This is a genomic window from Lysobacter sp. Soil_C_59 (assembly GCF_057656415.1).
The window spans coordinates 454,374-509,324 of sequence record NZ_JBDGKK010000002.1; the positions used below are offsets into that span (position 1 = coordinate 454,374).

The window sequence follows — 54,951 nt, forward strand, 5'->3', positions numbered from 1 at the left end:
ATCGCAGGAAGCTCTGTTCGTCGGCTTCGAAGTAGACGAACACCGGGTCCTGCGAGACCAGCGTGGTCAGCAGCGTCGAATCGGCCTGGGCGAGGTTGCCCTCGGTGACCGCGGCGCGGCCGGCACGACCGTTGATCGGCGAGCGCACCTGGGTGAACTGCAGGTCGAGCTGGGCGTTGGCGACGGCGGCTTCGGCCGCACGCACTGCGGCGTTGCCCTGGGTGGTGGCGGCACGACGGGTCTCGAACTCTTCACGCGAGATCGCCTTGGCCTCGACCAGTGTCTGCGCACGCGCATCCTGGGTCTGGGCAAGACGGGCTTCGGCGCGGGCGCGCTCGAGGTCGGCCTGGGCCTGGTCAAGCTGGGCCTTGTAACGACGCTGGTCGATGACGAAGAGCAGGTCGCCCTTCTTCACTTCCTGGCCTTCCTTGTACGCCACGCGCTCGACGTAGCCGGACACGCGCGGACGCAGTTCGACGGTTTCGATCGCGGTGACGCGGCCGGTGAAATCGTCCCACTCGCTGACCTGCTTGCTCAGCACCTGGGCGACGCTGACTTCGGGCGGCGGCGGCATGCCGGCGGCGGGCTCGGCCTGGCTGCTGCAAGCCGTGATGACCGCAGCAAACAGAAGACTCACCGCGAGGGCGAGGACGGGGACTCCGGAGGTGGAGCGGGCCAATGCTTTGCGGGGGCTCATGGCGAAGAAGGTTCCTGGTTCGGGAAAGGCGGGTTGTTGTTATTGGTATTTGGGGATTGCGTATTCGGTGAAAGCAGGTTCCTGAGTAGCGTGCGCGCGTCCTGCAGACAGCGTGATGGCAGTAGTGCTTCAGGGTCCTGGGTGACGCCGGTTACGGTTTGAGCGTCAGCTTGAGCTTCGACTTCGTGTTCGTCCGTTACCTGAGAGGTAATGTCCTCGGAGGTAATGTCCTGAGAGGTAATCGAATCAGCGTGGGTGGATTCGACATCGACGCCAGCGACTGGCACCACATCGTCGTAACGAACCACCGCCTGCGCCGCCTTCGGCGTGTTGTGCGGCTCGACAAGGGCCAATGCGCGCTGACCAACCGCGATTGCACTGGGCCATTGCGAACAGGCATGTTCACGGTTGAGCTCGGTGCTGACCGGGCTGTCGATCGACAGCAGCTGCACGCGAACGCCGATGCTTCGCGCTTCCTCATGCAGCACCCGCGCGAGCATGCGCAGCGCCGCGGTGGCGATCGAGCGATGGCCGTAACCGGCCCACGGCTGTTCCGCGCCCGGCCCGCCGATCAGCACATAGGTACCGCCACGATTGCCCTGGGCCAGCAACGGCAGCAGGTGCCGCGCCGCCGCCAGGTGTGGCAGCAGGTCTTCGTCAAGTCGCTGGCGCAGGTAGGCGGCGGGATGGTCGAGCAGGCGACCGCGACCGGAGCTGCCCGAGACGGCCGCGATCACGCCACCAATCGGGCGTCCGAGCTTGGCCAGCGCCTTGGCCAGGCGCTCGCCATCGGCATCGCTGCTGATCGAGCCGGCCACCACGCTGAGGTCCGCCCTGGGATTCTTGGCGTGGTGCGACTTCAGGCACTGCAGGCCGGACTTGTCGCGGGCAACCGCGATCACCGGCCGGCCGGCCGCGAGCGCGGCCTCGACCACGCCGCGGCCGACTCCGCCTGTGGCACCCAGGACGACGACGGGCGTCCGGGCGACCGAGGGCTTTTGGGCCGATGCCGACTGGGCAGGACGGGCGACCGGGGATTTCACATCCGGCTCCAATGTCCCGAATGCGGGATTTTCTCTCCCGCCACCGGGACGGTTTCGCGACGGGTCGCCTGCTGCAGGACTGCACTGATGATGGGAAGAACCAGCATCGCCGCGGGCAGGACCAGGGTGAAGGCCAGCACCCAGGCCAGCATCCAGAACTCGTCCGGGCCCGCTGCCAGGCCCTGCTGGACAACGACCACGGCCAGGCCGATCAGCGCCGTCATGGCGATCAGCATCAGCGGGAAGAAGGCGTAACGGGCTTGGCGGGGAGTCAACATGGCGGGGGGCCAGCAGGGGATTGGGGGAATCTGCGGGACAGAGTAGGCCTCCGACCGGCACTTGATTAGCCGGTAATTGAGGGAATAATTGTCCCGTGATCGGTCCAAACCCCCTCGGACCGCCTCCGCCTCCCCCGGCGCGCCACTCAGGAGCCCCCCGCCATGGCCCGCGATCTCAATGACACCCTGATCTTCGTACGGGTGGTCGAACACGGCAGTTTCATCTCCGCCGCCCGCGCCCTGCAGCTGCCCAAGACCACGGTCAGCCGCAAGGTCCAGGAACTGGAAACCCGACTTGGTGCGCAGTTGCTGCACCGGACCACGCGCAAGCTCGGCCTGACCGAAGCCGGCAACATCTACTTCGAACACTGCCAGCGCATCGCGCGCGAACTCGACGAAGCCGAAAGTGCGGTCGGCCAGTTGCAGGGCGGCCCGCGCGGCTGGCTGCGTTTCACTGCGCCGTACTCCGTCGGCATCACCTGGATCGCGCCGCTGCTCGGCGAGTTCCATGCGCGCCATCCGGAAGTGCGCGTCGACATGGTGCTGACCAATGAAGCGCTGGACATCATCGACAAGGAAATCGACGTCGCCCTGCGCGTGGGCAACCTGCCCGACTCCAACCTGGTCGCGCGCAAGCTGGCGACGTTCCGCACCCAGGTCTATGCCAGCCCCAACTACATCGCCCGTCACGGCGAACCGTTGCATCCGGACGACCTGATCCACCACCGCACCGTGGCGATGCCGAAATCACGCCGCAACGGCCAGTACTTCTGGCCGCTCAGCGACGGCACGCGCACGATCGACTACCGCATCGACCCGGTGCTGCTCGCCAACGATCCGGCGCCGCTCAGTGGCGCGCTGTTGTGCGGCGAAGGCCTGATGCTGGCCAGCGACGTCACCGTGAAGGCGTATGCCGAACAGGGTTACGTGCAACGCGTACTGGCCGGCTGGACCGGACCGGAGTACGAGTTCAACGCGGTGTTCCCGCGCGGGCGCGTGCAATCACCGAAGGTGCGTGCATTCGTCGACTTCCTGGTCGAGCGACTCAACTTCGACGCCGACTACATGCAGGTGCTGTGCCCGAACGTGCGTGCGCGCTACCAGGCCGCGGAGAAGTCGGCTGCCGAAGCGATCACCGCGGAGCTGGCGAAGGTTGCCGGCTTGCCGGCCGCGAAAGCAAAGGCCAAGTCCAGGCCCAAGCCGCTGCAGGAGCCGGTGGGGTCGGAGATTGATGAGGAGGAGTGAGGCGTAAAGCCTCCCCTCTTCCGCCCTTCGGGCACCTTCTCCCACAAGGGGAGAAGGAAGTGCATGAACCCTCTCCCCTTGTGGGAGAGGGACAGGCCGCGCAGCGGCCAGGGAGAGGGGTCTACCCTCGCAGCAGCCGCCAGGCCAACCCCGACACCCGCGCCGCATGCCTTGCCAGCGCGGCGCGCAGCACCGTTTCGCTCGCGCACACATGCAGCTCGCTGCGCGCCCGCGTCACCGCCGTGTACAACAGCTCCCGCGACAAGGTCCGCGCATCCTGCCGCGGCAGCAGCAACCAGACAGTGTCGAACTCCGAGCCCTGCGCCTTGTGCACGGTCATCGCGAAGGCGCCGGTATGCGCCGGCAACGCCGCCGGGTGGAAGCCGCGCACGCCTTCACTGCCACCGGCGAACCAGGCCACGGTGTGACCCTTGGCATCGCGCTGGCATACACCGATGTCGCCATTGAACAGACCGTGGCGGTAACTGTTCTCCGTCACCAGCAGCAGGCGGCCATGGAAGTAAGAGTCGCGGTGGGCGCCGGCCAACGCTTCTTCGATACGCGCGTTGAGCACGCCGGCACCCTGCGCGCCTTCGCGCAAGGCAGTCAGCACGCGCAGGGCCGAGGCGCGCTGCAGTGCCACCACCGGGTCATTTAGTTCGAGCAGACCGCGCCAGACCGACAGCAGCGTTTCCCGCCGCGGCCCGAGCAGCGGGTCGGTAACGCCTTCGTGGTAGTGGATGCCGGCCAAGGTGTTGCCGCGCAGCAGTTCGCTGGTGCGATCGGCATCACCGACGCGCAGCGCGTCCGCCAGCGGCGCCAGGTCCAGTGACTGCGACTGGCGATAGCCGCGAAGCAGCTGCACGCGGTGGCCGCTGAGCGGAGTCGCTGCGGACGGCGTCGTTGCAATGTCGCCAAGCAAGGGTTGCAGGCGCTGCGCCAGTGACGCCGGCAACGCGTCGCCCTCGCCCGCTGCATCGGTGATGGCGGCGAGCACGTCGCCGGCCTCGATCGACGGCAGCTGATCACGATCGCCGAGCAGGATCAGGCGCGCACCGTCGGCGACGGCCTCGACCAGCTTGCACATCAGCGGCAAGTCCACCATCGACGCTTCGTCGACGACGATCACGTCGAACGACAGCGGATTGCCGGCGTCATGGCGGAAGCGCGGGCTGCCGGGAATCGTGCCGAGCAGGCGGTGCAGCGTGCTCGCGGCTTCGGGCAACCCATCGCACAACGTGGCGTCGATCCCTTCGATGCCGCGAAGTTGCGCGCTCGCCGCGCGCAGGCTTTCGGCCATGCGTTCGGCGGCACGCCCGGTGGGCGCGGCCAGCGCGATGCGCGGCGGTGGCAGGCCGGCGTGGCGTGCCTGCGCGATCAGCAGCAGCAACACGCGGGTGATGGTCGTGGTCTTGCCTGTGCCCGGGCCGCCGGTGACCAGCAACAATGACTGCAGCAGCGCCAGCGCAGCCGCGCGCCCCTGGCGATCGCCGTCGCGGGCGTGCGGGAACAGCGTGGCGAACAGCGATGCGACGCCGTCCACTTCATTGCATTTCGGTCGAGCCGCCGCGATGCGCTTGAGGCCAACGCCAAGGCGCCGCTCGTACTCGCGATAGCGTCGCAAATACAGCAGGCCGTTCTCCCACACCAGCGGCCGGTCGCCGGCGGCAACCGCGTCGGCTTGCGGCTCGCTGACCCACTGCGAACCCTGCAGCGCATCGCGCCACGCCTTCGCGTTGGGCCAGGCGGTCGCATCGTCCTGCAGCCATGCCGGCTGCGCCGGATCGAAGGCAGCATGGCCACGCGCCACCGATTGCGATGCCAGCGCGGCGGCGGCGAGCACGGTGTCGGGCGTGTCGGTGCCGAACAAATCGTTGCTGGTATCGCGGCGGCCGAGCCGGCGCAGACTCTGCGCGAAGGCGTGGTCGAGTGTGTTGAGTGCGCCGGCGCGGTACAGCGCATCGAGCAGGCTCATGCCGCACCTCCGGCGAAGAGAGAGTCGAGCGCGTCGACGAGCGCCGGGTCGGGTGCATGGGCGTGGATGCCTTGCCCGTCCGGCAATCCGCGGCAGAACAGGTAGCGGACGCCACCGAAATCGCGGGCGTAGTCGTAGCCATCGCCGAGGCGGAAGCGCAGCCAGCGGTGCAGGGCCAGGGTGTAGATCAATGCCTGCAGGTCGTACTCGCTGTGCGCCATCGCGGCGTCGAGGCTGGCACGATCGTAGGCCGGCAGCCGGTTGGACTTGTAGTCGAGCACGTACCAGCGGCCGTCGACGGTGTAGGTCAAGTCGATCTTGCCGGTCATCAGGCCTTCGAGACGACGACGCGTGCCGAAGCCCTGGCGCGTGGCGACCACGCCACCGGCGTGCAGCACGTCGATCAGCGCGTCGACCGCCGTCGGCTTCAGGGCGAAGTGGAACTCGATTTCGGCGCGGCGATTGCCAGGCGCGAGGTCACACAGCCGGCCGCCCTCGGGCAAGGTCGTCGTGAGCGTGTGGCCGGCCAGTCGCGTCAGGATCAGCGAGCCATCTGCCACGTCCTCGTCGGCGTAACCGCCGGCGCGCAAGGCCCCGGCGAGGACGTCGCCTTGTCCCGGCGGCGCGACGTCTCCTTCCTTCCAGTCGCGCCAGGCGCCGAAATCGGTGTGTTCCAGGGCGTCGTGAAGCACGTTGCCGAAGCGGCTGCCGCTGAAGCGCGGGTCGTAGGCTTCTGCCTCGTCCGCGCGCGCCTCAGGCTCGGCCGGCTCATCGACCGCACCACGCTCATCGACCGCGACGACCACTTCGGCTCCGGCCTCGGCCTGTGCCAGCTGGGTGAAGCTGTAGACCCACCAGTCGCGCGAGATCGTGCGCTGCGGCGACCGCGACGGGGCCACTTCGGTGGTCTGCATTGCGTTGAGCGGTGAGGTGACCGGGACGACCTCGCCGCTGACGACGGCCACGTCCGGATTGCCACGCAGTGCCGTGGTGTCGGCGAGCATCTTGGCCAGGCGCGTCTTGTCTGCGCCATAGAACTCGCCGCTGGCCAGCCACAGCGCGTGGCCCGCGCGTGTCAGGCCGACATACAGCAGGCGTGCATCCTCGGCGAGCTGTTCGTTGCGCCATTCCGTCGCCGCGTTCTTCCATTCGGAGTCGTCCTTGTCGATCTTCCAGCGCAGCTGTCGGCGGTCGCCGTCGTGGACGATGCAGTAGCGATCCGCGCTGGGCGGCTGCCCTCCGATGGCGACGAATGGCAGGTACACCAGCGGGTACTCCAGGCCCTTGCTCTTATGCAGGGTGACGATCTGCACGCACTGCGCGTCCGATTCCAGGCGCAGCAGTTGCGCTTCAACATTGGAATCAGCTTCGGCGATGCGCCGGCACAGCCAGTCGACCAGGCCATGAAGGCCGAGCGAACGCGCATCAGCGTCCTGCATCAGCTCGCCCAGCTGCAGGTAGTTGGTCAGGCGACGCTCGCCATCGAGCAGTCCCAGCAGGCGCTCGGCGTGCGTGGCACACAGGTCCGACACCAGTGCGAACGGTCCGCTGCGCTGCCAGCGCTCGCGCCAGGCCATCGCATCGAGCTGGTGCTGGCGATAGGCGGGACCGTCGCGTTCGAGCGAATCAATGGTGTCGGCGTCCACGCCCAGCAGCACCGTGGCTAGCGCCGTGCGCAGGCGGCCATCGTCGGCCGGTTGCAGCAGCGCCTCGAACAGCATGCGCAGCTCGGTCGCCTCATCGGTGGCGAACAGGCTCTGCATGCCGGCCGCCACCGCCGGTATGCCGACTGCAGTCAGCGCCCGCTGGATGCGCGTGGCCTCGTGGTGGCGACGCACGAGTACTGCGATGTCGCCGGGTTGAACCGGTTCGCCATCGATCAGCGCCCTGCCCTCGCGGGCGCGCGACAGGACGTCGTGGATGGCACCGACGCAGGCATCCGTGGCCAGTTCGCGCGAACGTTCGGCATTGTGGGCCTCACCGTTGCGGTCCGGGCCGATCATGCGCACAACCAGGGCCGGGGCGGCGGCGCCGTCGATCTGGAAGTCCTCGTCGCGGCGCAGATCGCCGGGATGGACCGGATGGAAGTCGATGCCCGGCACCACGAACGGCGCGTCGCCGGCGGCGATGGCGTTGTCGTACAGCGATTCGATGGCGCGCAGCACACCCGGTCGCGAACGGAAGTTGCGATCCAGCGGCGGTGCCCGCTCGGCGACCGCGGCGGCGGCCAGGTAGGTGTGCACGTCGCCGCCACGGAAGCCGTAGATGGCCTGCTTCGGGTCGCCGATCAGGAACAGTGCGCCCGCGTCGTCGTCTGCGGTGCGGGCCTTGCCAAAGACGCGGTCGAAGATCCCCCACTGACGCGCGTCGGTATCCTGGAATTCGTCGACCAGTGCGAACGCGTACTGCTTGCGCAGTCGCTGCACCAGTTCCTCGCCATGGTCGCTGTCGAGCGCGTTGGCGACATCGTCGATCAGGTCGTCGTAGGTCTGCAGGCGCAGGGTCTGTTTGGTCTCGCGCAGGCGCCGGCGTGCCTCGTCGCGGACGCGGTGCAGCAGGTCCACTCGCTGCCGGTCGTGTTCACGGCGGTGGCGCGCACGCGCGTCGAGGTAATCGCCAACGGCAACGAACAGGGGCGAATGCGGACAGCGCGCGCGCAGGGCCGTCTTGGTCTTTTCGACCAGCGTGGCCTGGCGCAGGTTGGGCAGTTTCTCGTGGTAGTCGTCGAACGGGCCGCCATGCTCCAGCTGCTGTTCCAGCGCGTTCCACAGCAGCGGGATGTGGTCGGGCTTGTAGCTGGCCTTGTTCAGCAGGGCCTGTTCGATCGCGTCTTCAATCTTTCGCCGGGCATCGTCGCCGTGCTCGATGAAGACCTGCCTGAGCGTACGGAAAGCACTGTCGACGTCATCGCGGGCGCCGTCCTGGCCTGCCGCTGGTGCCGACGCGGGCAGCAGCGGCACCGGCGACAGCAGGTTGGGCAGATCCTTGGCCAGCTCCTCGGGATTGCGCCACAGCGACGGCAGCAGCGTGGCATCGTCGCCGTGCGCGGCCATCGCACGCCACAGGTCGCGAGCGAGTGCGTCGCGCAGGTCGGCGTCGCTGGTCAGCAGTTGCGGCGGGTCGAACGGCTGGTCGCTTTCCAGGGCGTGCTCGCGCAGTACGCGCGCGCAGAAACCGTGGATGGTGAAGATGGCGGCCAGGTCGACTTCCAGCACCGCACGCTTGAGGCGGAACTGCAGCTGTTCGCGCGTCTCGCCACTGGTGGCCAGGTGGTCCTCGATGATGCGACGGGTGAGCGCGACATCGGCCGATTCGTCGTCGCAGGGCTGCGAACCCACCAGTGCGGCGGCGTGCTCCAGCCGCTCGCGGATGCGCTTGCGCAGCTCCTGCGTCGCGGCCTCGGTGAACGTCACCACCAGGATCGTGCCGATGCGCAGGTCGCGCTCGACGATCAGGCGCGTGACCAGCGTGGCCAGGGTGAAGGTCTTGCCGGTGCCGGCACTGGCCTCGATCAGGCGAACGCCGTGCAAGGGCAGCGTGAGATAGGGGTCGGAGGCGTTGAGCGCGAGGTTCATGCGCCCGTCTCCGGCGCCGTCGCGCGCTCGGTTGCGGTTACCGCATCGAACACCAGCCCGGTGTTTGCAGCGAAGGCTTCGCGCAGTGCGTCCTCGGCCAGCAGGTCGCGACCGCGCAGGGTCAGCTTGATCGCATCGCCCGCGCCTTCGGCCCAGTTTCGTCCGCTGTCGCCGGTCCAGCGCTCGCGCATCTTCTGCCAGGCCTTCTCTTCGCTCATGCCATCGCGCAGCGCGCTGTAGAGCGCCCAGCCGCTGTACGGCGCGAATGCGAGCGCTTCGCGCATTCCCTGCATGCGCAGCTGCAACAGCTGGCGCAGCGCCTCGCGCGCCCGCTCGGGGTGCAGCGCCGGACGTTCATACCGCTGCGCGCCATCGCCGTCGTCATGGAACTGCACCAGTGGCCTGCCCTGCTCCGCCGCGCACAGCAGCAGCCAGTCCAGGCCTGCGCGGATCGTCGACGGACCGTTGGGCTCACCGATGCGGACGCGGGCGAGACCGTGGTCGTAGACGTTTTCAATGCGGCCACGCAGGACCGTTCCGTCGATGGTGTCCTCCACTGTCAGCGCCTGTGGGCGTTCGCTGCCGCGCCATTCCGAATAGAGCCGCGCGTACGGACGCGCCTGCCCGACCAGCGCTTCGAACTCGCGCCGGCCCAACGGACCCGACGGCAGCAGCGCGCGCGCCAGCAATCGTTCGTACAGACCCTCGGTCTGCTGCTCGAGCAACGCGTCGAGCACCGCCCGTTGCAACAGCGATCGCGACCAGCCACCGCCGGGCAGCAACAGCGGCTCGGTGTCGTCGGCGGCTTCCACTTCGGCCGGCAGGCGCATGCCCATGCGCTCGCGCAGGAACTGCCCGGCCGGGTCGCACAGGAAGCGCCGCAGGCTGTCGAGCATGGTGACCTGCGCCGCATCTGCACCCGCGACCAGCGGGCCGGTGAGCCAGGGCATCAGCGCATGACGCTCGCCGCCGCGAAGATTGGCCGCCGGATGCCATTCGTCGCGATAGCTGAAACGCCGGGGTTCGCCGGCGTCGCCGAACGCGGCAGGTGCGAACGGCTGCAATGGATGACGCACGACCAGCGCCTGCTTCGCGTCGGCCTCCGGCGCGTGGTAGTCGGCGATGACATTGAGCAGCTCCGACACCAGCACCGATGGCTCACGCGGACTGCCGTCGCGCGGGTCGGCGCCCTGGTAGCTCAGGTACAGCACGTCGCCAGCCGACGCCAGCAACTGCAGGAACAGGAAGCGATCGTCCTCACGCAGTGAGCGGTCGCCGTGGCGACGATGCGCAGTGCCCAGTTCGGCACTCAGGCGGTTCAGGCCCGCCGCAGGATCGCGTCGCGGGTAATCGCCATCGTTGAGACCGAGCACGCAGATGGCGCGGAACGGCAGCAGCCGCATCGGCACCATGCGGCCGAAGCTGACGCCGCCGGTGAGCAACGGCGCGCGCGTATCGGCTTCGGACAGGCGCGCGGCAAAATGCGCGCGCACGACTTCGGCCGGCACCGGCGCATCGAAGCCGGCGCGTTGCGCGGACTGGGCGAAGTCGCCGATCAGCAGGCGCAGCCGTTCCAGCGCGCGTTGGCCAGCGACGGCCACGGGCGGCCTCAGGAACAAGGCGTCGAGCAGACCGAGCAGGCGCTCGCGCCATTGTGCTGGCGGCATCGACTCGGCCAGCGTGCGCTGGTGCCGGGCCAGCACGCGCATCAGGCGCAGGAGCGTATCGAGCGCGTCGACTGCGCCGCCTTCCAGTTCCGGCCACGGCGCGATGCCGGCGATGTCCTCGTCGCTGCCGCTGGCGTAGCCGAGCAGCAGGCGGTCGAGGGCGAAGGACCAGGTGTAGGCATCGTCGCGCGGTGCGTCGTGCTGCGCTCGATGGCCCGCGTCCAGCCCCCAGCGCACGCCGGCTTCCTCCAGCCAGCCGTGCAGGCGCTCGAGCGCGGGCGCATCGAGCCCGGCGGCATTGGCCAACGGCGGACTGGCTAGCAGGTCGAGGATTTCATTGAGGCCGAAGCGCGACACCGGCAAGGCCAGCAGGCGCAGGAACAATTCGGCCAGCGGCTCGCCGGCGAGCGGGCTGGCATCGGCCAGCGCGAACGGGATGAAGTCCTCGCGCCCTGCCCGCCCGCCGAAGACGGCGTCGATGCAGGGGATATAGGGGTCGATGTCAGGCGCGAGCACGGCGATGTCGCGCGGCTGCAACGGAGGATCGAAGCGCGGGTCGTCGAGCAGGCCGCGCAGCTGGTCGTGCAGCACCTGCACTTCGCGCAGGCGGGTGTGGCAGGCATGCACCTGCACGCTCGGGTCGTTGCGATCCACCTGCTCACGCCACGGCGATGGCGCGCGCCGGTGCAGCAGGTCGCGCTGGAGATGGCCGAGCAAGGAGTCGTTTTCGGGACGGTCGCCTTCGGCCGCTTCCGGGTCGACGTAGTGGGCGTGCTCGTGCGAGGGATGCACCACCTCGTAGCTGCCAAGCACGGCGATGAAGTCGCGCCCGGCCGCGCCCCAGGCCTGCAACAGCGGGTTCTCCTCCGCCGGCGCGCCAAAGGGATCGTCGGCGCCGGTTCGCAACTGTTCGGCGAGGGTCTGCAGGTCGCCCCAGTAGCTGCGCGTCGGGCTGGGCATATAGAAATGCAGCGTGCCGACACGGGCCTGCGTGGCGATCACGCGCAGCACGTCGGGCGACATGTTCAAGGTGGCGAAGGCGAACAAGCGCGATGGCAAACCCTTGGGCAGCGGCCCCGACTCGTCGCCGAAGCGCTGCAGGTACTCGCCAATCCGCTGCGCGCGATGGCCGCCGCCGGCCGCCACGCGGCGCCACAACGCCGCCTGCGGATCGCCCGGCTCGTGCCCTGCTTCCCACGCCAGCAACCAGTCGCGGCGCCAGGCCTGGTACTTCTCGAACACGCCCGCCAGCTCGCCGGCCAGCGACCACGGCTTCAATGCATCGGTGCCCTGCAGGTATGCGCGCAGCGGCCGCAGCGCCGCTGTCCGCAGCGTGGCCGGATCCGCCAGCGCGGCATACAGGTGCCAGTGCAGCGTCTCGGCATCGAGGTCGTCGTCGGTGCCGGGCACGTTGGCGTCCAGCGCGCGGTGGACGAATTCGCCTGGCGTCAGGAACTCGAGGTTGGCGGCAATGCCATAGGTCTGGGCCAGGGTCGCCTGCAGCCAGCGCCGCATCGCCACCTGGGGAATCAGGACGATGTCGGGTGCGAGCAGCGACTGGCCCGGCGCCGGACTGCGCAGTTCCCGCGCGAGCAGCTGCGCCAGGATGTCCAGGGCATTGGAATGGTAGAGGCGGAAGTCGGGGCGGCCGGGCATCGGCACTATCTTGCCGGAGCGGCGGCGCATGCGTTGAGACTGGAGAGGTCGAGCATCCCCGCCGAACCTGCCACAATGCCCGTCCCGCTTCCCGTTCAGCCATCTCCGGCGACACTGCCGATCCGCTGCACGGCAGTTCCGGAATGCACCCCCGCGCATGAGCAACGAAGGCCCCATCGTCCGCCTCAACCAGCTCCGCCTCGATCGCGGCGGACGCACGGTGCTGCACGACATCAACCTGGACGTTCCACGCGGCAGCATCGTCGCCGTGCTCGGTCCTTCGGGCAGCGGCAAGTCGACGCTGCTTGCCGCACTGACCGGCGAACTCGAGCCGGCCGCCGGTTCGGTCGAAGTACTCGGCAAGCCGGTGCCGCAGGGGCGGCGCGCACTGCTGGAATTGCGCAAGGGCATCGGCGTGCTGCTGCAGGGCAATGGCCTGCTCACCGACCTCACCGCGGCCGAGAACGTGGCGCTGCCAATCCGCGCCCATACCAACCTGCCCGAGCCGGTGATCCGCCAGCTGGTGCTGATGAAGCTGCATGCGGTCGGCCTGCGTGCCGCCGCCGATGCCTACCCGCGCGAACTGTCCGGCGGCATGGCCCGCCGCGTCGCCCTGGCGCGAGCGCTGGCACTGGACCCGCCGCTGATGATCTACGACGAACCGCTGACCGGACTGGATCCGATCGCCAGCGGCGTGGTCATGGCCCTGGTCCGTCGCCTCAACGACACCCTGGGCCTGACCAGCATCGTGGTCACCCACCACGTCCACGAAACCCTGCCGGTGGCCGACCATGCCATCGTCATCGCCAATGGCGGCATCGTCTTCTCCGGTACCCCGGCCCAGCTGGAAGCCAGTGACGACCCGCTCGTGCGGCAATTCCTGAAGGGCGAGCCGGACGGCCCGATCGCGTTCGACGCCGCGCCGCGCGCGACGGAGGCGGCATGATGCGCCCGCAGTCGATGGAGATGTCCTGATGCCTTTCGTAGCCGCGACCCGTTCGCTTGGCCGCGCCGGCCTGTTCTCGTTGTCGGTGTTCCGGGCTTCCAGGCCGACCCCGGACTTCTTCAGGGAACTGGTTCGCGAGATCTACAAGATCGGCGCACGTTCGCTGCCGATCATTGCCGTTGGCGGCGCGTTCGTCGGACTTTCGGTGACGTTGCTGGGCTACCGCGCGCTCGAGACCTACGGCGCGACTGCCCAGGTCAGCGCCTTGCTCGGCCTGGGCATGTACCGCGAACTGGGTCCGGTGCTGACCGCCCTGCTCTTCATCGGCCGCGCCGGCAGCTCCATTGCCGCCGAACTGGGCCTGATGCGCGCCACCGACCAGATCACCGCGCTGGGCCTGATGGCCATCGACCCGGTCGGCAAGGCCGTGGCCCCGCGCTTCTGGGCAGCCGTGATTTGCGTGCCGCTGCTGACGGGCTTTTTCTGCAGCTTCGCCATCACCGCCAGCTACTTCGAGTCGGTGCACGTGATCGGGCTCGATGCCGGCACGTTCTGGCAGGTTTTGAAGGACAGCGTCGATTTTGTCGACGACTTCCTGATGGCGCTGGTGAAGTCGGCCGTGTTCGGCGGCACCGCGGCGCTGGTCGCTTCCTACGTCGGCTTCCACGCCGAGCCGACCATCGAAGGCACCTCGGTCGCCACCACCCGCGCGGTGGTGAACGCCTCGCTGCTGGTGCTGATGTTCAATTTCGTCATGTCCGCCTTTCTCTTCCGATAAGGCGACGCACCCTATGAGTACCCATCGATGAGCATCCGCGCCCCCCGTATCGAATTTGCCGTCGGCGCCTTCCTGTTGCTGGCCCTGGGCTCGCTGCTGGTGCTGGCCCTGGCCTCGACCAATGGCCGCTGGGGCCTTGGCAGCGATACCTACCCGTTGACCGCACGTTTCTCGACGATCGGCGCACTTCGGCCTAATGCCCCGATCAAGATCGGTGGCGTTGCTGTCGGCCATGTCGACAAGATCGACGTCGATCCCGTCAAGTTCGACACCGTTGTGACCCTTGCGGTGAACAAGCGCTACGACAAGCTGCCGGCCGACACCGCCGCCAGCATCCTCACCAGCGGCCTGCTGGGCGAGAGCTACATCAATCTCGCCCCGGGCGGAGACCCGGACTCGCTCAAGCCCGGCGACGAGATCTACCTGACCCAGTCCGCGGTCGACCTGATCCAGCTGGTCGGCAAATACATGTTCAGCGGCGGTGGCGCCAAGCCCGCCGACAATGCCGGCCAAGCCGCAGACCCCTCTGCCGACGTTCCCGACTACCTGAAGGGCGATGCCGCCCCCACGGACGAGACCAAAAACAAATGAACAACCGCATTCTCTCTCTGATGATTGCCGGCGCCCTTGTCGTGGCCGCGCCTGCTGCCGTGCTGGCGCAGGGCGCGCCGGCCGCCGCTCCCGCTGCCGCCAGCACCGCGCCGGCCGGTTCGCCGAGCGCGCTGGTGCTGAGCAACAGCACCCGCATCCTGGCGACGCTGGAAAGCCGCCGCGCTGAATTCAGCAAGGATCGCGGCGCGCTGCGTCAGTTCATCGCCAGCGAATTCGACAATATCTTCGACCGCGACTACTCCGCCCGCCTGGTGCTGGGCGTGCACGGCCGCGGTGCTTCCGACGCCGACGTGAAGGTCTTCGCCGACGCCCTCGCCGACAGCCTGATGCAGCGCTACGGCTCGTCCCTGCTCGACCTCAACACCAAGCTCAAGGTGCGGGTGAAGTCGGAAACGCCGATCCGCGGCGGTGCCATCGTCAAGGTCTCCAGCGAGTACCTGCGCCAGGGCAACGAGGCCGTGCCGGTCGACTACCTGATGCGCAAGGTCGGCACGCAGTGGAAGGTGTTCGACGTGATGGTCGAGGGCGTCAGCTTCGTGCAGACGTTCCGCAACCAGTTCGACGCCCCGCTCAAGCAGAAGTCGATCCCGCAGGTGGCCGCCGACATCAAGGCGGGCAGGCTGCAGGCGGCCGCCAGCAGCAACTGAGCATGACCACCGCGACGGTCCGCCAGGACGGTGACACCCTCGCCTTCAGCGGCGCGCTCGAGCGCGCCGCGGTTGCATCACTGTGGGCGCAGTTGCGCACGCTGGGGCCAGGACTGCGCCGCATCGACCTGACCGCTGTCAGCCGGGTCGACAGCGCCGGGCTGGCACTGCTCTCGGAGCTGTGCGCCCGTGGTTCGATAGACCAGGTCAATGGCGATCCGCCGGGACTGGCCGAACTGCGCGCCGCCTACCGCCTCGACGAAGCACTGGCCTTCGCTGGCTGAGCCGTACGAACACTGCGTTCCGGCCACGGTCACGCCGGTGCCGGGGCGTGCCTCCCCCTGAGCCTCTACACTGCGACCCATGCGCCCCCACGCACCCCTTATCGCTCTAGTGCTCGCCTGCGTGCCGTTGTTCGGCCACGCACAGATCCTCACGCGCCCGTTGTCGGGCCAGCAGCGCGAGGAGTTCGATCGCTGCATGAAGGAAGCAGGCGAGGACGCCGCGAAGGCGCGCGCATGCGTGAAGGCGAGCATCGATGGTCAACCGGTGACGACGCCGGAGCAGCCGGCAACGCCGACGCCCACCGAGCCTGCAACGCCGGTACCGAGCGAACCGGTGCCGAGTGAGCCGCCGCCGACCACTCCGGTCGAACAGCCCACGCCCGAGACGCCGGTGCCGCCGAGCGACGAGCGCACCCAGGCCGAGCGCGACTACGACGCCCTGTACGGCACGCCGGATGAAGGCTATGCCGACCCGAACCTGCCCACGCCGGCAACGATGCCGACGGTCTATGACCCGTGGGAGAAGTACAACCGCAAGATGCACCGCTTCAACAACGCCGTCGACCGTGGCGTCGCGCGGCCGTTGGCGCGCGGTTACGTCAAGGTGGTACCGCGTCCCTTTCGTCTTGGCATAAGCAACTTCTTCAACAACCTCGGCCAGCCGGTGTCCGCGGTCAATGCGCTGCTGCAGGGCAAGCCCAAGCAGGCAGGGCAGTCGCTGGGACGCTTCGTCCTCAACACCACGCTCGGCATCGGCGGCATCTTCGATCCGGCCTCCGACGCGAAGCTGCCCAACCGTGGCGAGGACTTCGGCCAGACACTCGGCGTGTGGGGATGGAAGAGTTCGCGTTACTTCGAGTTGCCGCTGTTCGGACCGCGCACCGTGCGCGACACGCTGGGTCTTTTCGGTGATGCACCGCTGAGCCCGCTGCGCCAGGTCGAGGCCGACCGGGTGCGCATTCCGCTGCAGGGCCTGCAGCTGGTCGACGTGCGCTCGCAGCTGCTGGCCACCGACAGTTTCCGCGAAGGCGCCGAGGACGATTACACGCTGGTGCGTGATGCGTGGATGCAGCGCCGCGACTACCAGATCCAGGGCGACCGTTTGAACGGCGACCAGAACGACACGCTGCCGGATTACCTGCAGGACGACAGCAATCCGCAGGTGCCGGTGGATGCGTTGCCGGTAATGCCGGCGGACGGCGGCTGATCCACCTCACGTCATCCCGGCGAACGCCGGGATCCAGGCCTGTAGTACGTCCGCCTTGTCACGTCGTCCCGGCGAAAGCCGGGATCCATTAGCTTGCGCGAATCAACCGCATCGCGAACGTTGGCGTTATCAGCCTGGGTCCCGGCGTTCGCCGGGACGACGGTGATGGATGGTCGACGGTGATGGATGGTCGACGGTGATGGCCATGGTCGCGGTGGCGAGCGGGCAGGGCGCCTCGCTCAGTCGTCCGTCTGATCTTCGATATCCGGCCCGATCAAGCGCAGGCTTTCCTCGGCCGGCAGGGCTTCGACGTCTCGCAGCTTGCGGGTCAGCACGCGGGTGCGGCGGCCGGTTTCCTCGATCTTGTTGCTGGCTTCGTCGAGCTTCTTCTTGACGCCGTCGAGGACGGTGCCGAACTTCGCGAACTCGGTCTTTACCGCGCCCAGCGTCTGCCAGACCTCGCTCGAGCGCTTCTCGATCGCCAGCGTGCGGAAGCCCATCTGGAAGCTGGTCATCAGCGCCAGCAGCGTGGTCGGCCCGGCGACGGCGATGCGGACATCGCGCTGCAAGGCATCGACCAGGCCCGGGCGGCGCAGCACTTCGGCGTACAGGCCTTCGGTCGGCAGGAACAGGATGCCGAACTCGGTGGTGTGCGGAACGGCGATGTACTTCTCGCGGATGCGCGCGGCCTCGTGGCGGACGCGTCGCTCCAGTGCGTCGCCGGCAGCGCGCGCCAGTTCCGGTTCGCCGCGCTCCTGCGCATCGAGCAGGCGCTCGTAGTCCTCGCGCGGGAACTTGGCATCGATCGGCAACCACACCGGCGCATCGCCTGAGGAACCCGGGAAGCGCACCGCGAATTCGACGCGTTCGGTGCTGTCGGGGATGGTGGCGACGTTGGAGGCGTACTGGTCCGGCGCGAACACCTGCTCGAGCAGGCCGGCCAGCTGCACTTCACCGAACACGCCGCGCGATTTGACGTTGGTCAGCACGCGCTGCAGGCCGCCGACGTCGGCGGCGAGCTTGTTCATGTCGCCCAGGCCCTGGTGGACCTGCGCCAGCATCTGGGTGACGTGGCCGAAGCTTTCGCTGAGGCGGGTCTCCAGTGTCGCGTGCAGCTTCTCGTCGACGGTGGCGCGCATCTGTTCGAGCTTGGCGGCGTTGTCGGCCTGCAGCTCGCGCAGCCTGGCTTCCAGCGTGGCGCGCATCTCGCCCATGCGGGTTTCGTTGTTGCGGGTCAGCTCGCCGACGCGGGTGTCGAGCGCGGTGGCGAAGTCCTTCAGCGCCAGCGCGGTCTCGCTGCGGGCCTTGCGGGCGTCTTCGGTGAGTGCTTCGCGCAGGTCTTCCAGGCGCTGGTCGGTGCGCGCCGCAGCGTCGTTGAGTCGCGTGGCGAAGCCTTCGATGCGCTGCTCCTGCTGCATCGACAGGCTGTCGAGCTGCTGGCGCAGTTCGCCGCGGCCGTCGCGCTGTTCCTCGCGCAGGGCATGCTCGAGGCGTCCGAACTGGTCTTCGGGCTTGCGCAGCAACAGGATGACGAGGAGGACGATCGCGGTGATCACCGCGACGAGCAGGACGAGCAGCAGCAGGGACGGATCGGGCATGGCGTCAGTCTAGCCGGTCCGGTCTCATTGCCTGAGAACCGTCGCCCTGCGGCGACGGCTTACGTCCATGGGTTCCCGCCTTCGCGGGAACGACGGGTTTAGTCGACCACGCGGCAGAACACGGCCTTGAGGTAACGCGACTCCTGCACCTGCGCCAGCCACGGATGGTCGGCGCCGGCGCCGGCCACCTTCAGCACCTGCACGGTGCGGCCGGCGTAGTACGCGGCGCGACGCAGCATGTCCAGGAACTGCTCCTCGCTGACCAGGCCGGTGCACGAGAACGTCGCGAACAGGCCGCCCGGCTTGACCACGCCCATGGCGAGCTTGTTCATGTCGAGGTACTTCTTGAGTGCCGGGATCACCTGCTCGCGGTCGCGGGTCATCTTGGCCGGGTCGAGGATCACCACGTCGTAACGATCACCCCGGATGCCGGCGTCGCGCAGCCACGGGAAGATGTCGGCCTGGACGAAGCGCGGGCGCACGTTGTTGAGCTTGCCGTTGGCTTTGGCGATCTCGATCACGTCCGCGTCGATGTCCACGCCGATGACCTCGCTGGCGCCACGCGCGGCGGCATAGACGGCAAAGCCGCCGGTGTTGCAACACAGGTCGAGAACGCTCTTGCCTTCGACCTGCTGCGACAGCCACTCGCGGTTCTCGCGCTGGTCGGCGAAGAAGCCGGTCTTGTGGGCACCGGCCGGGTCGGCGCGGAACTTGATGCCGTATTCGGTGATCACTTCCGGCTGCACCGGTTCGCTGCCGCGGAAGTCGAAGCTTTCCTGCTTCTGCACGTGCTCGTCGGCGAAGCTGTAGAAGCGGCAACCCGGGAACTGCGCCTTGAGCGCGTCGTAGATCCATTCGCGGTGGCGGAACATGCCGGCACTGAAGAACTCCACCACCAGCAGGTCGCCGTAGCGGTCCACGACCAGGCCCGACAGGCCGTCGCCTTCGCTGTGGCACACGCGCCAGGCGTCGCTGACGGCGTCGAGCTTGAGCACGTCGCGGCGCAGCGAGACGGCCTCGGCGATCTTCCGTGCGAACCAGCCGGCGTCGACCTCGACGTCGGGGTTGTTTTCCAGGATGCGCACGGCGATGCGCGAATGGCCGTTGTAGAAACCGCGGCCGATCCAGTCGCCCTCGACCCCGTAGACATCGACGATCGTGCCGGGCTTGGGTTTCTGCGCGGGCTTTTCGACCAGGCGCTGGAAGATCCAGGGGTGGGTGGATTTCCAGGCGTTCTTGAGGCGTACAGCGGGGTAGGGGGCGTTCATCCGGCCATTTTACGGGGTGGGGGTGTTCACTGCTTGGGAAACCTCACCGCGATGCGGTGTTCGGGCGCAACCTTCATTCCCGCGAAGGCGGGAACCCAGTGTCGTGGGGGTTTCAGAGGCGCGACGCTCAACGTCGCTGGGTTCCCGCCTGCGCGGGAATGACGGGAGGTTGGAGGCCTGGGACATTGAAGCCCGCCCAAGGTGGCTTGTTTTCGCCGCCAGCCGGATCAATCTGCTCAACATGCACCTGCCCACGCCCGAAGCCGTCCCCGACACCCCGGCCCAACGCAAGGCCGACAAGCGCCGCTGGCTGCGCGCCTTCAACTTCAGCCTGGCCTTCGTGCTGGTGCTGGCGGCGGTGTTCAGTGCCCAGGGCCATTTCGACGTGGCGGCCTGGACAGTGCAGCCGTGGTCGATCCAGGGACTGCTCGGCGTGCTGGCCGCGCCGTTGCTGCACGGCTCGTTCGAGCACCTGGCGGCGAACTCGATCGCGCTGCTGATGCTCGGCACGCTCGCCGGCGGTCTCTACCCGCGCGCCACGCTACGGGCGCTGCCGCTGATCTGGGTGGGTTCCGGCCTCGGCGCCTGGTTGCTCGGCGATCCCGGCTCGCATCATCTCGGCGCCAGCGGCCTAAGCCATGGCCTGATGTTCCTGGTGTTCGTGCTGGGCCTGCTGCGCCGCGACCGCGCCAGCATCGCCGCGGCGATGCTCGCCTTCATGTTCTACGGCGGCATGCTGCTGACGATCCTGCCGCGCGAGCCGGGCGTGTCCTGGCAGGCGCACCTGGGTGGGGCGGCGGCCGGCGTGCTGGCCGCATGGCTGCTACGCCGCGTCGATCCTTTGCCGCCGCGCAAGCGCTACAGCTGGGAAGACGAGGAAGACTCGATGGTGCCGGCGGTCGACGAACTTGCGAACGCCGATCTGGAGCCGCCCAGCCCGCGCGAAGTGCCGGTGCTCTGGAACCGCCCGGACCAGCAGCACGGCACCGTGCTGCGCTTTCCTCCGCGCAGGGAACCCTGAGTCAGCGCCCCAGCTGCCGGTCGTGCAGCCGCGACCACAACAGCAGCGACACGATCGCCCCGCACAGGCACAGGAACATGTCCCACTGCGTATCCCAGACGTCGCCCTGGGTGGCGAGGAACGCATCGGCGTCGGCACCGAACAGCAGCGCCGCCCACCATTCGATCAACTCGAACAGCGCGCTGAAGCTCAGCGCCGAGGCCAGCACCAGGTAGACCAGCCAGCCGCCACGACGCAGCGGCGTGGAGCGCAGCAGCAGTTCGCGGGCGAGGATCGCCGGGACGAAGCCCTGCATCAGATGTCCGACCCGGTCCCAGGGATTGCGCGTGAAGCCGAACAGGTCGCGCAACCAGAATCCCAGCGGTGTTTCGGCATAGGTGTAGGCACCGCCGTAGATCAGCACCAGCGCGTGCGCGGCGAGCAGCCAGCACAGCAGTCGCGTCAACGGGAAGCGCCCCCAGGCCAGCATCACCACCGGCAGGCCGACGATCACCCAGACCACCTCCATGAACCAGGTCAGCCGGTCCTTGGGCGCGATGGCCGACCAGAGCAGGGCGCCGACGACCAGGGCGACCAGTCCCCAGGCCTCGCTGCGCGTTGGCGGCTGCGCGATGTGGTCGGCGGGCAGGAAGGCAACTGCTGACGTCATGGCGGTCCTCCGGTGCGGCCGAGCATAGCCCGGCCGGCATTTGGCCCGACAGGCCCGCGGTGCTAGCGTCGCGACCTGACCTCGGGAACCGGAACCGGACATGCGCACTGCCGCGTTGCTCAGCCTCGCCCTGTTGCTTGTTGCCTGCCAGCGCGAAACCAGCGCTCCCACCGCGCCTGTCGTGCAGAAGAAGGAAAGCTATGACGCCTCGGCCGGGGCCGACGCGCGTCGCATCGAAGCCGACGTGCGCTTCCTCGCCGACGATCTGCTCGAAGGTCGCGAGGCCGGTACGCGCGGTTATGACCTGGCCTCGCTGTATGTCGCCCAGCGCATGCGCGCGACCGGACTGGCTCCTGCGGGTGACGACGGCAGCTATTTCCAGCGCGTGCCGATGCTGCGTGGCGTGATCCAGGCCGAAGGCAACGAGCTGGTGATCAACCGTGACGGCCGCAGCACCGCGCTGGTGTTCCGAGAGCAGTTCCTGCCGAACGTCAACTACAACCAGGACGATGCGCACGTGGAGGCGCAGGCGGTGTTCGTGGGGCAGGGCGTGTATGCGCCGGAGCTCGACCAGGACGATTTCGCCGGTGTCGACGTCAAGGGCAAGGTCGCGGTGCTGTTCAACGGTGCACCGGCGCGCTTCGACAATGATCGCCGCGCCTTCTATTCCTCCAGTCGTACCAAGGCCGAGGAACTGGTCCGCCGCGGTGCCGTCGGCGTGATCGCGGTGCAGAGCGACGAGGACGAGAAGAAGCGGCCGTGGTCACGCGCGGCCAGCAACTGGAACCGTCCGGGCATGCGCCTGCGCGGCGGCGGCGGCAAGGGCATCGACACCTGGCCGCAGCTGAAGGTGGCCGCCATGATCAGCGCCGCCAGCGCCGATGCCCTGCTGTCGGCCAACGGTCGCAGCGCCAAGGGGCTGTTCCAGGACCTGCGCGACGGCAAGCTGCGCGCGTTCGACCTGCCGGGAACGGTGAAGTTGTCGGCGCGCACCGAGATCACCCCGGTCGACTCGCGCAATGTCGTCGCCCGCATCGACGGCACCGATGCTGCGAAGAAGTCCGAGTACGTGGTGTTCAGCGCCCATCTCGACCATGTCGGCGTCGGCGCGCCGGTCAACGGCGACGCGATCTACAACGGCGCGCTCGATAACGCGCTCGGCATCGCGGTGATGCTGGAGGCCGCCAACCGCCTCGCCCACGCGCCGGCGCCGACGCAGCGCTCGTTGCTGTTTGTCGCCGTGACCGCGGAGGAGAAGGGCCTGCTCGGCGCGGAGTGGTTCGCCCGCAACCCGACCGTGCCGCGCGAGTCGATGGTGGCCAACGTCAACATGGACATGCCGATGCTGCTGGCTCCGACCGACGACGTCGTGCCGATCGGCATCGAGCACTCCAGCCTGCAGGCGCTGGTGCAGCAGGCGGCGAAGGAAGTCGGCGTGGGCCTGTCGCCGGATCCGTCGCCGGACGAGGTGGTGTTCGTGCGCAGCGACCAGTACGCCTTCATCCGCGCCGGCGTGCCGGCGGTGTATCTGGATGGCGGGTACAAAGGCGAGGGCGCCCAGAAGATCCAGGAAGCGTTCCTGAAGGAGCGTTACCACCAGCCCGGTGATGATGTCAGCCAGCCGATCCAGTACGCCGACGCGGCAAGGCTGGCCCTGCTCAATGCCCGCATCGGCAGCCTGATCGCCGACGCGCCGGCACGTCCTGCCTGGAACCCGGGCGACTTCTTCGGCGAGCGCTTCGGCCGCCAGACGGCCGCCAAGGCGGAGGCGCACGCGCAATGAAAACGCTGGGCCTGATCGGCGGCATGAGCTGGGAATCGACCGTGCCGTACTACCGGTTGATCAACCAGACCGTGAAGCAGGAATTGGGCGGGCTGCATTCGGCGCGGCTGATCCTGTACAGCGTCGACTTCGCGGAGATCGAACGCCTGCAGATGAGCGGCGACTGGGACACCGCCGGCCAGGTGCTGGCTGACGCCGCCCGCGCACTTCGCGCCGGCGGCGCCGAGCTGCTGGTGATCTGCACCAACACCATGCACAAGGTCGCCGACGTGGTGGAAGCCGCCAGCGGCCTGCCGGTGCTGCACATCGCCGACGCCACCGCCAACGAGATCCGCGCCCGGGGCCTGCAACGTGTCGGCCTGCTCGGCACCCGCTTCACGATGGAACAGGACTTCTACCGCCAGCGGCTGGTCGGCCACGGCCTGGAGGTGCTGGTGCCGGACGCCGACGACCGCGGCATCGTCCACCGCGTGATCTACGACGAACTCTGCCTGGGCCAGGTCCGCGACGAGTCACGCCAGCAGTACCGCCGGATCATCGCCGGCCTCGTCGCGCGCGGTGCCCAGGGCGTGATCCTGGGCTGCACCGAGATCGGACTGCTGCTCGGTGACGACGATGCCAGCGTGCCGCTGTTCGATACCGCGGCACTGCACGCACGGCATGCGGCGTTGGCAGCGCTGGCCTGAACGCGACGACCTTGCGTCGGGGATGACGGTGACCTTCGGCCGATGCCCGGTCACCGGGCACGGCTAAACTCGCCGCTTCCAAACCCCCGCAGGATGCCGTCATGTCGCAGTGGTACTTCGTCCCCGCCGGTAGCACGCAGCGCATTGGTCCGCTCGACCCGGCCGCCGCGAAGGCGCACGCGCGCCGCAATCCCAACGACCTGTGCTGGCGTGAGGGCATGGCCGGCTGGCAGGCGGTGAAGTCGGTGCCGGAGTTCGCCGAGGCGGTCGACACCATGCCCGCGCACCTGCCGCCGTCGCCGCCGCCGTCGCGCGGGCGCAGTGACGACATCGACTACCGCATCGTCGGCAACGACATGCAGTTCGTCGAGGTCGAGCTGGACCCGGGCGAAAGCGCCATCGCCGAGGCAGGCGCGCTGATGTACAAGGACGCCGTGGTGCAGATGGACACGGTGTTCGGTGACGGTCGCCACACCGGCCAGGGCGGCGGCTTCATGGACAAGCTGATGTCGGCCGGCAAGCGCGTGCTGACCGGCGAGAGCCTGTTCACCACGGTCTTCACCCACGCCGGCAACGGCAAGGCACGCGTCGCATTCGCCGCGCCGTATCCGGGCACGGTGCTGGCGATGAAGCTCGACGAGCACGGCGGCCGCCTGATCTGCCAGAAGGACAGCTTCCTGGCCGGCGCGCGCGGCGTCAGCGTCGGCATCCACTTCCAGCGCAAGATCCTCACCGGCCTGTTCGGCGGCGAGGGTTTCATCATGCAGAAGCTCGAGGGCGACGGCTGGGTGTTCGTCCATGCCGGCGGCACCGTGGTCGAGCGCGAGCTGCGCGCCGGCGAGCGGCTGGATGTCGACACCGGCTGCGTGATGGCTTTCCACGACAGCGTGCAGATGGACGTGCGTGCGGTCGGCGGCATCAAGAGCATGCTGTTCGGCGGTGAAGGCGTGTTCCTGGCGACGCTTACCGGCCCGGGCAAGGTCTGGCTGCAGTCGCTGCCGTTCTCACGCATGGCCGGCCGGATGTTGGCCGCGGCGCCGCAGGGTGGCGGGCAGAACCGTGGCGAGGGCTCGGTGCTGGGTGGGCTGGGCCGGATCCTCGACGGCGATAACGGGTTCTGAGATCCGTCGTTCCCGCGCAGGCGGGAACCCATGGACGTTGCTTCGCTTGCCTGCCGTAGGAGCAACGTCCTTGGATCCCCGCCTTCGCGGGGATGACGAGGGATGGGGATGCGGTGCAAGTCGCGGGCTGGCGGCTAAATGCCTGCTACCGCCGTCCAAATTCCCCTGCCCGCCCGCGTGTATGCTGCGCCGCTGATCGCCTGAGCCACCTGTACCCATGAAGCCGTCCACCGCCCTGCGCCCGCTGCTGCTGGCCTCCGTCACCGTCCTGCTCGCTGCCTGCGGGGGTGGTGAGGCGGTCAAGCCGACGCCGCCGCCGGTGGTGGTTGCGCCGCCCGTGGTGGCGCCGCCGCCGCCGAAGATCCGGATTGGTGTGGCCCTCGGCGGTGGTGCGGCCAAGGGGTTTGCCCATATCGGCGTCATCAAGATGCTCGAAGCCAACGGCTTCCAGCCCGAGGTCGTGTCCGGCACCAGCGCCGGCAGCGTGGTCGGCGCGATGTACGCCAGCGGCATGGACGCCTTCGCGATGCAGAAGCAGGCCTTCGCCCTCGACGAGACGCAGATCCGCGACTACAGCCTGTTCTCCGGCGGCGTGGTGAAGGGCCAGAAGCTGCAGGATTACGTCAACCAGCAGGTCGGGCAGAAGACGATCCAGCAGATGCGCAAGCCGTTCGCGGCGGTTGCCACGCAGCTGGAATCCGGCGATCGCACGGTGTTCGTGCGCGGCAACACCGGCCAGGCGGTGCGCGCATCGAGCAGCATCCCCGGCGTGTTCGAGCCGGTGGTCATCGGCAAGTACCACTACGTCGACGGCGGCGTGGTCAGCCCGGTGCCGGTGGATGCGGCGCGCATGCTCGGCGCCGACTTCGTCATCGCCGTGGACATCTCCAGCAAGGCCAGCGGCAAGAACCCGGGCAGCGTGCTGGGCAACATCAACCAGTCGATCACGATCATGGGCCAGCGCCTGGGCCAGCAGGAGCTGGCGCGCGCCGATGTCGTCATCCGACCGAGCGTCAACGAAATCGGCCCGGCCGATTTCGAGCAGCGCAACAACGCGATCATGGAAGGCGAGCGCGCGACGCTGTCGATGATCCCGCAGATCCGCCAGAAGCTGGCGCAGATGCAGCGCGCGCGCATCGCCGCGCAGGCGGCGAAGGTGCCGGTTGCACCGACGCCTGTGAAGGTCGATCCGGAATGCGAGAAGCAGGGCTTCCGCATTGGCAGCCTGTTCGGCCGCGACGACAAGTGCGAAGCGGCGCAGGCCTCGGCGCCCTGAGGCGCTTACGTCGCCTCTGACGCCACCAGCGGCGCCAGCTTGCGCGGCCGGCTCGGCCAGGCGTGGCGCAGGATCCGCCAGATCACCTCGCCGAACTGCTTGGTCAGCGAGCCGGTGTTGTAGTGCTGGCCGTAACGCGCGCAGATCTCGCGCACTTCGATCGCCATCTGCGAATAGCGGTTGGCCGGCACGTCCGGATAGAAGTGGTGCTCGATCTGGTGGCTGAGGTTGCCCGACATCACGTTGAGCAGGCGACCGCCGGCGATGTTGGACGAGCCGCGCAGCTGGCGCAGGTACCAGTGGCCGCGCGATTCGTTGCGCACTGATTCCTTCGGGAAGGTCTCGGCGTCCGCGGTGAAGTGGCCGCAGAAGATGATCATGTACGTCCACAGGTTGCGCAGCACGTTGGCGACCACGTTGCCCAGCAGCACCGGCAGGAAGAACGGACCGGCCAGCAGCGGGAACACGAGGTAATCCTTGACCACCTGGCGGCCCATCTTGCGCGCGACCGGGCGCAGCGCCTTGCGCATCTGCGCGTGGGTGGTCTTGCCGGCGAGCCAGCGGCCGACCTTCAGGTCCTGTATCGCCACGCCCCACTCGAACAGCAGCGCGAACACCACCGCCACGACCGGCTGCACCAGGTAGAACGGGCGCCAGCGCTGCTCGGGGAAGATCCGCAGCAGGCCATAGCCGATGTCGTCGTCCATGCCACGCACGTTGGTGTACGTGTGGTGCTTGTAGTTGTGGGTCTTGCGCCAGTTGTCGCTGGTGCCGGCGATGTCCCACTCGTAGGTCTTGCCGTCGAGATGGGGGTCGCGCATCCAGTCGTACTGGCCGTGCATGACGTTATGGCCCAGCTCCATGTTCTCCAGGATCTTGGCCAGCGCCAGCAGCAGCGTGCCGGCGATGCAGCCCGGCCAGAACAGCGCCGGCAGCAGCGTGCTGCCGAGGATCGCGCCGGCGAACAGCACCACGCGACCGGCAACGCCGATGTAGCGCACGGCCTTGACGATGGTGCGGATGTAGTCGGCGTCGGCCTGGCCGAGCGTGGCGACGGTGCGTGCGCGCAGGGCGTCGAGCTCATCGCCAAAACGGTCGAGCTCGGCCGGTGTCAGAGGGCGGTTGCGGTGCTTGCTTGAGGCAGGGGCGGTCATTTGATCGCTCACAGGTCGAGTACGAGGTCGCTGCTGGCGGCGTTGACACACAGCCTCAGCGCGGACACCGGTTCGCCGATGGCGTCGCCGGTGTGCAGATGTCGGGTGGTGCCTGAGACCTTGCCGCAGGCGCAGGTGTTGCAGATGCCCATGCGGCATCCGCTGGCGAGCTTGAGGCCCTGACCTTCCAGCGCGGTCAGCAGCGATTGCCCGCGCGGCACGCTCAGGGTGCGGCCACTGGCGGCGAGCGTCACTTCGACGTGGCCGCCGTCCTCGAGTTCCACATCGCGCGGCGGCGGCGTGAATGCCTCGGCGGTGAAGCTGCGCGCGTTCGGTGCGGCCAGTGCGCGTGCGCTGTCGACGAAGCCACCCGGGCCGCAGGCATACACACCGCGCTGCGGAAGATCGGGAACGAGATCCGAGAGCAGTGCACTGCCGATGCGTCCGCTGTGCTCACCGTCGACCAGTTCGCTTTCGCGGGTCAGTACGAAGTGCACGTTGAACTGCGGGTAGCGCTGCGCCAGCGAGCGCAGTTCGTCGACGAAGCACAGCTCGTCGCGGCTGCGTGCCCAGTAAAGCAGCGTCAGCGCGGTCGGCATGTCTTTCGCCGCATGCGCGCGAATCAATGCCATCAGCGGCGTGATGCCACTTCCGGCGGCAAGGAACAGCCAGGCGCCCTGGGCACCCTTCGCCCATGTCATCTCGCCGAAGGCCTGGCCCAGATCGACCACGTCGCCGATGCGCGCGTCCTGGCACAGGTGGCGGCTCAGGCGGCCGCCTTCGATGTGCTTGACCGTCACTGCGATGCGGCCGTCGGCGCGCGGGGCGTCACTGAGGCTGTAGCTGCGGGTCATCCGCACGCCGTCGATTTCCACGCCCAGGTTGACGTGCTGGCCGGGCAGGAAGCCGCGCCAGTGGCGGTTGGGTTGCAGCAGCAGGGTGACGGCGTCGCGCGACTGGGCCTGCCGGGCGACGATTCGCGCCAGCGGGCGGTTCCACGACCAGGTCGGGTGCAGGTGCGATGCCCAGAAATCGAAGACATCCGGGGCGACCCAGCTGCGCAGCAGCGACAGCGGACTTCTCGCGCGGGCGGCTCGGGGGGGCCGGGGGCGGGTAACTGCGTTCATGGGGCCACTATACAGTCACACATACAAGTGTGTATACATGTGTGCATTAATAGGTCACGCGTATGATGCCAACTTCGATCAGCCCAGCCGAATTCGTGACCCAACGTCCTGAACTGCCTGGCCCCGTCATGCCTCCCAACAGCGCGCCTGCCGAAGGCGAACACGCGGCTGGTCGCAAGGCATCGATTTCGCGCGAGGACATCCTCGCCGCGGCGCTGAAGCTGATCGGCCCGCACCGCAGCGTCTCGACCCTCAGCCTGCGCGAGATCGCCCGCGAGGCCGGGATCGCGCCCAACAGCTTCTACCGCCAGTTCCGCGACACGGACGAGCTGGCCGTGGCCCTGATCGACCTGGCCGGCCGCTCCTTGCGCAAGATCGTGGGCGAAGCGCGTTACCGTGCGAAGACCGATCGCAGCATCGTGCGCAGTTCCGTGGAAGCGTTCATGGAACAGGTCCGCGCCGACGACAAGCTGCTGCACGTGTTGCTGCGCGAAGGCACGGTCGGCTCGGACGCGTTCAAGCATGCGGTCGACCGCGAGCTGAATTTCTTCGAGGAAGAGCTGCGGGTCGACCTGATCCGGCTGACGCGCGCCCAGGGCATTACCCTGCGCGAGCCGGCGCTGGTGGCCAAGGCGATCACCCGCCTGGTGTTCGCGATGGGTGCGGCGGCGATGGACTCGCCGCCCGAAAAGGATCCCGAGCTGATCCGTCAGCTGACGATGATGGTTCGGATGATCATTGCCGGATCGCGGACGTTGGCCGCCAGTTAGGAGGCATTCGCATCTATCTTAGGTGCCGCCTCGGTCACCAGAAACAGCACCTCGCTGTCGCTGCCCAGGCCATGTGCCTGAGCCAGCGACGGGTCGCCGGCCACTCGAAGCAAGCCGGCGAGCCCCGCAGCGCCCGACGGCGTCGATTCCGGACCGCCAGCCTCCCGCAAGAGATACACCGCCTCGGCCAGCCCGGACTCGTCGACTTCGACGGCCGTCGCTCCCGCCCGGCGCAGCGCGGGCAGGGCGGCCGCGGATGCCAGGCCGCAGGCGAGCATCTCGGCGACCGAATGCAGGTCGCCCGCCAGCAGGGTCGGCTCACCGACCTCCAGCGCGCGGCCGACGCAGGCGGCGCTTTCCGGCTCGACCACGACCAGGCGCGCGCCATCGCGCAGATGCCCGCGCAGGCCGTCGGCCATGGCCGCGGCAAGCCCGCCGACGCCGGCCTGGATGAAGGCATGGCCCGGCCGCACGCCCAGCTCGCGCAACTGCGCCCCTGCTTCGTCGGCAATCAGCCCGTAGCCGGCCATCACGTCAGCGACCACGAGGTTGCCCGGGTCAGGGTCGGTATCGGCGATCAGCAGGCCGTCGCCGGAAGCGGCCGCCGCGGCTGCGACATCGACCGCGTCGTCGTAGGTGCCCTCGACGATGACGACCCGCGCCCCGCGATCGGCAATGCGCTGCACGCGCAGCGGACCGACCGACGAGGGCAGGTAGATGCACGCTTCCGATCCAGCGCGCTGCGCGGCCAGCGCCACCGACAGGCCATGGTTGCCGTCGCTGGCGCAGAGCAGCCGCGGCAGCGACGTCGCACGCGGACCACCTTCGAGCAGGTCCTTCAGTGACGCCACGCCGCTGGCGCGCATCAGCGCGCGCAGTCCGGCGATCATCCCGCCCAGCACCTTGAAGTTGCCGAACGGGCGCTGGCTTTCGAGTTTGGCCAAGACGCGGCCCACTCTTGCGGTCCTGGCCAGCTGGGGCAGCTCGATCAGCGCCGTCGGCCGGTAATCCGGGAACAGCAGGGCGAAGTCCCCTGCGATGTCGTGTGTCGTGCGTTCCATGTCATCACTCTGCCAGTGTCCATTTGCTGAGTTGCGGCGATTACCGCGGCCTGTCGCGGCGAACCTGCGCAAGCGCCCGCCGCCTTGCCGAAATCATTCTTCCAGCGGCACCGGGATCGTCAATCCGCGTTTGACCACGCTCATCGCCACGTTGGTGGTGAAGCGCGCGACGTTCGGATTCTCGCTGACCAGCCGACCCATCAGCGCATCGTAGGTCTCCGCGTCGGGCGCGGTGACGACGAGGACGAAATCGGCCTCGCCGGTCACGTAGAAGGCCTGTTGCACGTGCTCCTGCGCGGCCAGCCATTTGCGCAGCTGCGCCATCAGGTCGGGGCGCTCGCGCTCGACCTGCAGCGAGACGATGAAAAGCGTCGGCCGGCCCACCGCGCGCGGGTCGACGATCGCCGACTCGCGCTCGATCACGCCGTTCTCGCGCAGCCGTCGCAGCCGGCGCTGGATTGCCGAGGGCGACAGCGCGACATGCTCGGCCAGCCGGTCGGCGGTCTGCCCGCAATCCTGCTGGACCAGGTTCAGCAGCTGGCGATCGAAGCGGTCGAGTTCCATGGCGCGCAGCTTAGCCGAGCGAACGTGCAGGAAATGCGCGCTCGGGCCGGGCATAACGCCGTGAACCTGCGCGGTGGCGACGCCAGTATTCAAGCCCTGACCACCCGACACCGGCCGCCATGCCAATTCCCGCGATGCAGCTCCTGTACCAGACCCACTCGCCGTACGCGCGCAAGGCGCTGGTGTTCGCCCACGAGGCAGGCCTTGCCGGTTCGATCGAAGTGATCTACCACGAGACCAGCCCGACGCGCCGCAACGAAGACGTGTTCGCGCGCAATCCGCTCGGCAAGGTGCCGGTGCTGCTGCGGCCGGGCCTGCCCGTCCTGTTCGACTCCGACGTGATCTGCGCCTTCCTGGACACGCTTCACGACGGCCCGCGTCTGATTCCCGTCGACGGTGAGCAGCGCTGGCAGGCCCTGCGTGTGCAGGCCATCGCACAAGGCCTGGCGGACGCCGGCATCGCGGTGCGCTGGGAAACGGTGCGGCGTCCGGAGCACCTGCGCTTTCCGCCGTTGCGCGATGGCTACATCGAGAAGCTGTCGAGCAGCTACGACTGGCTCGAACGGGAGCTCGATACCGACACGCTGCACGTGGGGCATGTCGCGCTCGCCACCGCGCTGGACTGGCTGGAATTCCGCGGCCTGCCCGGTTTTCGCGATGGGCGGCCGCGCCTGGCGGCATGGTTCGACGCGTTCGCGAGACGTCCGTCGATGCGGGCGACGCCGCTGTCGGGCGACACGCAGGACTAACCCCGACTCGTAGGAGCGAGCCTGCTCGCGAAAGCCGTCCCGCAACCGAAGCGTGTGTTCGCGAGCAAGCTCGCTCCTACCCCGTACCGTGGGTCAGCGCACCGGCAACGGCATGCCGCGGAAGGCCTTCACCGTGCGCAGCACGAAACTCGAGTTGACGTCGGCGACACCGGCCTGGTTGAGCAGGCGGTCGAGCAGGAAGCGCGAGAAGTGCTCCAGGTCCTGCACGACGATCTGCAGCAGGTAGTCCATGTCGCCGGTCAGGGCATGGCAGGCGACCACTTCGTCCCAGTTCTTGACGAAGTCGACGAAGGCGGCGATCGCCTCGCTGTCGTGGCGCACCAGCTGCACGCGCACGAATGCCTGCAGGCCCAGGCCGATCCGGTCGGGATCGACCTCGGCGCGATAGCCGGCAATCACGCCCTCGCGCTCCAGCCGCTGCACCCGGCGCAGGCAGGCCGATGCCGACAGGTGGACGCGTTCGGCCAGCTCGGCGTTGGTCAGGCGGCCGCTGCGCTGCAGTTCGGCGAGCACGAGCAGGTCGGTGCGATCGAGTTCGACGGAGGCCATTTCGTGCGCCTTCTGTGCCAATGACGCAAGAATATTGCGCCGTAACCGGCTACACACGCAACTACGCAAACTTATTGCGTGCCGCGGCCGCTAAAGTCGATGTTCAAGGACAGGAGCAGCCATGAACGCCACGACCCCCACTCGCGTCGAACACCAGCTCACCGACAAGGGCTACGTGCCGGTGTACACGACGTCCGTGGTCGAACAGCCGTGGTCGAGCTACACCGCAACCGACCACGACGTCTGGAAGACGCTGTTCAAGCGCCAGCGCGAGGTCCTCGTCGGCCGCGCCAGCGACGAGTTCCTGCACACCCAGGAAGCGATGGGCATGACGCCCGACCGCATCCCCAGGTACGACGACCTCAACCGGATGCTGCGCAAGGCCACCGGCTGGGAGCTGGTCGGCGTGGAAGGCCTGCTGCCGGAGCTGACGTTCTTCGATCACCTCGCCAATCGCCGCTTCCCGGTGACCTGGTGGATCCGCAAGCCCGAGCAGCTTGATTACCTGGCAGAACCTGATCTGTTCCACGATCTGTTCGGCCACGTGCCGCTACTGATGAACCCGGTTTTCGCCGACTACATGCAGGCCTACGGCCGCGGCGGCGTGAAGGCACACGGGATCGGTCCGGACGCGCTGGTCAACCTGACCCGCCTGTACTGGTACACGGTGGAGTTCGGCCTGATCCGCCAGCCCGACGGCCTGCGCATCTACGGCAGCGGCATCGTCTCGTCCAAGGGCGAGTCGATCCATTGCCTGGAGAGCGCATCGCCGAACCGCATCGGCTTCGACCTCGAGCGGATCATGCGCACGCGCTACCGCATCGACACGTTCCAGAAGACCTATTTCGTCATCGACAGCTACGAGCAGTTGATGGAAGCGACCACGCCGGACTTCACGCCGATCTACGCGAGCCTGGCGCAGCAGGAGTCGATCCCGGCAGGCAGCGTGCTGGCCACCGACACGGTGTTCAACTGCGGCACCGGCGAAGGCTGGGCGACCGACGGCGACGTCTGAGGCCGCCCCCTGTCATCCCGGCGAACGCCGGGATCCAGGCCCGTGGCGTCACCAACTCCCTCACGTCATCCTGGCGAAAGCCGGGACCCATCTGCACCTGCTCGCCGTAGCCACCTAGGCCTGGTGCTGCACCGCCTGCCACCCCGTGATCCGCCGCTCGCCCGACTGCCGAGACGAAGCGGACGCCGACTCCAGCAACTGCTTCGCCAGCGCACGCGCCGCAACCCGCAGCTCCGGCACCGCGGTGATCTCCCACAACTGCGCGCGTAACAGTGGCCCCAGCGCATAGAGCCCGCGCACCGCAGTGCCGTTGCCATCGAGTGCCTCGAACCGCGGCGAGGCATTGATCCCCAACCCCAGCGGATCGGCACTTAGCATCCCCGCATCGCGCAACTGCGCGACCAGCGGATGGCTGGTCCGCTCCAGGTCCGTATCGAATCCAGTGGCGCGGATCAGCACGTCGAACTGCTCGCTGCTGGCGTGGGAGAAGCCACGTTCGCGGATCAGCACTTCGATCGCATCGCCGCCGCGACGCGCCCGCAGCATGCGTCCGGCACGCACGCGCAGCTTGCCGCGCACGCGCAGCTCGTCGATCTCGCCCGCCAGCGCCGGCGCCAGGCGATGGCGCATCACTTCCCAGTAAGCACGCAGGTGACGCAGGAACTGGCTGCGCCTGGGCTGCGGCAAGCCGTGCCAGAAACCCTGGATGTAGGGTCGCAGCGCATCGATCAGGGCGCGCCAGTCCGGGACAATCGGCGACAGCGTGCGCAGGGCGCGGACCAGTTGCGGCAGGTCATGGCTGCTGATCGCCTGCAACACCGTCGGCGGCAGTGCGATCGCGGCGATCGGGTCTTCGCTGTGCGCGTGCGGCAACAGCCCGTGTCGCGACAGTGCGGTGATCGGCCCGCGATGACCGCGCCGGTGCAGGGTCGTCACCACGTCGGCCATGGTCAGGCCGGTGCCGATGATCAGCACGCGCGCGCCGAGGGGCACGTGGTCGATCGCGCCGGCGCCGTCCAGGCCGTTCTGCCAGGGCCAGGCCAGGTAGCTGGGATGCACGGCGAGGCGTGGGCCCACGCCGGCCAGCGGCTGGGGCGGCAGCGCGCCGACGGTCAGCACCACCGCGTCGCTGAGGAAGTCGGCGCCGTCGGCGAGATGGATGCGGAAGGCGCCGGCATCGCGCTGGATCGCGATCGCCTCCTGCTCGACCCGCGCGAGCGCCGCCAGAGAGACCTGCGCGGCGCTGTGCAGGCGTGAATGCAGGTATTCGCCATAGACCAGCCTCGGCAGGAAGCTGTGGCGCGCGCGCTCGGTCAGGCTGAGCCAGTCGGCGAACTCGCCGGGATGATCGGCGGTCGCGCCCAGGTCGCGCGCGCGTACGTTGAGCAGGTGCTCCGGCCGTGCCTCGCCATAGGCCACGCCGCGGCCGTAGCTGTCGGGCGTGCCGACCAGCTGTATGTCCACGCCGGCCGGCGCGGCGCGCGCCAGTTCGGTGGCCAGAACGCAGCCGCTGAAGCCGGCGCCGATGATGCTGATCCGCATGACCGCTGTCTCCGTCGCTGTCGGGCGTCCATTGGTAACCGGATGCGCCACGGCGGAGGTAAATCTGCGGTTATCTGCTCGGAACGGTTCTTCAGCGCGCCATAACCGATCGCCATATCCGCACGTAGTTCAGGAAACTTCCGCGAGAGTCCGCGGCTTCCAGCGCCGGTCGATCAGCACCTTCGCGATCAACGCCACCAGCAGCGGGCCAAACCATGCCAGCGTCGTCAGCAAGCCACCGCCGGCCGATGGCAGCAGTCGCGGAAGTCCGATCGAGAGGAAGGCGATGTGCGTGGCTATGCCATTACCGAGCACGGCGTTGTAGTGCTCGACCAGCCACCAGTCACGGCGTGCGCCCAACTGCGCGCGGTGCCGCCGCTTGTAGAGATGCTCCACGCCGCTGGCCAGCCCCACTACGGAGAAGCCCATGAGCAGCGGTGCTCCGACGCGGATGCCAAGTGCCAGCACCGCCAGTCCCGACAGCAGCGCCAGCACGCCCAGTCCGACGTAGATCGGACCGGTGTAGCGCATGACGTCGTCCTGATCGCGGATCGCTCGCCACTGGCACCACACCGCGACGGCGGTGATCACCACCAGGTACCCGAGGAATGCAGCCGTGACCGGACGCCCGCTGCGGAAGGCAAACCACGCCATCGGCATTGCAGTCGCCAGGATGCCGGCCATCGCCAGCAGGAACACGCGACCGACACGCCGGTGCAGCGTGGTGCCCTTGCGCAGGACCGCATTGCTCCAGAACGTGACCAGTGCGATCACGCCGATCGCGCCATGGACGGAAACGAGCACTTGATAAGTAGTCATGGCCGTCAATCCCGGTTCATGGCAGGTGCGACCACGCTGCGCCGATGCCGACGCCTGGTGCAGTGCCCGCGGTCATCGCCACGACCTGCCGGAAGTCACTTTCTGCGCCGGCGGCATTGCGCGCGCGTCGCCGCGGTCGCAGCATGGCCGCCATGAAGGAACGCCTGCGCACATTGCTGCAACCGCTCAACCTGGCCGGGCTGTTCACGCTGGTCGCCGTGGGCATGGCATTGCGCTGGATGCCGCCTGAGCGCCTTCCTTACGGTCTCGCCCTGGTCGTCGCGTTCGGCGTGCTGCTGCTGGTCACCGACATGTGGCCGCGCGTGACCTGGCTGCGGCCGGTGTCCATCGTGCTGATGCCGCTGATCGCGCTGACACTGATCTGGCTCGACCCGCGACCGTCGGTCGCGCCGGTGCTGCTGGTGGTGTGGACGGCGGTGATGGCGCTGACCATTTCGCTACGGACGACGATGGTTGCCGTGGTCGTGGTCGACATCGCCTACTACTTCCTGCTGCGGTCCGATGACCACAGCGCGCCGCTGACGGTGGTCTTCATCCACGGCGGCTTCCAGGCCTTCGCTGCGCTGTGCGCGTGGTACGCCGCCAGCGCCGAGCGCGCCCGCGATGCGCTGGCGCGCGTGAACGCCGACCTGCTTGCCACGCGCGCACTGCTGGCTGACACCACGCGCGACAGCGAACGCCTTCGCGTCGCCCGCGAGCTGCACGACGTGGCTGGCCACAAGCTGACCGCGATGACGCTCAACCTGCGCGCACTGGCTGCAGACCCGGCCTTCGCCGGCCGGCAGGAGATCGTCGTTGCCCAACAGTTGTCGAGCGAGCTGCTGGCCGACATCCGCGGCATCGTCCAGGCGATACGCCACGATCGCGGTCTCGACCTGACCACGGCCCTGCGCGCACTGGCGGCACCGCTGCCGCGGCCCTCGCTGCGCCTGAACATCGACGACAGCGTGCGCGTCACCGACCCGGCCGTCGCCGAGGCGATCCTGCGGCTGGTGCAGGAAGCGCTGACCAACAGCATCCGCCATGCCGATGCCGACGTCGTCAACGTGAAGCTCAGTTGCGATGCCGGCCGCCTGCACATCCAGGTCGAGGACGATGGCTGTGTGCGCGGCGTGCTGCGCGAAGGCAACGGCCTGGCCGGCATGCGCGAACGCATCGTCGCCGCCGGTGGCAGCCTCGACCTGTCCCGGTCCGCGCGCGGCGCGCTGCGCATCGAGGCGAGCCTGCCTGCATGACCGATGCAAGCAACTCGATAGCGCCCGTCCGCATCGCCCTCGCCGACGACCAGGGCATCGTCCGCGCCGGTCTGCGTGCGTTGCTCGAGCGACACGGCATCGAGGTCGTGTTCGAGGCCGAGGATGGCGCGCAGTTGCTGGACCGGCTGGCGACCACGCCAGTCGATGTCGTCCTGAGCGATATCCGCATGGCTGGCGTCGACGGCATCGAGGCCCTGCGCCGCATGCGCGAGCGCGGCGACACCACGCCGGTGCTGCTGCTGACCACGTTCGACGAGAGCGAGCTGCTGCTGCGCGCCACCGCCGCCGGCGCGCAGGGCTTCATGCTCAAGGATGCCGCGCCCGAAGACCTGCGCGAGGCGATTGCGCGGGTCGCCGCCGGCGAGACGCTGCTGCAGCCGGTCAGTACCGATCCCGTGCGAGCGAGGTACCAGTACCACGCCAGCGAAGCGCCGCGCGAGAACTTCACCGATCGCGAGGTCGCGATCCTGCGCCTGCTCGCCGGCGGCTATTCCAACAAGGAGATCGCGCGGGCGATGTTCCTGGCCGAAGGCACGGTCAAGAACTACGTGTCGGTGATCCTCGACAAACTCGACACCCGCGACCGCACCCGCGCGGTGCTCAAGGCGATCACGCTGCGGGTGATCTGATCAGCGTGCCCTGATCACTGTGACCTGGGCGCCGCTTCGGCGGCCGGCTTGCAGTCGGGACCGACTCTGGCGTCGAGGTGGCTCACACACAGGCTGAAATCGGCCGGCAGGTCGCTGCGCTCGCGCACCTGGCCGACTGCGACATCGAAGGTGGCAGCGGCGCGCCGGTCGGCAAACAACACATAGTGACAATGGCCGCTGGCACTGCGCAGGCACTGGAAGCGAACCCGGCCGGCGGCCACGTGGGTTGCGCTGAGCAGCGTCTCGACGCCGTTCTCGGCGCTGCGCGCCACCAGCGTGGTGCCACCGCCGTCGGCGCCGCCCGCCACGCCGACCAGACTGAGGATGAAGTAGACGAAAGCCATAACGCTGCGCATGGGGCATCCTTCGCGGCAACGGGGCCGCGTCGTGGGTACTGCATGACGAAGGGTCGAACGGTTGCGCCGGTGGGCGTGCCGCTACATCTGTTTGAACAGCGCCATGAAGGGCTGGCTGACGGTGAGGGTTTCCGGACGCTGGCGCAGGCGCACCACGCCCTTGCCGCTGTCGTCGCGCACGATCGACGCGATCGCCTTGAGGTTGACGATGGTGGAGCGGTGGATCTGGCGGAAAACGGTCGGGTCGAGCGCGATCAGCAGTTCGCGGATCGGCTTGCGGATCAGTGCTTCGCCGTCGGCGGTCATCACCACCGTGTACTTGTGTTCGGCACGGAAGTAGGCGACGTCGTCGACCAGGATCAGGCGCGTTTCGCGGCCGGCACTGGCGGTGATCCAGGTCAGCGGCGGCTCGCTGTTGCGCGGCGCCAGGTCGAGCGTGGCGACCAGTTGCGCCAGCGCCACCGCATCGACGCTGCCGGCGGCGGCGCGTGCCTGGATCCGCTGCGCGGTTGCCGCCAGGCGTTCGCGGCTCACCGGCTTGAGCAGGTAATCGATCGCGCCATGTTCGAAGGCATCGACCGCGTACTGGTCATAGGCGGTGACGAACACCGCCTGCGTTCCCGGGCTGGCCTGGGCTGCGGCGGCGGCGACATCCAGGCCGGTCAGGCCCGGCATGCGGATATCGAGGAAGGCAACGTCGGGCCGGTGTTCGGCGATGGCTTCCAGCGCGCTGGCGCCGTCCTCGCACTGCGCGACGATCTGCAGTTCCGGCCAGACCTCGCCCAGCAGTTCCACCAGCGCGGTGCGCAGCAGCTCCTCGTCTTCGGCGACGACGGCTTTCATTGCTCGCGCCTCAGCCATGACCGGGCTCCTGCACGCCAGGGGCGACAACTGGAACGGTGATCGTGGCGGCCACTCCGTTGGGGAAGTTGGCGACGATCGCCAGCGTCGCGGCATTGCCGTAGACCAGGCGCAGGCGTTCGCGCACGTTCTTCAGGCCGATGCCGGTGCCGGTGCTTTCGGCGTTGAAACCATCGCCGTCGTCGGCCACGGTCACCGACACGATCCGATCGTTGCTGCGCGCCAGGATCCACACGGTGCCGCCGCCGGGCTTGGGCTCCAGGCCATGCTTGATCGCGTTCTCCACCAGTGTCTGCAGCATCATCGGCGGCAACGGCGTCGTGCGCAGGTCCTCGGGCACGTCGATCTGCAGCGCCAGGCGCGGGCCCATGCGCAGCTTGAGGATCTCGAGGTAGGCGCGCGAACGCTCCAGCTCGACCCCCAGCGTCGACAGCGCGTCATCGGTGCGCGGCAGTGAATGGCGCAGGTACTGGATCAGGTGTCCGAGCATCTCGTCGGCGCGGGCGGGATCGGTGCGGGTGAGGTACTGCGCGCTCGCCAGCGTGTTGTAGAGGAAGTGCGGCTCGACCTGTGCGTGCAGCAGGCTCAGCTTGGCCACGGTCAGCTCCTTCTCGGTCACTGTCTGGGCAGCGGCGGCCTTTTCGCCACGACGGCGCTCGGCGATCCGGCGCGCCACGGCGCGCGTGATCGCTTCGGCATTCTCGAGGTTGGTGCCGTCGTCGACGCGGAACCAGTCGCTCCAGGCACCGCTCTCGGGTTCGCAGATCAGCGTCACGCTGCCGGTGCCGTCGGCCGGCGTCACGGTCGCCTGGATCTGGTTGCGCGGAATGCCGAACAGCGCCAGCGGATTGACGTAGCGCGAGGGCGAGTGGCCATAGGGTTCCAGGCGCTTGACCTTGGCCCGGATCTGCAGGCTGTCGCGGGCGCTTTCGATCTCTTCCGTGCGCGGCAGTTCGCGAATGGCCGCATCGAGCAGATCGAAGGCTTCACCGGCCTCGAGCGGAATCTCGATCTGGCGGCGCTGGCGGTTGCCGAGCGTGCCCGCGTCGACCTGCCCGGCGATCAGGCGAACCCGCCGCAGGTGCGAGACCGCGCCAATGACGACAAAGCCAATCGTGACAAAGAACAGGAACGTCAGCGGCCAGCCATCGAAGTACCCCAGCGGCGTGGCGTCGATCAGGATCGCCAGCACCAGGAAGGCCACGAACCAGGCGGCGATCAGTCGGACGATGAAGTAGAGGCTGGTGGTCATGCGGCGTCGGCAAGGTCGGGTCGGGATTCTGTGCGGCCGAGCATAGCCGCGGCACACGGCGACCGGGGGGCGGTTGCGACGGAAGCGGCGTGGCGGCGACGAAATCGCCTTTTCGCCTCCCGGATTCGTATGTAGGAGCGAGCTCGCTCGCGATCCCCCGCCTCCGGAGCCCCTCGCGAGCAAGCTCGCTCCTACATGCGCAGCCAGCGCATCGTCATGATCCCCAGCACCGTCATCGCCAGCGAGCCAAGCAGGTGCAAGGCGATGGTCACCAGCGCCCAGCCATAGGCTTCGCGCTGCAGCAGCTGCACGGTTTCGGCAGAAAACGTCGAGAAGGTGGTCAGTCCGCCGAGCAGCCCGGTGATCACGAACAGCCGCCATTCCGGCGCCACGCCCTGGCTGGCGCCGAACCACGCCACCGCCAGGCCGATCATGTAGCCGCCGCCGAGGTTGGCCGCGAGCGTGCCCATCGGAACGCTGCCGTGCAGCGAATTGAGCCAGACGGACAGCCCCCAGCGCGCCCACGAACCGAGCGTTGCGCCCAGCGCGATGGCCAGCAATGAGTTGAGCATCGGGTGACTCCGGCGTTTGTACGCGGCAAGGGTAAGCCACGGCAGGGGCGGCCGCGACGAACGGGCACCCGCGGCAAAGCGCGCTGGCTGGCACGAACACATCGGCGCCACGGGCGCGGACTAGACTGGCTTTTCCCCCGCCCCCGCACCTTCACCATGAGCGACCGCATCCGCCACCCCGGCTTGCGTGACCGGCGCATGTCCGCCGCGCAGGCCGCCGCCCTGATTCGGCCCGGCATGACCGTGGCGATGAGCGGCTTCACCGGCGCCGGCTATCCCAAGGCCGTGCCACAGGCCCTGGCCGCGCAGATCGAGCAGGCACACGACGCCGGCGAAGCCTTCCGCATCAAGGTGCTGACCGGTGCCTCGACCGCGCCCGAACTCGATGGCGTCCTCGCCCGCGCGCAGGGCATCGAACTGCGCCTGCCCTACCAGTCCGATCCGGCGCTGCGCGATCGCATCAACGCCGGCGAGCTGGACTACATCGACCTGCACCTCAGCCACGTCGCGCAGTACACCTGGTTCGGCTTCTACGGTGCGGTCGACGTCGCCGTGATCGAGGTCACCGCCATCACCGGGGACGGCCGGCTGGTGCCGTCGTCCTCGGTCGGCAACAACAAGACCTGGCTGGACCAGGCCGACAAGGTGATCCTCGAGGTCAACCGCTGGCAGCCGGAAGCGCTGGAGGGCATGCACGACGTCTACTACGGCACCGCACTGCCGCCCAACCGCAAGCCGATCCCGTTGCTGCATCCCGACGACCGCATCGGCGAGCCGTACCTGCGCTGCGATCCGGACAAGATCATCGCGATCGTCGATACCGATGCCCCCGACCGCAATTCTCCGTTCACCGCTCCCGACGCCGATTCGAAGCAGATCGCCGCGCACCTGCTGGACTTCTACGCGCACGAGGTCCGCCGCGGTCGGCTCACGCCGCATCTTCTGCCGCTGCAGTCCGGCGTCGGCAACATCGCCAACGCGGTGCTGACTGGCCTGGCCCAGGCCGGTTACCGTGACCTCACCGCATTCACCGAGGTTATCCAGGACGGCATGCTCGAGCTGCTCAAGAGCGGCGTGGTGCGCATGGCCTCGGCGACGTCGTTTTCGCTGAGCCCGGCGGGCATCGACGAGTTCCTCGCCCATCTCGACCACTACCGCCAGCGCATCGTGCTGCGCACGCAGGAGATCTCCAACCATCCCGAGCTGGTGCGGCGCCTGGGCTGCATCGCCATGAACGGCATGATCGAGGCCGACCTCTACGGCAACATCAACTCCACCCACGTCGCCGGTACGCGGATCATGAACGGCATCGGTGGCAGCGGCGACTTCGCCCGCAATGCCTACCTGTCGGTGTTCATGTCACCGAGCACGGCCAAGGGCGGACGCATCTCGTCGATCGTGCCGATGGCCAGCCACGTCGACCACACCGAGCACGACGTGATGGTGGTGGTCACCGAACAGGGCCTGGCCGACCTGCGCGGCCTGGCGCCGAAGCAGCGGGCGCAACGCGTGATCGATGCCTGCGCGCATCCGAACTACCGGCCCATGCTGCAGGACTACTTCGACCGCGCCAGCCGCGAGAGCTACGGCAAGCACACGCCGCATCTCCTGACCGAGGCCTTGTCGTGGCATCAGCGCTTCATCGACACCGGCGACATGCGCGTTCCGTAGCCGATCACCGTCATCCCGGCGAAAGCCGGGATCCAGGCCATCACCCCATCAGTCCATCACCGTCATCCCGGCGAAAGCCGGGATCCATCTGCGGTTGCCGTTGCTCGAAAGTCGCTGGGTTCCCGCCTACGCGGAAATGACGGCACCCATTGAGTTCCCGCCTGCGCGACATTGACGGGTCACTTCAGCGGATTCGCCGCCCGCAGATACGCCGCCAATCCACGCTCGCGGCTCTCCACGAACGTCTCGCCCGTGGGCGAATAGTCGACAATCCGGTCCGGCCGGAAATTGCGGAAGTCCGCACGCAGCCGGCACCACGCGCCCAGCGTCCAGCTGCCACCCCAGAATGCCAGGCACAACGGTTCGATCTCACGCTCGCTTGCACGCGCATCGTTGTCGCGATAGCGCATGCGCAGCACCTGCGCGCTCGTCACCGCCGCATGCAGGTCGTCGATCAGCCCGCTGTTCTCCAGCCGGTCGACTTCCGGCGCGAAGATGCGCGTGCGTTCACTGCGCTCGCGCAACTCCGGCGGCAGCACCGCCTCGATCTTGAGCAACGCCGCGGCGGCTTCGCGCCCCAGCCGCACACCGCCGAAGGCGCGGACGAATCGCGTGCCGACCACCAGCGCTTCGAGTTCGTCGGCGGTGAACATCAGCGGCGGGATGTCGGAACCCTTGCGCAGCATGTAGCCGACGCCGGCTTCGCCTTCGATCGGCACACCGGATCGCTGCAGGTCGGCAACGTCGCGGTACACCGTGCGCAACGACACGGCCAGGGTCTCGGCCAATCGTTGTGCGGTGAGGGCAGAGCGGCGTCCACGCAGGGCATGGATCAGCAGGAAGAGGCGGTCGGCGCGGCGCATGCGGCATGATCGCCTGCCGTTGCGTCCGGCTCAACGTTGGGTAGCGATACCACCGGCGGATTTGCCGTCGTGCGTCTCATATGCGCAACTCCGAGCGCGGCGTCGCCGCCAGCCGCAGTCGTTGCGGCGGTTGCCTGAGACCGTCGAGCAGCGCCTGTGCCACCGCGGTGTTCCACAAGCCGTCGGCAAGCAACGCCGACTCGTAGCGGTGATGGGCATCGACATCGGTGAAGCGCGCGAACCACACCAGCACCGGTTCGCCCTCGCGCACCGGCAGGCGCGGGAAGGTGTTCGGCGCGGATTCGGTGATGTATATGCCGATCATCTCGGCGCCCGCAGCACGCAGGCGCGGTGCCATGTGCTGTTCGAACCTGGCGAGAAAGCCGTCGTCGGCCGACGCATCGAGATGGCAGATGCCTGCTTCGATCAGGCCCTTCGCCGTGGCTGCCTTGGCGTCGACGGGCCGTTGTGCACTACGCGGCAACGCCGAGTCTGGCCGTGCCGGTCGCAACAGCAGCACGTCGTCGCTGTCGATCATCGTGGCGTTGGCCGCTTCGCGATGGCGCGCCCACGTCGGACCTGAGTAGAAGCCGTTCAATGCCTCGGCGCGCACCTGCATGTCGGAGAATCCACGTATCCAGACGAACCGGTCGTCCTCGTCGAGGTCACGGAACTGCCCGATCACGTGCATGCCCACCGCTTCCTGCGGCTCGATGAACTCGCGTTCGAACAGCTCGACCAGTTCATCGCGTCGACCCGGACGCAGCGTGTACTGGCGCAGTTCGATCACGCCATCGTCGTGCAGCAGATGACCTTGTTCGTCGGTACGGCGGAACCACATGTGCCAGTTGGTTTCCCAGCTCTCGCCTTGGTCCGGCGAGAATGCCTGCTGCCAGTGCGCGGTATTGGCGCTGACCTGGTTCCAGATGAAACGCACCTGCACCGGCCTGCCCTCGTGCTCGGCCAGGCCGAGGAAGGTACCGGTGCCCTGGTCGAAGTGTCCGACCATCGGCGCTTCGAGGTGACCGTCGTGATTGCCGGCCCAGTAGATGCTCCACTGCCGCGATTCGGGGCTGAACAGGCGCAGGGTCATGCCGATGAAGCGCTCCGTGGAACCTGGGCGGTGCCAGTCGCTGACGAAGTCGTCGACGTTGCCGATCCCGCCGAGCATCGGCTGGCACCACTGGCTGGCGCCGAAGATCTCCCAGTCATCCGGCCCGGCGTTGTCCGCGCCTGTGAGCCGCTGCTTGAGGCGCTCGTTGCGGATCTGCCACTGGCCGTGGAGGAAGTCGAAGTCGTGGCGCCCGTCGCTGGCGGCTCCCGCATTCACCGCGGTCGCCCCCGGCGTCGCGGCGCGGACCGGGCGGGCCACTGCGCGCAGCGGCAGCAGCACCAGCGCCTGGGCGCTGGCGGCCAGCTGCAGCAGCAGGCGGCGGTAGCGGTCGACCGTCCTGACGCCGGGAGCGCCATGAGCGTGGTCTGTACCGGGGGCCGTCCTGCTGGCCATCTCGTTGCTGCTCATTGCGGCGCTCCAGCCGTCGGTGCCCATTGCACCGGTGCAGCTTGCGACCGGGCTGCTGCCAGCCTCCTGTCAGCAGCCGCATGCCACCGCGGCATCCGCATCGGCGACAATGGCGCCCCCGTTGCCGCTGCCCGCCGTGCCCATGTCGAACTCAACGCCGCAATCCATCTCCCTGACCCGCTACCTGATCGAGGAGCAGCGCGCCGGCCGCATCAATGCCGATGCCCGCCTGCTGATCGAAGTGGTCGCCCGTGCCTGCAAGACCATCTCGATCGCGGTCGGCAAGGGCGCGCTCGGCGGTGTCCTGGGCGATGCCGGCACCGCTGGCGAGGCCAGCATGAACATCCAGGGCGAGGCGCAGAAGAAGCTCGACGTGCTGTCGAACGAGATCCTGCTCGAAGCCAACGCCTGGGGCGGCCACCTCGCCGGCCTGGCGTCGGAAGAGATGGACACCTCGCAGCCGATTCCCGACGTCTACCCGCGCGGCAACTACCTGCTGCTGTTCGATCCCCTCGATGGCAGCTCCAACATCGACGTCAACATTTCCGTCGGCACCATCTTCTCGGTGCTGCGCTGCCCCGAGGGCGTCACCCAGGCGCAGGACGAGCACTTCCTCCAGCCGGGCACCGCCCAGGTCGCGGCCGGTTACTGCACCTACGGCCCGAGCACCATGCTGGTGCTGACGATCGGCAACGGTACGCATGCCTTCACGCTCGACCGCGAGGTTGGCAGCTTCGTTCTGACCACGCGCGGCATGCGCATCCCGGACGAGACCAGGGAGTTCGCGGTCAACATGTCGAACCAGCGCTTCTGGGAAGCGCCGATGCAGCACTACGTCGGCGACCTGCTCAGCGGCAAGGAAGGTCCGCGCGGCAAGGACTTCAACATGCGCTGGGTCGCTTCTATGGTGGCCGACGTGCACCGCATCCTCACCCGCGGCGGCATCTTCAGCTATCCGCTCGACAGCAAGTGCGCGGCCAAGGGCGGCAAGCTGCGCCTGATGTACGAAGCCAATCCGATGAGCCTGCTGGTCGAGCAGGCCGGCGGTGCCGCCAGCACCGGACGCCAGCGCATGCTCGAGGTGCAGCCGACCGGTTTGCACCAGCGCGTTCCGGTGTTCCTCGGCTCGAAGAGCGAAGTCGAAGCGGCGGTGCGTTACCACCGCGAGCACGACGAGAAGGGCGACACGAAATCGGCATGAAGTGCCGCATGACGTGCTGAATGCGAGTGCGGTGCCCTTGCGCGCCGCACTCACGAAGTTGAATCACGTTGGCGCGATTCGTGCCGGGAAAATGCGTGGTTTTTCGTATTCTTCTTGACCGTTCATCGTCATCCCTGCCGTAAATAACACTGCGTATCCATGTGTGATGGCAGCATTCTGCAGCCACGGCAGGGCCTGTTAATGCATTTCGGACCGGCCCTTCGGGTTGCCACTCACGCGGCCCGACCCGGATTGTTCGAAATGCGCCAGCAGGTCCTGTCCGGCGACGGAGACGGAGACGGAGATGGCGATCGAAGGAACGCAGGAATCCCTGTCGGGCGACCCCGACGCACGTGAACTGATCTACGTCACCCGCGGCGGTGCCGGTCGCGTGCTCGCCCTCGGTGGCCTCCAGCAGATGGGATGGAACCTGCGCCGCGCCCCTGACGCGCGCAGCGTGCTGCGCATCCTCCAGCGTGATCCGCGGCAGCCGCATGCGGCGCTGCTCGACCTGCGCGAGGGTTTCAGCCAGCAGGACCTGGCCGAGTTCGGCGGCGCGCTGTCGGCGGCCAACGTCGGCTGGGTCGCCGGCATCGATGCGCGCCAGCTCGACGAAGAGCCGGTGCGCAAACTGATCCGTGACTACTGCTACGACTACCTCACGCTGCCGTGCCCGGAAGGCGTGATGAACACCGTGATCGGCCACGCCCATGGCATGGCCAGCCTGGCCTGCGAAGGCGGCGACGTCACCAGCGAAGCCGGCTTCGACGGCATGATCGGCGAGAGCGGGGCGATGCGCACGCTGTGCCGCACGCTGCGCAAGGCTGCATTGACCGAGGCACCGGTGTTCATCGCCGGCGAAACCGGCACCGGCAAGGAGCTGGCGGCGATGGCGGTGCACCGGCATTCGCGCCGGCACGCGCATCCGTTCGTGGCGATCAATTGCGGTGCGATCCCGCACAGCCTGATCCAGTCGGAGTTGTTCGGTTACGAGCGCGGTGCATTCACCGGTGCGCAGCAGCGCAAGCTGGGCCGCATCGAGATGGCCAATGGCGGCACATTGTTCCTCGACGAGATCGGCGACCTGCCGCTGGAGAGCCAGGCCTCGCTGCTGCGCTTCCTGCAACAGGGCAGCATCGAACGACTCGGTGGCCACGAGCAGATCCCGATCGACGTGCGGATCATTTCGGCCACGCACCACGACCTGGATGTCGCTGTCGCCGACGGACGCTTCCGCGCCGATCTCTACCACCGCCTGTGCGTCCTGCGCCTGCAGCAGCCGCCGTTGCGCGAGCGCGGCAGCGACATCGACCGCATCGCCGAGTACGCCTTGCAGCGGTATTCGCAGGAAGGCCATCGCACGCTCAAGGGTTTCGCGCCGTGCGCGCGCCAGGCGCTGCACAGCCACGGCTGGCCAGGCAACGTGCGCGAACTGATCAACCGCGTCCGCCAGGCCGTGGTGATGGCCGAAGGCCGTCTGATCACTGCCGCCGACCTGCACATCGAGAACGCACTGGCGACGCCGCCACCGACCCTGGACGAGGTCCGTGATGCCGCCACCCGTAACGCCATCGAGCATTCGCTGCACCGCAACCGCGGGCGCCTGGTCGATGTCGCGCGCGAGCTCGGCGTCTCCCGCGTCACGCTCTACCGGTTGATGCAGCGCCACGGCCTGCGCGCCAGCGACCCGGAATCGCCGAACACGATCAGCGTCGCCTAGCGTCGCCTGGCGGGGCGTGGCTGGCGGCCCGTCGGCATGCGAGGATGTCGACTGCCGCCGGATCCCCCGCCTCCCGCATGTCCAGCCAACCCGCAGTTCCCGTCGCCGGCGGACACGCCCGGGCCAACGACTTCATCGAGGTCTATCCGGACGTCCTGACGCGCGAGCAGTGCGCGCAACTGGTGGCCCGTTTCAGCGAGAGTGGTGACACGGTGCCCGGCCGCGTCGGTGGTGGCGTGATGCCCGACCTCAAGGACAGCCGCGACCTGACCATCAGCGGACGCGACAACTGGCGCGATGCGGAAACGCTGCTGAACCTGGCGGTGTTCCGCGGCGTCATCGCCTACCTGCGTCGTTATCCGCACACGCTGATCGCGCCGCTGATGCTGGAAACGCCTGGCGCCGACGGCAAGAGCCATCGCCTCACGCCCGAGCGGATGGCGGCGATGGACGACGAAGACCTGGCTCCGGTGATCAAGACGGTGCTGCGACCGGGTTCGATCAACCTGCAGCGCTACAGCGCCAATCGCGGCGGGTATCCCTATTGGCACTGCGAGCTGTACCCGCGCGACCCGCGCGCGGAGACACTGCACCGGCACCTGCTGTGGACGATCTATCTCAACGACGGGTTCGAGGAAGGCGAGACCGAGTTCCTCTACCAGCAGCGCAAGATCGTCCCGCGCACCGGCAGCCTGCTGATCGCCCCGGCTGCGTTCACCCACACCCATCGTGGCAACCGGCCCAGGGGTGGCGACAAGTTCATTGCGACCAGTTGGGTGTTGTTCCAGCGTGCCGAACAGTTGTTCGGCGCGGGATAGGGCGTTGTAGCGCTACGCAGTACGCGGGTGGTTCAACACCAGCCAGTACAGACCGACCTGCTTTACCGCCCAGACGAACTGCTCGAAGTCGACCGGCTTCTGGATGTAGCTGTTGACGCCGAGCGCGTAGCTGGCTTCGACGTCGAACGGTTCGGCACTGGTGGTCAGCACCACCACCGGCAAGGTCCGCGTCGCTTCGTTGGCGCGCACCGCCTGCAATACTTCGCGACCGTCGACCTTGGGCAGGTTGAGGTCGAGCAGCATGATCGAGGGCAGGTCCTCGGGATCGCGATCGCTGTACTTGCCACGGGCAAACAGATAGTCGAGTGCTTCGGCGCCATCGCCAACGACCACCAGGCGGTTGGCGATCTTGGCTTCGTCGAAGGCCAGCCGGGTCAGCTCGACATCGTCGGGATTGTCCTCGACCAGCAGGATTTCCTTGTGCATCAAATACCATCCTCCGCCGCGGTGACCGGCAACTCGAGGGTGAAGATGGCACCGGCTTCGGGCTGGGATTCGGCCCGGACGCTACCGCGATGCCGCTCTGCGATGCGTCGGGCGATCGCCAGCCCCAGACCGTGACCACCCCCTTGATCCGGTCCGTGCAGCCGCTGGAAAGGCTCGAACAGCTTGTGAGCATAACGCATGTCGAATCCGATGCCCTGGTCACGGATCTGCACCTGCAGCGTGTCGCCTTCGCGACTGCCGCTGACGTCGATGCGGATCGGCTCGCGTTCGCGCGAGAACTTCCAGGCGTTGTCCATCAACTGGACAAGCAGCAGCTTGAGCAGTCGCTCGTCACCCTCGACCTGCAGGTCCGGCTGCACGCGGATCTCCGCACGCCGTTGCGGATCGGCATCCTGCAGCTCGGCACCGACCCAGTCGGCCAGCAGGCTCAGGTCGACCGTGGTTGCCTTCAGGTCGGCGCGGGTGACATAGGACAGGTCGTTGAGCGACGTGAGCAGGCCACTCATCCGCGCGGCGGCGGCGCGAATGCGTGCGAGGTAGTCGCGGTCGGTGTCGTCGAGGCGGTCGTTGGCACGATCGGCCAGCAGTGCCGAGAAGCTTTCGATCGAGCGCAACGGTGCGCGCAGATCGTGCGCGACCGCATCGGCAAACAGTTGCAGCTGGCGATTGGAGACGTCGCGCGCGGCGTGTTCGGCTTCGGCGCGCGATTCCAGTGCGAGCTCGGCGGCGCGCTGCGCGCTGATGTCGCGCAGCTGCACCAGCAGGTAGAGCGGGGCGCCGAAATCATCGCGCATGACGGCGATGTTGATGTGCGCCCAGATGGTCTGGCCGCTGCGGTGCAGGTAGCGCTTCTGCGCATCGAGCACGGGAATGCTGCCGTCGATCAGGCCGCGCAGGTAGGACTGCGTGAGCGAGATGTCGTCGGGATGGGTGAAAGCAACAGTGGGACGGCCAACGACCTCCAGGGCGCTGTAACCGAACATGCGCTCGAATGCCGGATTGACCTCGACCCAGTGTCCGTTCAGATCGACGATCGCCATACCGACACCGGAGGCGGCCATTGCCAGCCGGAAGCGGTCGACTCCGGTTTCTTGGCCGGTGGTGTTGCTCATCGGAGGGGTGACTCTTGAACCTGCCGCAATGGCGAAGTGTATCCAACCCGATTGTGACGGGGTGGTGGACGGCTTGGGAAGCCAGCCTGTGACGGCTGATCACGCACAGTGAGTGCAATGGTCCGGCAATGCCCCGGTTCTTTGCCGGACGTGTTCGCTGGCGCGGTCCGGGCCGGCTGGCCGCGACCGGCATCACAGAACGCATCTGCCCGGCATCGGAGGTAATGCCGGCGGCATTGGCACCGTCATTCACCCATCACGCGTAGTCGGGGATCAGAACAGTTCGCCCTGCGGTGAAGGCTTGCGCGGCGCCACGAACAACGACGTATCCAGCGGCGGCAGGCGACCGAATCCCAGGCGTTTGTGTGCCTTGCGAAAACGCTGCTCGATCAGTTGCGCGAACGGGCCCTGGCCGTGCATGCGGCTGCCGAAGGCACTGTCGTAATCCTTGCCGCCGCGCATCTGCTGGACCAGGCTCATCACGTGCGCGGCACGCTCCGGGTAATGCAGCTGCAGCCATTCACGCCAGACCTGCTTGAGCTCGTGCGGAAGGCGCAGCAACACATGCCCGGCCGAGCCGGCACCGTGATCGCGCGCGGCCTCGAGGATGTGTTCGATCTCGCGGTCGTTGATCATCGGAATGACCGGGGCGACCATCACGCCGACCGGCACTCCGGCATCGGCCAGCGTGCGCATCGCCTTCAGTCGCGAGTGCGGCGCCGATGCACGCGGTTCCATGCGCGCCGACAGCTGGTTGTCGAGCGTGGTGACCGAGAAGTACACCGTCGCCAGTCCGCGCCGCGCCATCGGGGCGATCAGGTCGAGGTCGCGGGTGACGGCGGCGTTCTTGGTGATCAGGCTGAACGGATGCGAGCAGGTCGACAGCAGTTCGATCAGTTGCCGTGTGATTCCATAGCGGCGCTCGATCGGCTGGTAGGAGTCGGTGTTGATTCCCAGCGCGATGGGTTCGCAGCGGTATCCCGGGCGGGAAAGTTCGGCCTGCAGGCGCTCGGCGGCGTTGGTCTTGGCGAACAGGCGCGTTTCGAAATCCAGCCCCGGCGACAGGTCGAGATAGGCGTGCGAGGGACGGGCGAAACAATACACGCAGCCGTGCTCGCAACCGCGATAGGGATTGACCGACTGGCCGAAGGCGATGTCGGGCGAGTCGTTGCGGCTGATGATGCTGCGTGCGCGCTCCAGCGTGACCTGCGTCTGCGGTCGCGGTGCTTCGGCGAGGTCCTCGTAGACCGAACCCCAGCCATCGTCCTCGCCGCGCGCGACCGTCACCGCGTAGCGGCCATCGACCTGCGAGGCCGCACCGCGACCCTTGATCGGTTGCCGGGCTTTGCGGGCGTCGTCCATGCCGCCGAGGTTACTGCGCCAGCGTCGCAATGGCTGAGACGGCAAAGTCGCATCGCTGGCATGTGCAGTGCCCGCGGCTTAGCCTAGGGCCGGCCTGCCGTTGTCTGGACAGGTTCCTGACCAGACGAAGGAGCGTTCCAATGCTAGAAGCCTTGCAGGCGGCCTGGTCCACATTGCTGGATGTCGAGCACCTGCGGCTTTACCTGGTGCTGGGTTGGATCGGTTACCTGGTGTGGCTGGGCCTGTGGATCGTGCTGCAGAAGCGCGAGCCGGTGGCGACGCTGAGCTGGCTGATCAGCCTGGCGGCGCTGCCCTACGTCGGCTTCCTGATCTATTACTTCTTCGGTCCGCAGCGCATCCATCGCCAGCGACTTCGCCGCGGCCGGACGCGGGCCACGCTGCAACCGCTGCCGGAAGGCCTTCATCCATCACCCGAAGCCATCGAACTGGCGCGCCTGGCGCAGGCCACCACCGGCCTTCCTCCGATTACCGCCACGCGTGCGGAACTGTTGATCGATGGCGCCGCCAAGTACACCTCGCTGTTGTCCGCGATTGGCTCGGCCCGCGACCACGTCCACCTCGAGTACTACATCTTCCTGCCCGACCGCACCGGCACCGCGTTGCGCGATGCACTCGTGGAGAGGGCGCGGGCGGGCGTGCAGGTGCGGTTGCTGCTCGACGCCGTCGGATCGGGCAAGACCAGGCGCCGCTTCCTGCAGCCGCTGGTCGAGGCTGGTGCCGAGGTGGCCTGGTTCCATCCGATGAAGATGTACTGGTTCTGGAAGCGGCCGTGGCTGAACATGCGCACGCACCGCAAGATCGTCGTGATCGACGGCCTGGTCGGATTCACCGGCGGCATAAACATCACCGACGACGAAGACGAACGCCTGCGCAAGGACGCGTACCGCGACCTGCACCTGCGCCTGGAAGGCGACGTCGTGCGCGAGCTGCAACTGGTGTTCGTCGAGGACTGGGCTTACGCGACCGGGCAACCGCCGATGCGCCTGCACAATCCGCCACCGAAGCCGGGACCGATCTCGACGCAGGTGCTGGTGTCGGGTCCGGACTCGGACTGGGAAGCGATCCACCGCCTGCACGTGTCCGCGATCCATTCGGCGCAGCGGCGCGTGTGGCTGGTCACGCCGTACTTCGTGCCAGGCGAGGCCGCGCGCATGGCCCTGACGTCGGCGGCGCTGGGTGGCCTGGACGTGCGCCTGCTGGTGCCGAAGGTATGCGACAGCAAGCTGGTCACCCTGGCGGCGCGGTCCTACTTCGACGAGCTGCTCGTCGCCGGCGTGAAGATCCACGAGTACGGCCCGCGCATGCTGCACAGCAAGGCGCTGCTGTGCGATGACGACCTGGCGATCATCGGCAGCGCCAACTTCGACCATCGCAGCTTCCGCCTGAACTTCGAGGTGTCGGTGATGTTCCGCGACGCCGGCGTGGGCGCGGAGCTGGCGCGGTTGATCCAGGGCGAGTGCAACCTGGCGCCGCGCGTACGCGACGATCGCGCCCGGCCGCTGTGGGGCACGCGGGTGCCCGAAGCGCTGGCCAGGCTGGTCTCTCCGGTGCTGTGAGTGACGGTGCGCGGCGGCTGACCGGCGGTCGCGGCGGGCCGGCAATCGGACGATCCCGGCGCGGTGGTGCGGGCTAAACTGCCGTCGCCGTCGAAATCCCATACGGAGCATCGCCCCAATGCACTGGCTTTTACTTCTGCTGGCCCTGGCTGCCCTCGCGGTCGCGTTCAAGACCTCGTCGGTGGCGGTGCTGATCATCTGCCTGCTGGCAGCACTGGGGCTGTCGCTGGCCTGGGTGATGAAGCTGCTGGCGCAGCGCGTCGACAGCCAGAGCCGCGACAGCTCGATGATGCTCGACCCGCTGGAGCTGCGTCGCCTGCGTGAGCAGGCCGAGGCTCGCCGCGCCGCCACCGGCAATCCGCCAGGCGCGCCGCCGACCGCCTGACAGCGTTCGATCCGGAGGCGCCGGACGCCGATTCACGCGGCGCGGATCACCGTTTCACGCGGCGCGCCGCCGGGCGCCTGCTAGCATGGCCGCGCCCCCAGGCACGGCGCTCGGCCGCGAGCGGGCGCCGAATTCAGAGGAGCCCGCCATGAACCTGCCCGCCATGTGCTGCCTGCCGCTGCTTGCAGTGGCTTTCGCCGCCGCCGCCGCGCAGCCGTCGTCCCAGGTGGATCCCGCCAGTGCGCCGGCAGCCACCAGCGCCACCCCGGCCGTTGTCGGCTGCGGGCGCATCAGCGTCTTCGACGTCGCACCGCGCAGCAAGGATCTGTACCGCGCCCGGCTGATCAATGTCGACGGCCAGCTGCCCGGTCCGACGTCCGCGCGCAGCTATCGCGTCAGTGCCGGCAAGCACTCGCTCGAAGTGGCCGAGCTGATCGACGAGAAGCAGTTCAACGATCTGCAGATGCGCCAGCGCACGCAACGCTCCGACCGCTACAAGACGATCGAGCTGGACGTGCAGCCCAACACCACCTACCTCCTCGCCGCGCACCTGATCGAGGCGAACCGCAACGACATCATCGGCCAGACCTACTGGGAGCCGGTGATCTACAGCCAGAGCAGCGAAGCGTGCAATTGAGTCCAGGTTTGTTTCCGTCGCGACGCCGGGTCATCGCGTCGTGACCGTCCTCAGCGTCAACGTCAACAAGATCGCCGTGCTGCGCAATTCGCGCGGCGGTGACGAGCCCAACGTGGTGGCCGCGGCGAAGGCATGCCTGGACGCCGGCGCGCACGGCATCACCGTCCATCCGCGACCCGACGCCCGGCACATTCGTGCCGACGATGTGTATGCGCTGTCGGAGCTGACGCGCGAGCGCGGCGTCGAGTTCAACCTCGAAGGCAATCCGTTCGCGCCGGCGCGTGCCGGGTATCCAGGTTTCCTGACCCTGTGCCAACAAGTGCGGCCGGCGCAGGCAACGCTGGTGCCCGACAGCGATGCACAACTTACCTCCGACCACGGTTTCGACTTCGTGCGCGATGCCGGCGCGTTGCGACCGCTGGTCGATGCGCTCAAGTCCGTCGGCTGCCGCGTCAGTCTGTTCGCCGACGCCCACACCGAAGCAGGGCGCCTGGGCATCAATCACGCCGCGGCAGTGGGTGCCGACCGGGTCGAGTTGTACACCGGCCCGTATGCGGAAGCATTCGCCGCGGGCAGCGGTCGCGCCATGGGCGCGCAGTTCGCCGAAGCCGCCCGGCGTGCGCGCGATGCCGGCCTGGGCATCAATGCCGGGCACGACCTGAACCAGGCCAACCTGGGATTCTTCCTGCAGCAGGTACCGGGCGTGCTCGAAGTATCGATCGGTCACGCACTGATAGGCGAAGCCATCTACCAGGGCATCGAGACCACGATCGATTCGTATCTTCGGATCCTTTCGCGCTGAGTCTTGTCGGCAGGAGCCAGTTGGCTGGCTCCTGCCCCTGCGCATGTATCTCGACGCTGGCCGTTACTGCCAGGCGATGTCGCGCAGACCGCTACGCTGCGCCTCGGCCAGGGCCCAGGCGAATCCCTGGTAGTCGGCATCGGCGTCGGCGGCGACCTGCAATACGGCGCGCGGACTGCGTCGCGCCAGTTCCTCCAGCGCCGGTGTCAGTTCAGCGCGTGCCAGCACGACACCATCGAGCCGATACGCGCCGTCGCTGCCGACACGCAGTTGCACGCGCGGCGGCGGTGCGGTGTTCTCGGGTATCGGCGTGGGTTGGGGGATGCGCAGGTCCAGGCGTCCGGTCAGTGCCGGGGTCGCCACCATGAAGATCACCAGCAGCACGAGCAGGACGTCGACGAGCGGGGTGATGTTGATCTGGGCGACGGCGCGATGCTCGCCGTGTGCACCGTGGCGGGAGTC

The 54,951-nt window shown here is 68.0% G+C and carries 51 protein-coding genes (2 of these 51 running past the window's edge); 25 read left to right on the top strand and 26 right to left on the bottom strand.

The window, feature by feature from the left end:
- The 3 genes in view from AC3A3Q_RS05520 to AC3A3Q_RS05530 are tightly spaced (each overlapping or abutting the next) and all read right to left on the bottom strand, a layout consistent with a single transcriptional unit that may run on beyond the window.
- Positions 1-697, bottom strand: the 5' portion of a protein-coding gene (locus AC3A3Q_RS05520; protein ID WP_487585264.1) for an efflux RND transporter periplasmic adaptor subunit. Its footprint begins 497 nt before the window's first position; 697 of the gene's 1,194 nt are visible here — the first part of the coding sequence; the start codon lies at positions 695-697; its stop codon lies beyond the left edge, outside the window.
- On the bottom strand, positions 694-1,740 hold the full coding sequence (locus tag AC3A3Q_RS05525; RefSeq protein WP_487585265.1) for an SDR family NAD(P)-dependent oxidoreductase: 1,047 nt from the start codon (positions 1,738-1,740) through the stop codon (positions 694-696). Before AC3A3Q_RS05525 ends, AC3A3Q_RS05520 begins: the two co-directional genes overlap by 4 nt.
- Positions 1,737-2,018, bottom strand: coding sequence for a DUF2798 domain-containing protein (locus tag AC3A3Q_RS05530; RefSeq protein WP_487585266.1), 282 nt, complete (start codon positions 2,016-2,018; stop codon positions 1,737-1,739). Before AC3A3Q_RS05530 ends, AC3A3Q_RS05525 begins: the two co-directional genes overlap by 4 nt.
- 162 nt (positions 2,019-2,180) lie before the next feature.
- Here AC3A3Q_RS05530 and AC3A3Q_RS05535 point away from each other — a divergent pair, with 162 nt between their 5' ends.
- Positions 2,181-3,263 (top strand): LysR family transcriptional regulator, encoded by a 1,083-nt coding sequence (locus tag AC3A3Q_RS05535; RefSeq protein ID WP_487585267.1) that lies wholly within the window; start codon positions 2,181-2,183, stop codon positions 3,261-3,263.
- A gap of 121 nt (positions 3,264-3,384) precedes the next feature.
- Here AC3A3Q_RS05535 and recD read toward each other — a convergent pair whose 3' ends face one another.
- From recD to recC, 3 genes are read right to left on the bottom strand one after another with little or no spacing between them, the layout of a single operon-like run.
- A complete protein-coding gene (recD, locus tag AC3A3Q_RS05540) occupies positions 3,385-5,238 on the bottom strand; it encodes an exodeoxyribonuclease V subunit alpha (protein WP_487585268.1) in 1,854 nt (617 codons plus the stop codon).
- Positions 5,235-8,813 carry an exodeoxyribonuclease V subunit beta gene (gene recB, locus AC3A3Q_RS05545; RefSeq protein WP_487585269.1) on the bottom strand — a complete coding sequence of 1,193 codons (3,579 nt, stop codon included), beginning with the start codon at positions 8,811-8,813 and terminating at the stop codon, positions 5,235-5,237. The genes recD and recB overlap by 4 nt, the downstream gene beginning before the upstream one ends.
- The gene (gene recC / locus AC3A3Q_RS05550) at positions 8,810-12,166 is read right to left on the bottom strand and encodes an exodeoxyribonuclease V subunit gamma (RefSeq protein ID WP_487585270.1); all 3,357 of its coding nucleotides are present in this window, start codon (positions 12,164-12,166) and stop codon (positions 8,810-8,812) included. The genes recB and recC overlap by 4 nt, the downstream gene beginning before the upstream one ends.
- A gap of 127 nt (positions 12,167-12,293) precedes the next feature.
- On the opposite strand from recC, the gene AC3A3Q_RS05555 reads away from it, so the two are divergent.
- From AC3A3Q_RS05555 to AC3A3Q_RS05580, 6 genes are all read left to right on the top strand, one after another.
- Positions 12,294-13,082: an ABC transporter ATP-binding protein gene (locus tag AC3A3Q_RS05555; RefSeq protein WP_487585271.1), complete on the top strand. Its 789-nt coding sequence runs from the start codon at positions 12,294-12,296 to the stop codon at positions 13,080-13,082.
- A 28-nt stretch (positions 13,083-13,110) separates the two neighbouring features.
- Positions 13,111-13,860 (top strand): MlaE family lipid ABC transporter permease subunit, encoded by a 750-nt coding sequence (locus tag AC3A3Q_RS05560; RefSeq protein WP_487585272.1) that lies wholly within the window; start codon positions 13,111-13,113, stop codon positions 13,858-13,860.
- A gap of 27 nt (positions 13,861-13,887) precedes the next feature.
- Complete coding sequence (gene mlaD, locus AC3A3Q_RS05565) at positions 13,888-14,451, top strand: outer membrane lipid asymmetry maintenance protein MlaD (RefSeq protein ID WP_487585273.1); 564 nt, start codon at positions 13,888-13,890, stop codon at positions 14,449-14,451.
- Positions 14,448-15,119 carry an MlaC/ttg2D family ABC transporter substrate-binding protein gene (locus tag AC3A3Q_RS05570; RefSeq protein WP_487585274.1) on the top strand — a complete coding sequence of 224 codons (672 nt, stop codon included), beginning with the start codon at positions 14,448-14,450 and terminating at the stop codon, positions 15,117-15,119. The genes mlaD and AC3A3Q_RS05570 overlap by 4 nt, the downstream gene beginning before the upstream one ends.
- 2 nt (positions 15,120-15,121) lie before the next feature.
- On the top strand, positions 15,122-15,403 hold the full coding sequence (locus AC3A3Q_RS05575) for an STAS domain-containing protein (RefSeq protein WP_487585275.1): 282 nt from the start codon (positions 15,122-15,124) through the stop codon (positions 15,401-15,403).
- Positions 15,404-15,524: 121 nt separating this feature from the next.
- Positions 15,525-16,610 (top strand): MlaA family lipoprotein, encoded by a 1,086-nt coding sequence (locus AC3A3Q_RS05580; protein WP_487585516.1) that lies wholly within the window; start codon positions 15,525-15,527, stop codon positions 16,608-16,610.
- Positions 16,611-16,849: 239 nt separating this feature from the next.
- Here the strand turns inward: AC3A3Q_RS05580 and AC3A3Q_RS05585 are convergent, their stop codons facing one another.
- Positions 16,850-18,208 (bottom strand): DNA recombination protein RmuC, encoded by a 1,359-nt coding sequence (locus AC3A3Q_RS05585; RefSeq protein WP_487585276.1) that lies wholly within the window; start codon positions 18,206-18,208, stop codon positions 16,850-16,852.
- Positions 18,209-18,306: 98 nt separating this feature from the next.
- Positions 18,307-19,476: a class I SAM-dependent rRNA methyltransferase gene (locus AC3A3Q_RS05590; RefSeq protein WP_487585277.1), complete on the bottom strand. Its 1,170-nt coding sequence runs from the start codon at positions 19,474-19,476 to the stop codon at positions 18,307-18,309.
- A gap of 241 nt (positions 19,477-19,717) precedes the next feature.
- Between AC3A3Q_RS05590 and AC3A3Q_RS05595 the strand changes: the two genes are divergently transcribed.
- Positions 19,718-20,497, top strand: coding sequence for a rhomboid family intramembrane serine protease (locus tag AC3A3Q_RS05595; protein ID WP_487585278.1), 780 nt, complete (start codon positions 19,718-19,720; stop codon positions 20,495-20,497).
- 1 nt (position 20,498) lies between these two features.
- Here the strand turns inward: AC3A3Q_RS05595 and AC3A3Q_RS05600 are convergent, their stop codons facing one another.
- The gene (locus AC3A3Q_RS05600) at positions 20,499-21,146 is read right to left on the bottom strand and encodes a DUF2238 domain-containing protein (RefSeq protein ID WP_487585279.1); all 648 of its coding nucleotides are present in this window, start codon (positions 21,144-21,146) and stop codon (positions 20,499-20,501) included.
- A gap of 100 nt (positions 21,147-21,246) precedes the next feature.
- On the opposite strand from AC3A3Q_RS05600, the gene AC3A3Q_RS05605 reads away from it, so the two are divergent.
- The 4 genes from AC3A3Q_RS05605 (at position 21,247) to AC3A3Q_RS05620 (ending at position 26,012) form a co-directional block, all read left to right on the top strand.
- A complete protein-coding gene (locus AC3A3Q_RS05605) occupies positions 21,247-22,929 on the top strand; it encodes a M28 family metallopeptidase (RefSeq protein ID WP_487585280.1) in 1,683 nt (560 codons plus the stop codon).
- Positions 22,926-23,615 (top strand): aspartate/glutamate racemase family protein, encoded by a 690-nt coding sequence (locus AC3A3Q_RS05610; protein ID WP_487585281.1) that lies wholly within the window; start codon positions 22,926-22,928, stop codon positions 23,613-23,615. Before AC3A3Q_RS05605 ends, AC3A3Q_RS05610 begins: the two co-directional genes overlap by 4 nt.
- 101 nt (positions 23,616-23,716) lie before the next feature.
- Positions 23,717-24,736 carry a TIGR00266 family protein gene (locus tag AC3A3Q_RS05615; protein ID WP_487585282.1) on the top strand — a complete coding sequence of 340 codons (1,020 nt, stop codon included), beginning with the start codon at positions 23,717-23,719 and terminating at the stop codon, positions 24,734-24,736.
- Between the two features lie 217 nt (positions 24,737-24,953).
- A complete protein-coding gene (locus AC3A3Q_RS05620; protein ID WP_487585283.1) occupies positions 24,954-26,012 on the top strand; it encodes a patatin-like phospholipase family protein in 1,059 nt (352 codons plus the stop codon).
- A gap of 5 nt (positions 26,013-26,017) precedes the next feature.
- On the opposite strand, the gene AC3A3Q_RS05625 is transcribed toward AC3A3Q_RS05620, so the two are convergent.
- The gene (locus AC3A3Q_RS05625; protein WP_487585284.1) at positions 26,018-27,166 is read right to left on the bottom strand and encodes a fatty acid desaturase family protein; all 1,149 of its coding nucleotides are present in this window, start codon (positions 27,164-27,166) and stop codon (positions 26,018-26,020) included.
- 8 nt (positions 27,167-27,174) lie between these two features.
- Complete coding sequence (locus AC3A3Q_RS05630) at positions 27,175-28,293, bottom strand: ferredoxin reductase (RefSeq protein WP_487585285.1); 1,119 nt, start codon at positions 28,291-28,293, stop codon at positions 27,175-27,177.
- 128 nt (positions 28,294-28,421) lie between these two features.
- Here AC3A3Q_RS05630 and fabR point away from each other — a divergent pair, with 128 nt between their 5' ends.
- Entirely contained in the window at positions 28,422-29,063 is a 642-nt protein-coding gene (gene fabR / locus AC3A3Q_RS05635) for an HTH-type transcriptional repressor FabR (protein WP_487585286.1), read from the top strand.
- On the opposite strand, the gene AC3A3Q_RS05640 is transcribed toward fabR, so the two are convergent.
- Both AC3A3Q_RS05640 and AC3A3Q_RS05645 read right to left on the bottom strand, forming a co-directional pair.
- Complete coding sequence (locus AC3A3Q_RS05640; RefSeq protein WP_487585287.1) at positions 29,060-30,124, bottom strand: pyridoxal-phosphate dependent enzyme; 1,065 nt, start codon at positions 30,122-30,124, stop codon at positions 29,060-29,062. The two genes, fabR and AC3A3Q_RS05640, sit on opposite strands and share 4 nt — an antisense overlap.
- A gap of 93 nt (positions 30,125-30,217) precedes the next feature.
- Positions 30,218-30,688 carry an Lrp/AsnC family transcriptional regulator gene (locus AC3A3Q_RS05645; RefSeq protein ID WP_487585288.1) on the bottom strand — a complete coding sequence of 157 codons (471 nt, stop codon included), beginning with the start codon at positions 30,686-30,688 and terminating at the stop codon, positions 30,218-30,220.
- Between the two features lie 134 nt (positions 30,689-30,822).
- On the opposite strand from AC3A3Q_RS05645, the gene AC3A3Q_RS05650 reads away from it, so the two are divergent.
- Positions 30,823-31,437 (top strand): glutathione S-transferase family protein, encoded by a 615-nt coding sequence (locus tag AC3A3Q_RS05650; RefSeq protein WP_487585289.1) that lies wholly within the window; start codon positions 30,823-30,825, stop codon positions 31,435-31,437.
- A gap of 93 nt (positions 31,438-31,530) precedes the next feature.
- On the opposite strand, the gene AC3A3Q_RS05655 is transcribed toward AC3A3Q_RS05650, so the two are convergent.
- The gene (locus AC3A3Q_RS05655; RefSeq protein WP_487585290.1) at positions 31,531-32,007 is read right to left on the bottom strand and encodes an Lrp/AsnC family transcriptional regulator; all 477 of its coding nucleotides are present in this window, start codon (positions 32,005-32,007) and stop codon (positions 31,531-31,533) included.
- 121 nt (positions 32,008-32,128) lie between these two features.
- Between AC3A3Q_RS05655 and phhA the strand changes: the two genes are divergently transcribed.
- Complete coding sequence (gene phhA, locus AC3A3Q_RS05660) at positions 32,129-33,022, top strand: phenylalanine 4-monooxygenase (RefSeq protein ID WP_487585291.1); 894 nt, start codon at positions 32,129-32,131, stop codon at positions 33,020-33,022.
- Positions 33,023-33,136: 114 nt separating this feature from the next.
- Here the strand turns inward: phhA and AC3A3Q_RS05665 are convergent, their stop codons facing one another.
- Positions 33,137-34,564, bottom strand: coding sequence for an FAD/NAD(P)-binding protein (locus AC3A3Q_RS05665; RefSeq protein ID WP_487585292.1), 1,428 nt, complete (start codon positions 34,562-34,564; stop codon positions 33,137-33,139).
- Positions 34,565-34,693: 129 nt separating this feature from the next.
- Positions 34,694-35,383: a hypothetical protein gene (locus AC3A3Q_RS05670; protein ID WP_487585293.1), complete on the bottom strand. Its 690-nt coding sequence runs from the start codon at positions 35,381-35,383 to the stop codon at positions 34,694-34,696.
- Between the two features lie 152 nt (positions 35,384-35,535).
- Here AC3A3Q_RS05670 and AC3A3Q_RS05675 point away from each other — a divergent pair, with 152 nt between their 5' ends.
- Together AC3A3Q_RS05675 and AC3A3Q_RS05680 are read left to right on the top strand one after the other, a co-directional pair.
- Entirely contained in the window at positions 35,536-36,639 is a 1,104-nt protein-coding gene (locus AC3A3Q_RS05675) for a sensor histidine kinase (RefSeq protein ID WP_487585294.1), read from the top strand.
- A 17-nt stretch (positions 36,640-36,656) separates the two neighbouring features.
- On the top strand, positions 36,657-37,289 hold the full coding sequence (locus AC3A3Q_RS05680; RefSeq protein WP_487585517.1) for a response regulator: 633 nt from the start codon (positions 36,657-36,659) through the stop codon (positions 37,287-37,289).
- A gap of 14 nt (positions 37,290-37,303) precedes the next feature.
- Here AC3A3Q_RS05680 and AC3A3Q_RS05685 read toward each other — a convergent pair whose 3' ends face one another.
- The 4 genes from AC3A3Q_RS05685 to crcB all read right to left on the bottom strand — a co-directional run bounded on the left by AC3A3Q_RS05685 (position 37,304) and on the right by crcB (position 40,351).
- Positions 37,304-37,666, bottom strand: a complete 363-nt coding sequence (locus AC3A3Q_RS05685; protein ID WP_487585295.1) for a hypothetical protein — start codon at positions 37,664-37,666, stop codon at positions 37,304-37,306.
- A gap of 81 nt (positions 37,667-37,747) precedes the next feature.
- Positions 37,748-38,527 (bottom strand): LytR/AlgR family response regulator transcription factor, encoded by a 780-nt coding sequence (locus AC3A3Q_RS05690; RefSeq protein ID WP_487585296.1) that lies wholly within the window; start codon positions 38,525-38,527, stop codon positions 37,748-37,750.
- Positions 38,520-39,779 (bottom strand): histidine kinase, encoded by a 1,260-nt coding sequence (locus AC3A3Q_RS05695; RefSeq protein ID WP_487585297.1) that lies wholly within the window; start codon positions 39,777-39,779, stop codon positions 38,520-38,522. Before AC3A3Q_RS05695 ends, AC3A3Q_RS05690 begins: the two co-directional genes overlap by 8 nt.
- A gap of 191 nt (positions 39,780-39,970) precedes the next feature.
- Positions 39,971-40,351: a fluoride efflux transporter CrcB gene (gene crcB / locus AC3A3Q_RS05700; RefSeq protein WP_487585298.1), complete on the bottom strand. Its 381-nt coding sequence runs from the start codon at positions 40,349-40,351 to the stop codon at positions 39,971-39,973.
- Between the two features lie 156 nt (positions 40,352-40,507).
- Between crcB and scpC the strand changes: the two genes are divergently transcribed.
- A complete protein-coding gene (gene scpC, locus AC3A3Q_RS05705) occupies positions 40,508-42,022 on the top strand; it encodes a succinyl-CoA:acetate CoA-transferase ScpC (RefSeq protein WP_487585299.1) in 1,515 nt (504 codons plus the stop codon).
- Positions 42,023-42,201: 179 nt separating this feature from the next.
- Here the strand turns inward: scpC and AC3A3Q_RS05710 are convergent, their stop codons facing one another.
- Positions 42,202-42,885, bottom strand: a complete 684-nt coding sequence (locus AC3A3Q_RS05710) for a helix-turn-helix transcriptional regulator (RefSeq protein WP_487585300.1) — start codon at positions 42,883-42,885, stop codon at positions 42,202-42,204.
- Positions 42,886-42,961: 76 nt separating this feature from the next.
- Positions 42,962-44,407 (bottom strand): NIPSNAP family protein, encoded by a 1,446-nt coding sequence (locus AC3A3Q_RS05715; protein WP_487585301.1) that lies wholly within the window; start codon positions 44,405-44,407, stop codon positions 42,962-42,964.
- Between the two features lie 142 nt (positions 44,408-44,549).
- On the opposite strand from AC3A3Q_RS05715, the gene AC3A3Q_RS05720 reads away from it, so the two are divergent.
- The 3 genes from AC3A3Q_RS05720 (at position 44,550) to AC3A3Q_RS05730 (ending at position 48,146) form a co-directional block, all read left to right on the top strand.
- The gene (locus AC3A3Q_RS05720; protein WP_487585302.1) at positions 44,550-45,608 is read left to right on the top strand and encodes a class 1 fructose-bisphosphatase; all 1,059 of its coding nucleotides are present in this window, start codon (positions 44,550-44,552) and stop codon (positions 45,606-45,608) included.
- A 304-nt stretch (positions 45,609-45,912) separates the two neighbouring features.
- A complete protein-coding gene (locus AC3A3Q_RS05725; RefSeq protein ID WP_487585303.1) occupies positions 45,913-47,328 on the top strand; it encodes a sigma-54 dependent transcriptional regulator in 1,416 nt (471 codons plus the stop codon).
- Between the two features lie 77 nt (positions 47,329-47,405).
- The gene (locus tag AC3A3Q_RS05730; RefSeq protein ID WP_487585304.1) at positions 47,406-48,146 is read left to right on the top strand and encodes a 2OG-Fe(II) oxygenase; all 741 of its coding nucleotides are present in this window, start codon (positions 47,406-47,408) and stop codon (positions 48,144-48,146) included.
- Between the two features lie 12 nt (positions 48,147-48,158).
- On the opposite strand, the gene AC3A3Q_RS05735 is transcribed toward AC3A3Q_RS05730, so the two are convergent.
- From AC3A3Q_RS05735 to AC3A3Q_RS05745, 3 genes are all read right to left on the bottom strand, one after another.
- Positions 48,159-48,593 carry a response regulator gene (locus AC3A3Q_RS05735; RefSeq protein ID WP_487585305.1) on the bottom strand — a complete coding sequence of 145 codons (435 nt, stop codon included), beginning with the start codon at positions 48,591-48,593 and terminating at the stop codon, positions 48,159-48,161.
- Positions 48,593-49,726 carry a sensor histidine kinase gene (locus tag AC3A3Q_RS05740; RefSeq protein ID WP_487585306.1) on the bottom strand — a complete coding sequence of 378 codons (1,134 nt, stop codon included), beginning with the start codon at positions 49,724-49,726 and terminating at the stop codon, positions 48,593-48,595. Before AC3A3Q_RS05740 ends, AC3A3Q_RS05735 begins: the two co-directional genes overlap by 1 nt.
- A 273-nt stretch (positions 49,727-49,999) precedes the next feature.
- On the bottom strand, positions 50,000-51,088 hold the full coding sequence (locus tag AC3A3Q_RS05745) for a PA0069 family radical SAM protein (RefSeq protein WP_487585307.1): 1,089 nt from the start codon (positions 51,086-51,088) through the stop codon (positions 50,000-50,002).
- A gap of 140 nt (positions 51,089-51,228) precedes the next feature.
- On the opposite strand from AC3A3Q_RS05745, the gene cls reads away from it, so the two are divergent.
- The 4 genes from cls (at position 51,229) to AC3A3Q_RS05765 (ending at position 54,489) form a co-directional block, all read left to right on the top strand.
- Complete coding sequence (cls, locus tag AC3A3Q_RS05750; protein WP_487585308.1) at positions 51,229-52,665, top strand: cardiolipin synthase; 1,437 nt, start codon at positions 51,229-51,231, stop codon at positions 52,663-52,665.
- Between the two features lie 118 nt (positions 52,666-52,783).
- Positions 52,784-53,050, top strand: coding sequence for a hypothetical protein (locus tag AC3A3Q_RS05755; protein ID WP_487585309.1), 267 nt, complete (start codon positions 52,784-52,786; stop codon positions 53,048-53,050).
- 148 nt (positions 53,051-53,198) lie between these two features.
- Positions 53,199-53,687, top strand: coding sequence for a hypothetical protein (locus AC3A3Q_RS05760; RefSeq protein WP_487585310.1), 489 nt, complete (start codon positions 53,199-53,201; stop codon positions 53,685-53,687).
- A 40-nt stretch (positions 53,688-53,727) separates the two neighbouring features.
- Positions 53,728-54,489: a pyridoxine 5'-phosphate synthase gene (locus AC3A3Q_RS05765; RefSeq protein WP_487585311.1), complete on the top strand. Its 762-nt coding sequence runs from the start codon at positions 53,728-53,730 to the stop codon at positions 54,487-54,489.
- Between the two features lie 63 nt (positions 54,490-54,552).
- Here the strand turns inward: AC3A3Q_RS05765 and AC3A3Q_RS05770 are convergent, their stop codons facing one another.
- A protein-coding gene (locus tag AC3A3Q_RS05770; RefSeq protein ID WP_487585312.1) for an ExbD/TolR family protein crosses the window boundary here: on the bottom strand, positions 54,553-54,951 show its 3' portion. It continues 27 nt past the right edge of the window; the window shows 399 of its 426 coding nt (coding positions 28-426); the start codon falls outside the window, past its right edge — the gene reads right to left on this strand; the stop codon is at positions 54,553-54,555.

What these genes read in the sequence shown, in the direction of transcription:
- AC3A3Q_RS05650 (WP_487585289.1), top strand. Translation starts at nt 30,823, where the DNA reads ATGCAGCTCCTGTACCAGACCCACTCGCCGTACGCGCGCAAGGCGCTG.
- recD (WP_487585268.1), bottom strand. Translation starts at nt 5,238, where the DNA reads ATGAGCCTGCTCGATGCGCTGTACCGCGCCGGCGCACTCAACACACTC.
- AC3A3Q_RS05725 (WP_487585303.1), top strand. Translation starts at nt 45,913, where the DNA reads ATGGCGATCGAAGGAACGCAGGAATCCCTGTCGGGCGACCCCGACGCA.
- AC3A3Q_RS05645 (WP_487585288.1), bottom strand. Translation starts at nt 30,688, where the DNA reads ATGGAACTCGACCGCTTCGATCGCCAGCTGCTGAACCTGGTCCAGCAG.
- AC3A3Q_RS05665 (WP_487585292.1), bottom strand. Translation starts at nt 34,564, where the DNA reads ATGCGGATCAGCATCATCGGCGCCGGCTTCAGCGGCTGCGTTCTGGCC.
- AC3A3Q_RS05730 (WP_487585304.1), top strand. Translation starts at nt 47,406, where the DNA reads ATGTCCAGCCAACCCGCAGTTCCCGTCGCCGGCGGACACGCCCGGGCC.
- AC3A3Q_RS05600 (WP_487585279.1), bottom strand. Translation starts at nt 21,146, where the DNA reads ATGACGTCAGCAGTTGCCTTCCTGCCCGCCGACCACATCGCGCAGCCG.
- scpC (WP_487585299.1), top strand. Translation starts at nt 40,508, where the DNA reads ATGAGCGACCGCATCCGCCACCCCGGCTTGCGTGACCGGCGCATGTCC.
- mlaD (WP_487585273.1), top strand. Translation starts at nt 13,888, where the DNA reads ATGAGCATCCGCGCCCCCCGTATCGAATTTGCCGTCGGCGCCTTCCTG.
- phhA (WP_487585291.1), top strand. Translation starts at nt 32,129, where the DNA reads ATGAACGCCACGACCCCCACTCGCGTCGAACACCAGCTCACCGACAAG.
- AC3A3Q_RS05605 (WP_487585280.1), top strand. Translation starts at nt 21,247, where the DNA reads ATGCGCACTGCCGCGTTGCTCAGCCTCGCCCTGTTGCTTGTTGCCTGC.
- AC3A3Q_RS05735 (WP_487585305.1), bottom strand. Translation starts at nt 48,593, where the DNA reads ATGCACAAGGAAATCCTGCTGGTCGAGGACAATCCCGACGATGTCGAG.
- recC (WP_487585270.1), bottom strand. Translation starts at nt 12,166, where the DNA reads ATGCGCCGCCGCTCCGGCAAGATAGTGCCGATGCCCGGCCGCCCCGAC.
- AC3A3Q_RS05695 (WP_487585297.1), bottom strand. Translation starts at nt 39,779, where the DNA reads ATGACCACCAGCCTCTACTTCATCGTCCGACTGATCGCCGCCTGGTTC.
- AC3A3Q_RS05720 (WP_487585302.1), top strand. Translation starts at nt 44,550, where the DNA reads ATGTCGAACTCAACGCCGCAATCCATCTCCCTGACCCGCTACCTGATC.
- AC3A3Q_RS05685 (WP_487585295.1), bottom strand. Translation starts at nt 37,666, where the DNA reads ATGCGCAGCGTTATGGCTTTCGTCTACTTCATCCTCAGTCTGGTCGGC.
- AC3A3Q_RS05745 (WP_487585307.1), bottom strand. Translation starts at nt 51,088, where the DNA reads ATGGACGACGCCCGCAAAGCCCGGCAACCGATCAAGGGTCGCGGTGCG.
- AC3A3Q_RS05585 (WP_487585276.1), bottom strand. Translation starts at nt 18,208, where the DNA reads ATGCCCGATCCGTCCCTGCTGCTGCTCGTCCTGCTCGTCGCGGTGATC.
- AC3A3Q_RS05625 (WP_487585284.1), bottom strand. Translation starts at nt 27,166, where the DNA reads ATGACCGCCCCTGCCTCAAGCAAGCACCGCAACCGCCCTCTGACACCG.
- AC3A3Q_RS05610 (WP_487585281.1), top strand. Translation starts at nt 22,926, where the DNA reads ATGAAAACGCTGGGCCTGATCGGCGGCATGAGCTGGGAATCGACCGTG.
- AC3A3Q_RS05670 (WP_487585293.1), bottom strand. Translation starts at nt 35,383, where the DNA reads ATGACTACTTATCAAGTGCTCGTTTCCGTCCATGGCGCGATCGGCGTG.
- AC3A3Q_RS05530 (WP_487585266.1), bottom strand. Translation starts at nt 2,018, where the DNA reads ATGTTGACTCCCCGCCAAGCCCGTTACGCCTTCTTCCCGCTGATGCTG.
- cls (WP_487585308.1), top strand. Translation starts at nt 51,229, where the DNA reads ATGCTAGAAGCCTTGCAGGCGGCCTGGTCCACATTGCTGGATGTCGAG.
- AC3A3Q_RS05575 (WP_487585275.1), top strand. Translation starts at nt 15,122, where the DNA reads ATGACCACCGCGACGGTCCGCCAGGACGGTGACACCCTCGCCTTCAGC.
- AC3A3Q_RS05655 (WP_487585290.1), bottom strand. Translation starts at nt 32,007, where the DNA reads ATGGCCTCCGTCGAACTCGATCGCACCGACCTGCTCGTGCTCGCCGAA.
- AC3A3Q_RS05620 (WP_487585283.1), top strand. Translation starts at nt 24,954, where the DNA reads ATGAAGCCGTCCACCGCCCTGCGCCCGCTGCTGCTGGCCTCCGTCACC.
- AC3A3Q_RS05710 (WP_487585300.1), bottom strand. Translation starts at nt 42,885, where the DNA reads ATGCGCCGCGCCGACCGCCTCTTCCTGCTGATCCATGCCCTGCGTGGA.
- AC3A3Q_RS05560 (WP_487585272.1), top strand. Translation starts at nt 13,111, where the DNA reads ATGCCTTTCGTAGCCGCGACCCGTTCGCTTGGCCGCGCCGGCCTGTTC.
- AC3A3Q_RS05715 (WP_487585301.1), bottom strand. Translation starts at nt 44,407, where the DNA reads ATGAGCAGCAACGAGATGGCCAGCAGGACGGCCCCCGGTACAGACCAC.
- AC3A3Q_RS05740 (WP_487585306.1), bottom strand. Translation starts at nt 49,726, where the DNA reads ATGAGCAACACCACCGGCCAAGAAACCGGAGTCGACCGCTTCCGGCTG.
- recB (WP_487585269.1), bottom strand. Translation starts at nt 8,813, where the DNA reads ATGAACCTCGCGCTCAACGCCTCCGACCCCTATCTCACGCTGCCCTTG.
- AC3A3Q_RS05590 (WP_487585277.1), bottom strand. Translation starts at nt 19,476, where the DNA reads ATGAACGCCCCCTACCCCGCTGTACGCCTCAAGAACGCCTGGAAATCC.
- AC3A3Q_RS05570 (WP_487585274.1), top strand. Translation starts at nt 14,448, where the DNA reads ATGAACAACCGCATTCTCTCTCTGATGATTGCCGGCGCCCTTGTCGTG.
- AC3A3Q_RS05760 (WP_487585310.1), top strand. Translation starts at nt 53,199, where the DNA reads ATGAACCTGCCCGCCATGTGCTGCCTGCCGCTGCTTGCAGTGGCTTTC.
- AC3A3Q_RS05640 (WP_487585287.1), bottom strand. Translation starts at nt 30,124, where the DNA reads ATGGAACGCACGACACACGACATCGCAGGGGACTTCGCCCTGCTGTTC.
- AC3A3Q_RS05535 (WP_487585267.1), top strand. Translation starts at nt 2,181, where the DNA reads ATGGCCCGCGATCTCAATGACACCCTGATCTTCGTACGGGTGGTCGAA.
- AC3A3Q_RS05675 (WP_487585294.1), top strand. Translation starts at nt 35,536, where the DNA reads ATGAAGGAACGCCTGCGCACATTGCTGCAACCGCTCAACCTGGCCGGG.
- crcB (WP_487585298.1), bottom strand. Translation starts at nt 40,351, where the DNA reads ATGCTCAACTCATTGCTGGCCATCGCGCTGGGCGCAACGCTCGGTTCG.
- fabR (WP_487585286.1), top strand. Translation starts at nt 28,422, where the DNA reads ATGCCTCCCAACAGCGCGCCTGCCGAAGGCGAACACGCGGCTGGTCGC.
- AC3A3Q_RS05615 (WP_487585282.1), top strand. Translation starts at nt 23,717, where the DNA reads ATGTCGCAGTGGTACTTCGTCCCCGCCGGTAGCACGCAGCGCATTGGT.
- AC3A3Q_RS05755 (WP_487585309.1), top strand. Translation starts at nt 52,784, where the DNA reads ATGCACTGGCTTTTACTTCTGCTGGCCCTGGCTGCCCTCGCGGTCGCG.
- AC3A3Q_RS05595 (WP_487585278.1), top strand. Translation starts at nt 19,718, where the DNA reads ATGCACCTGCCCACGCCCGAAGCCGTCCCCGACACCCCGGCCCAACGC.
- AC3A3Q_RS05690 (WP_487585296.1), bottom strand. Translation starts at nt 38,527, where the DNA reads ATGGCTGAGGCGCGAGCAATGAAAGCCGTCGTCGCCGAAGACGAGGAG.
- AC3A3Q_RS05630 (WP_487585285.1), bottom strand. Translation starts at nt 28,293, where the DNA reads ATGAACGCAGTTACCCGCCCCCGGCCCCCCCGAGCCGCCCGCGCGAGA.
- AC3A3Q_RS05555 (WP_487585271.1), top strand. Translation starts at nt 12,294, where the DNA reads ATGAGCAACGAAGGCCCCATCGTCCGCCTCAACCAGCTCCGCCTCGAT.